63 protein-coding genes, 1 rRNA gene and 2 pseudogenes (2 of these 66 cut by a window edge) are annotated in these 57,346 nt (G+C 37.5%); 18 read left to right on the forward strand and 48 right to left on the reverse strand.

Annotated elements, in window-relative coordinates; genetic code table 11:
- The 3 genes in view from kynA to kynU are tightly spaced (at most 21 nt apart) and all read right to left on the reverse strand, a layout consistent with a single transcriptional unit that may run on beyond the window.
- Nucleotides 1-782, reverse strand: partial view of a tryptophan 2,3-dioxygenase gene (kynA, locus tag ACFSUL_RS16705; protein ID WP_377937059.1) — the 5' portion only. The gene continues 64 nt to the left of window position 1, outside the view; only the first 782 of its 846 coding nucleotides appear in the window; its start codon is at nt 780-782; its stop codon lies beyond the left edge, outside the window.
- A 21-nt stretch (nt 783-803) separates the two neighbouring features.
- On the reverse strand, nt 804-1,439 hold the full coding sequence (gene kynB / locus ACFSUL_RS16710; protein WP_377937060.1) for an arylformamidase: 636 nt from the start codon (nt 1,437-1,439) through the stop codon (nt 804-806).
- 3 nt (nt 1,440-1,442) lie between these two features.
- Entirely contained in the window at nt 1,443-2,729 is a 1,287-nt protein-coding gene (gene kynU / locus ACFSUL_RS16715; protein WP_377937061.1) for a kynureninase, read from the reverse strand.
- Nucleotides 2,730-2,894: 165 nt separating this feature from the next.
- Between kynU and ACFSUL_RS16720 the strand changes: the two genes are divergently transcribed.
- Nucleotides 2,895-3,512 carry a TetR/AcrR family transcriptional regulator gene (locus tag ACFSUL_RS16720; RefSeq protein WP_377937062.1) on the forward strand — a complete coding sequence of 206 codons (618 nt, stop codon included), beginning with the start codon at nt 2,895-2,897 and terminating at the stop codon, nt 3,510-3,512.
- 223 nt (nt 3,513-3,735) lie between these two features.
- A complete protein-coding gene (locus tag ACFSUL_RS16725) occupies nt 3,736-4,080 on the forward strand; it encodes a phospholipase (RefSeq protein WP_377937063.1) in 345 nt (114 codons plus the stop codon).
- 373 nt (nt 4,081-4,453) lie between these two features.
- On the opposite strand, the gene ACFSUL_RS16730 is transcribed toward ACFSUL_RS16725, so the two are convergent.
- From ACFSUL_RS16730 to ACFSUL_RS16780, 11 genes and pseudogenes are all read right to left on the reverse strand, one after another.
- Nucleotides 4,454-5,230, reverse strand: coding sequence for a sulfite exporter TauE/SafE family protein (locus ACFSUL_RS16730; RefSeq protein WP_377937064.1), 777 nt, complete (start codon nt 5,228-5,230; stop codon nt 4,454-4,456).
- A gap of 50 nt (nt 5,231-5,280) precedes the next feature.
- Nucleotides 5,281-5,508, reverse strand: a complete 228-nt coding sequence (locus ACFSUL_RS16735) for a sulfurtransferase TusA family protein (RefSeq protein ID WP_377937065.1) — start codon at nt 5,506-5,508, stop codon at nt 5,281-5,283.
- 90 nt (nt 5,509-5,598) lie between these two features.
- Nucleotides 5,599-6,733, reverse strand: a pseudogene (locus ACFSUL_RS16740) (MBL fold metallo-hydrolase).
- Nucleotides 6,734-6,771: 38 nt separating this feature from the next.
- Nucleotides 6,772-7,167 (reverse strand): DsrE/DsrF/DrsH-like family protein, encoded by a 396-nt coding sequence (locus ACFSUL_RS16745; protein WP_071412458.1) that lies wholly within the window; start codon nt 7,165-7,167, stop codon nt 6,772-6,774.
- A 169-nt stretch (nt 7,168-7,336) separates the two neighbouring features.
- The gene (locus ACFSUL_RS16750) at nt 7,337-7,909 is read right to left on the reverse strand and encodes a sulfurtransferase TusA family protein (protein WP_377937742.1); all 573 of its coding nucleotides are present in this window, start codon (nt 7,907-7,909) and stop codon (nt 7,337-7,339) included.
- A 52-nt stretch (nt 7,910-7,961) separates the two neighbouring features.
- Nucleotides 7,962-8,258 (reverse strand): rhodanese-like domain-containing protein, encoded by a 297-nt coding sequence (locus ACFSUL_RS16755; protein WP_377937066.1) that lies wholly within the window; start codon nt 8,256-8,258, stop codon nt 7,962-7,964.
- Between the two features lie 25 nt (nt 8,259-8,283).
- Nucleotides 8,284-8,643 (reverse strand): rhodanese-like domain-containing protein, encoded by a 360-nt coding sequence (locus ACFSUL_RS16760; RefSeq protein ID WP_377937067.1) that lies wholly within the window; start codon nt 8,641-8,643, stop codon nt 8,284-8,286.
- 48 nt (nt 8,644-8,691) lie between these two features.
- Complete coding sequence (locus ACFSUL_RS16765; protein WP_071412462.1) at nt 8,692-9,171, reverse strand: DsrE/DsrF/DrsH-like family protein; 480 nt, start codon at nt 9,169-9,171, stop codon at nt 8,692-8,694.
- Nucleotides 9,172-9,236: 65 nt separating this feature from the next.
- Nucleotides 9,237-9,464, reverse strand: coding sequence for a sulfurtransferase TusA family protein (locus ACFSUL_RS16770; RefSeq protein ID WP_071412463.1), 228 nt, complete (start codon nt 9,462-9,464; stop codon nt 9,237-9,239).
- 88 nt (nt 9,465-9,552) lie between these two features.
- Nucleotides 9,553-9,813, reverse strand: a complete 261-nt coding sequence (locus ACFSUL_RS16775) for a metal-sensitive transcriptional regulator (protein ID WP_071412464.1) — start codon at nt 9,811-9,813, stop codon at nt 9,553-9,555.
- Nucleotides 9,814-9,832: 19 nt separating this feature from the next.
- Nucleotides 9,833-10,198, reverse strand: coding sequence for a hypothetical protein (locus ACFSUL_RS16780; RefSeq protein WP_084778377.1), 366 nt, complete (start codon nt 10,196-10,198; stop codon nt 9,833-9,835).
- 311 nt (nt 10,199-10,509) lie between these two features.
- On the opposite strand from ACFSUL_RS16780, the gene ACFSUL_RS16785 reads away from it, so the two are divergent.
- The 5 genes from ACFSUL_RS16785 to ACFSUL_RS16805 all read left to right on the forward strand — a co-directional run bounded on the left by ACFSUL_RS16785 (nt 10,510) and on the right by ACFSUL_RS16805 (nt 13,596).
- Complete coding sequence (locus tag ACFSUL_RS16785; RefSeq protein WP_071412465.1) at nt 10,510-10,977, forward strand: DUF2243 domain-containing protein; 468 nt, start codon at nt 10,510-10,512, stop codon at nt 10,975-10,977.
- 23 nt (nt 10,978-11,000) lie between these two features.
- Nucleotides 11,001-11,453 (forward strand): hypothetical protein, encoded by a 453-nt coding sequence (locus ACFSUL_RS16790; protein WP_377937068.1) that lies wholly within the window; start codon nt 11,001-11,003, stop codon nt 11,451-11,453.
- 297 nt (nt 11,454-11,750) lie between these two features.
- Complete coding sequence (locus ACFSUL_RS16795) at nt 11,751-11,927, forward strand: hypothetical protein (RefSeq protein ID WP_377937069.1); 177 nt, start codon at nt 11,751-11,753, stop codon at nt 11,925-11,927.
- 551 nt (nt 11,928-12,478) lie between these two features.
- A complete protein-coding gene (locus tag ACFSUL_RS16800) occupies nt 12,479-12,901 on the forward strand; it encodes a DUF1801 domain-containing protein (RefSeq protein WP_377937070.1) in 423 nt (140 codons plus the stop codon).
- A gap of 242 nt (nt 12,902-13,143) precedes the next feature.
- Nucleotides 13,144-13,596 (forward strand): YndM family protein, encoded by a 453-nt coding sequence (locus ACFSUL_RS16805; RefSeq protein ID WP_377937071.1) that lies wholly within the window; start codon nt 13,144-13,146, stop codon nt 13,594-13,596.
- Nucleotides 13,597-13,760: 164 nt separating this feature from the next.
- Here the strand turns inward: ACFSUL_RS16805 and ACFSUL_RS16810 are convergent, their stop codons facing one another.
- Nucleotides 13,761-14,618 carry a manganese catalase family protein gene (locus ACFSUL_RS16810; protein WP_071412469.1) on the reverse strand — a complete coding sequence of 286 codons (858 nt, stop codon included), beginning with the start codon at nt 14,616-14,618 and terminating at the stop codon, nt 13,761-13,763.
- Nucleotides 14,619-14,810: 192 nt separating this feature from the next.
- Nucleotides 14,811-15,443 carry a LysE family transporter gene (locus ACFSUL_RS16815; protein ID WP_071412470.1) on the reverse strand — a complete coding sequence of 211 codons (633 nt, stop codon included), beginning with the start codon at nt 15,441-15,443 and terminating at the stop codon, nt 14,811-14,813.
- A gap of 289 nt (nt 15,444-15,732) precedes the next feature.
- On the opposite strand from ACFSUL_RS16815, the gene asnA reads away from it, so the two are divergent.
- On the forward strand, nt 15,733-16,746 hold the full coding sequence (gene asnA / locus ACFSUL_RS16820; RefSeq protein ID WP_377937072.1) for an aspartate--ammonia ligase: 1,014 nt from the start codon (nt 15,733-15,735) through the stop codon (nt 16,744-16,746).
- A 64-nt stretch (nt 16,747-16,810) separates the two neighbouring features.
- On the opposite strand, the gene ACFSUL_RS16825 is transcribed toward asnA, so the two are convergent.
- From ACFSUL_RS16825 to ACFSUL_RS16865, 9 genes are all read right to left on the reverse strand, one after another.
- Nucleotides 16,811-16,984: a hypothetical protein gene (locus ACFSUL_RS16825; RefSeq protein ID WP_377937073.1), complete on the reverse strand. Its 174-nt coding sequence runs from the start codon at nt 16,982-16,984 to the stop codon at nt 16,811-16,813.
- 258 nt (nt 16,985-17,242) lie between these two features.
- The gene (locus tag ACFSUL_RS16830; protein WP_071412473.1) at nt 17,243-17,428 is read right to left on the reverse strand and encodes a type Z 30S ribosomal protein S14; all 186 of its coding nucleotides are present in this window, start codon (nt 17,426-17,428) and stop codon (nt 17,243-17,245) included.
- A gap of 98 nt (nt 17,429-17,526) precedes the next feature.
- Nucleotides 17,527-17,643 (reverse strand): 5S ribosomal RNA (rrf, locus tag ACFSUL_RS16835).
- A gap of 1,261 nt (nt 17,644-18,904) precedes the next feature.
- Nucleotides 18,905-20,170: an erythromycin esterase family protein gene (locus ACFSUL_RS16840; protein WP_377937074.1), complete on the reverse strand. Its 1,266-nt coding sequence runs from the start codon at nt 20,168-20,170 to the stop codon at nt 18,905-18,907.
- Nucleotides 20,171-20,197: 27 nt separating this feature from the next.
- The gene (locus ACFSUL_RS16845) at nt 20,198-20,560 is read right to left on the reverse strand and encodes a hypothetical protein (RefSeq protein WP_377937744.1); all 363 of its coding nucleotides are present in this window, start codon (nt 20,558-20,560) and stop codon (nt 20,198-20,200) included.
- Nucleotides 20,561-20,598: 38 nt separating this feature from the next.
- Entirely contained in the window at nt 20,599-20,862 is a 264-nt protein-coding gene (locus ACFSUL_RS16850) for a DUF1292 domain-containing protein (protein WP_377937075.1), read from the reverse strand.
- 216 nt (nt 20,863-21,078) lie between these two features.
- A complete protein-coding gene (locus ACFSUL_RS16855; protein WP_377937076.1) occupies nt 21,079-21,249 on the reverse strand; it encodes a DUF3934 family protein in 171 nt (56 codons plus the stop codon).
- Between the two features lie 281 nt (nt 21,250-21,530).
- A complete protein-coding gene (locus ACFSUL_RS16860) occupies nt 21,531-21,758 on the reverse strand; it encodes a hypothetical protein (protein ID WP_377937077.1) in 228 nt (75 codons plus the stop codon).
- Between the two features lie 218 nt (nt 21,759-21,976).
- Nucleotides 21,977-22,675, reverse strand: a complete 699-nt coding sequence (locus ACFSUL_RS16865; protein WP_377937078.1) for a YetF domain-containing protein — start codon at nt 22,673-22,675, stop codon at nt 21,977-21,979.
- A gap of 175 nt (nt 22,676-22,850) precedes the next feature.
- Here ACFSUL_RS16865 and ACFSUL_RS16870 point away from each other — a divergent pair, with 175 nt between their 5' ends.
- Nucleotides 22,851-23,327: a spore coat protein gene (locus ACFSUL_RS16870; protein ID WP_377937079.1), complete on the forward strand. Its 477-nt coding sequence runs from the start codon at nt 22,851-22,853 to the stop codon at nt 23,325-23,327.
- Between the two features lie 144 nt (nt 23,328-23,471).
- On the opposite strand, the gene ACFSUL_RS16875 is transcribed toward ACFSUL_RS16870, so the two are convergent.
- The gene (locus ACFSUL_RS16875; protein ID WP_377937080.1) at nt 23,472-24,143 is read right to left on the reverse strand and encodes a DUF421 domain-containing protein; all 672 of its coding nucleotides are present in this window, start codon (nt 24,141-24,143) and stop codon (nt 23,472-23,474) included.
- Between the two features lie 81 nt (nt 24,144-24,224).
- Nucleotides 24,225-25,448: an MFS transporter gene (locus tag ACFSUL_RS16880; protein WP_377937081.1), complete on the reverse strand. Its 1,224-nt coding sequence runs from the start codon at nt 25,446-25,448 to the stop codon at nt 24,225-24,227.
- Nucleotides 25,449-25,902: 454 nt separating this feature from the next.
- Here ACFSUL_RS16880 and gvpU point away from each other — a divergent pair, with 454 nt between their 5' ends.
- Both gvpU and ACFSUL_RS16890 read left to right on the forward strand, forming a co-directional pair.
- On the forward strand, nt 25,903-26,331 hold the full coding sequence (gene gvpU / locus ACFSUL_RS16885) for a gas vesicle accessory protein GvpU (RefSeq protein ID WP_377937082.1): 429 nt from the start codon (nt 25,903-25,905) through the stop codon (nt 26,329-26,331).
- 124 nt (nt 26,332-26,455) lie between these two features.
- A complete protein-coding gene (locus ACFSUL_RS16890; RefSeq protein ID WP_377937083.1) occupies nt 26,456-27,796 on the forward strand; it encodes an amino acid permease in 1,341 nt (446 codons plus the stop codon).
- A 249-nt stretch (nt 27,797-28,045) separates the two neighbouring features.
- Here ACFSUL_RS16890 and fabG read toward each other — a convergent pair whose 3' ends face one another.
- The 8 genes from fabG to ACFSUL_RS16930 form a co-directional block, all read right to left on the reverse strand.
- Nucleotides 28,046-28,783 carry a 3-oxoacyl-ACP reductase FabG gene (gene fabG / locus ACFSUL_RS16895; protein WP_377937084.1) on the reverse strand — a complete coding sequence of 246 codons (738 nt, stop codon included), beginning with the start codon at nt 28,781-28,783 and terminating at the stop codon, nt 28,046-28,048.
- Between the two features lie 88 nt (nt 28,784-28,871).
- Nucleotides 28,872-30,263 carry a phenylacetate--CoA ligase family protein gene (locus ACFSUL_RS16900; RefSeq protein ID WP_377937085.1) on the reverse strand — a complete coding sequence of 464 codons (1,392 nt, stop codon included), beginning with the start codon at nt 30,261-30,263 and terminating at the stop codon, nt 28,872-28,874.
- A 110-nt stretch (nt 30,264-30,373) separates the two neighbouring features.
- The gene (locus tag ACFSUL_RS16905) at nt 30,374-30,766 is read right to left on the reverse strand and encodes a cobalamin B12-binding domain-containing protein (protein ID WP_071412485.1); all 393 of its coding nucleotides are present in this window, start codon (nt 30,764-30,766) and stop codon (nt 30,374-30,376) included.
- 35 nt (nt 30,767-30,801) lie between these two features.
- On the reverse strand, nt 30,802-32,514 hold the full coding sequence (locus tag ACFSUL_RS16910) for an acyl-CoA mutase large subunit family protein (protein WP_377937086.1): 1,713 nt from the start codon (nt 32,512-32,514) through the stop codon (nt 30,802-30,804).
- A gap of 19 nt (nt 32,515-32,533) precedes the next feature.
- Nucleotides 32,534-33,478, reverse strand: coding sequence for a methylmalonyl Co-A mutase-associated GTPase MeaB (meaB, locus tag ACFSUL_RS16915; protein ID WP_377937087.1), 945 nt, complete (start codon nt 33,476-33,478; stop codon nt 32,534-32,536).
- Nucleotides 33,479-33,510: 32 nt separating this feature from the next.
- Nucleotides 33,511-34,224: a FadR/GntR family transcriptional regulator gene (locus tag ACFSUL_RS16920; RefSeq protein ID WP_377937088.1), complete on the reverse strand. Its 714-nt coding sequence runs from the start codon at nt 34,222-34,224 to the stop codon at nt 33,511-33,513.
- 121 nt (nt 34,225-34,345) lie between these two features.
- Nucleotides 34,346-35,113 (reverse strand): sigma-70 family RNA polymerase sigma factor, encoded by a 768-nt coding sequence (locus tag ACFSUL_RS16925; RefSeq protein ID WP_377937089.1) that lies wholly within the window; start codon nt 35,111-35,113, stop codon nt 34,346-34,348.
- A gap of 106 nt (nt 35,114-35,219) precedes the next feature.
- Nucleotides 35,220-36,521, reverse strand: coding sequence for an MFS transporter (locus ACFSUL_RS16930; RefSeq protein ID WP_071412490.1), 1,302 nt, complete (start codon nt 36,519-36,521; stop codon nt 35,220-35,222).
- A 1,189-nt stretch (nt 36,522-37,710) separates the two neighbouring features.
- Between ACFSUL_RS16930 and guaC the strand changes: the two genes are divergently transcribed.
- The gene (gene guaC, locus ACFSUL_RS16935) at nt 37,711-38,694 is read left to right on the forward strand and encodes a GMP reductase (RefSeq protein ID WP_377937090.1); all 984 of its coding nucleotides are present in this window, start codon (nt 37,711-37,713) and stop codon (nt 38,692-38,694) included.
- 121 nt (nt 38,695-38,815) lie between these two features.
- Here the strand turns inward: guaC and ACFSUL_RS16940 are convergent, their stop codons facing one another.
- Nucleotides 38,816-39,181, reverse strand: coding sequence for a winged helix-turn-helix transcriptional regulator (locus tag ACFSUL_RS16940; RefSeq protein ID WP_071412492.1), 366 nt, complete (start codon nt 39,179-39,181; stop codon nt 38,816-38,818).
- A 249-nt stretch (nt 39,182-39,430) separates the two neighbouring features.
- On the opposite strand from ACFSUL_RS16940, the gene hxlA reads away from it, so the two are divergent.
- The 3 genes and pseudogenes from hxlA to ACFSUL_RS16955 form a co-directional block, all read left to right on the forward strand.
- Nucleotides 39,431-40,063: a 3-hexulose-6-phosphate synthase gene (gene hxlA, locus ACFSUL_RS16945; protein WP_071412493.1), complete on the forward strand. Its 633-nt coding sequence runs from the start codon at nt 39,431-39,433 to the stop codon at nt 40,061-40,063.
- Nucleotides 40,064-40,071: 8 nt separating this feature from the next.
- Nucleotides 40,072-40,629: a 6-phospho-3-hexuloisomerase gene (hxlB, locus tag ACFSUL_RS16950; RefSeq protein ID WP_071412494.1), complete on the forward strand. Its 558-nt coding sequence runs from the start codon at nt 40,072-40,074 to the stop codon at nt 40,627-40,629.
- 578 nt (nt 40,630-41,207) lie between these two features.
- A pseudogene (locus tag ACFSUL_RS16955) lies at nt 41,208-41,630 on the forward strand (M20/M25/M40 family metallo-hydrolase); the annotation flags it as partial.
- Nucleotides 41,631-41,771: 141 nt separating this feature from the next.
- On the opposite strand, the gene ACFSUL_RS16960 reads toward ACFSUL_RS16955, so the two are convergent.
- From ACFSUL_RS16960 to ACFSUL_RS16975, 4 genes are all read right to left on the reverse strand, one after another.
- Nucleotides 41,772-42,830, reverse strand: a complete 1,059-nt coding sequence (locus ACFSUL_RS16960; protein ID WP_377937091.1) for an LLM class flavin-dependent oxidoreductase — start codon at nt 42,828-42,830, stop codon at nt 41,772-41,774.
- Nucleotides 42,831-43,125: 295 nt separating this feature from the next.
- Nucleotides 43,126-43,659 carry a response regulator gene (locus tag ACFSUL_RS16965; RefSeq protein ID WP_377937092.1) on the reverse strand — a complete coding sequence of 178 codons (534 nt, stop codon included), beginning with the start codon at nt 43,657-43,659 and terminating at the stop codon, nt 43,126-43,128.
- 91 nt (nt 43,660-43,750) lie between these two features.
- The gene (locus ACFSUL_RS16970; protein WP_071412498.1) at nt 43,751-44,776 is read right to left on the reverse strand and encodes a fatty acid desaturase; all 1,026 of its coding nucleotides are present in this window, start codon (nt 44,774-44,776) and stop codon (nt 43,751-43,753) included.
- A 313-nt stretch (nt 44,777-45,089) separates the two neighbouring features.
- Nucleotides 45,090-46,046, reverse strand: coding sequence for a TRM11 family SAM-dependent methyltransferase (locus ACFSUL_RS16975; protein WP_377937093.1), 957 nt, complete (start codon nt 46,044-46,046; stop codon nt 45,090-45,092).
- A 151-nt stretch (nt 46,047-46,197) separates the two neighbouring features.
- Here ACFSUL_RS16975 and ACFSUL_RS16980 point away from each other — a divergent pair, with 151 nt between their 5' ends.
- A complete protein-coding gene (locus tag ACFSUL_RS16980; RefSeq protein WP_377937094.1) occupies nt 46,198-46,683 on the forward strand; it encodes a hypothetical protein in 486 nt (161 codons plus the stop codon).
- Between the two features lie 229 nt (nt 46,684-46,912).
- Nucleotides 46,913-48,451 carry a glycine betaine uptake BCCT transporter gene (locus tag ACFSUL_RS16985; RefSeq protein WP_377937095.1) on the forward strand — a complete coding sequence of 513 codons (1,539 nt, stop codon included), beginning with the start codon at nt 46,913-46,915 and terminating at the stop codon, nt 48,449-48,451.
- A gap of 115 nt (nt 48,452-48,566) precedes the next feature.
- Here ACFSUL_RS16985 and ACFSUL_RS16990 read toward each other — a convergent pair whose 3' ends face one another.
- The gene (locus tag ACFSUL_RS16990; RefSeq protein ID WP_377937096.1) at nt 48,567-49,394 is read right to left on the reverse strand and encodes a hypothetical protein; all 828 of its coding nucleotides are present in this window, start codon (nt 49,392-49,394) and stop codon (nt 48,567-48,569) included.
- 481 nt (nt 49,395-49,875) lie between these two features.
- Here ACFSUL_RS16990 and ACFSUL_RS16995 point away from each other — a divergent pair, with 481 nt between their 5' ends.
- Nucleotides 49,876-50,124: an amidase family protein gene (locus tag ACFSUL_RS16995; protein WP_377937746.1), complete on the forward strand. Its 249-nt coding sequence runs from the start codon at nt 49,876-49,878 to the stop codon at nt 50,122-50,124.
- Between the two features lie 64 nt (nt 50,125-50,188).
- Here ACFSUL_RS16995 and ACFSUL_RS17000 read toward each other — a convergent pair whose 3' ends face one another.
- The 7 genes in view from ACFSUL_RS17000 to mdcA are tightly spaced (at most 39 nt apart) and all read right to left on the reverse strand, a layout consistent with a single transcriptional unit that may run on beyond the window.
- Complete coding sequence (locus ACFSUL_RS17000) at nt 50,189-51,715, reverse strand: AbgT family transporter (RefSeq protein WP_377937097.1); 1,527 nt, start codon at nt 51,713-51,715, stop codon at nt 50,189-50,191.
- A gap of 16 nt (nt 51,716-51,731) precedes the next feature.
- Nucleotides 51,732-53,129: a M20/M25/M40 family metallo-hydrolase gene (locus ACFSUL_RS17005; protein ID WP_377937098.1), complete on the reverse strand. Its 1,398-nt coding sequence runs from the start codon at nt 53,127-53,129 to the stop codon at nt 51,732-51,734.
- Nucleotides 53,130-53,168: 39 nt separating this feature from the next.
- Complete coding sequence (locus ACFSUL_RS17010; RefSeq protein WP_377937099.1) at nt 53,169-53,798, reverse strand: malonate decarboxylase holo-ACP synthase; 630 nt, start codon at nt 53,796-53,798, stop codon at nt 53,169-53,171.
- Nucleotides 53,789-55,474, reverse strand: coding sequence for a biotin-independent malonate decarboxylase subunit beta (mdcD, locus tag ACFSUL_RS17015; RefSeq protein ID WP_377937100.1), 1,686 nt, complete (start codon nt 55,472-55,474; stop codon nt 53,789-53,791). Before mdcD ends, ACFSUL_RS17010 begins: the two co-directional genes overlap by 10 nt.
- Nucleotides 55,452-55,763: a malonate decarboxylase subunit delta gene (locus ACFSUL_RS17020; RefSeq protein ID WP_377937101.1), complete on the reverse strand. Its 312-nt coding sequence runs from the start codon at nt 55,761-55,763 to the stop codon at nt 55,452-55,454. The genes mdcD and ACFSUL_RS17020 overlap by 23 nt, the downstream gene beginning before the upstream one ends.
- A gap of 1 nt (nt 55,764) precedes the next feature.
- Entirely contained in the window at nt 55,765-56,637 is an 873-nt protein-coding gene (locus tag ACFSUL_RS17025; protein WP_377937102.1) for a triphosphoribosyl-dephospho-CoA synthase, read from the reverse strand.
- A gap of 15 nt (nt 56,638-56,652) precedes the next feature.
- Nucleotides 56,653-57,346 carry the end of a malonate decarboxylase subunit alpha gene (mdcA, locus tag ACFSUL_RS17030; protein WP_377937103.1) on the reverse strand. The gene runs 965 nt beyond the window's last position, so 694 of the gene's 1,659 nt are visible here — the last part of the coding sequence; its start codon lies off the right edge, out of view; the stop codon is at nt 56,653-56,655.

Here is a 57,346-nt window from a genome sequence, read left to right on the forward strand (position 1 = left end):
TAGTCTACTCCAGAGGATCCGCCCGTTCCCATTTTAAAACCGATGATTCTTTCGACTGTTTTCATATGACGGAAGCGCCACTGCTGAAGCCAATCTTCAATATCGACAAGTTTTTCTGCTAGCTCATACAACTCCCAATATTTATCTGTGTTTTGATAAACGGTCATCCACGCTTCGCGGACAGAGTCATTCTCCTTATAAGACATTGTAACATCTCTGTTTAATACTTCTCCATCAATAGGAAGCCCTGCCCGATGTAATGCATGAATAGCTACATCATACAACCCTGGCGCTTCGTATGCATCTTTTAACTTACTATGTAATTCAGGATCTTTTTGATAGATTTTTAACACATGTTCCGTTTTATACCCAAGTGCGAATTCGACCATTCGATATTGATAGGACTGGAAACCAGATGCCTGACCTAATGAGTCACGAAATTCCATGTACTCTGACGGAGTCATTGTTGCGAGAACATCCCACGCCTGGATGATTTGCGTTTGTATTTTTGAAACTCTTGCTAACCGCTTCTGCGCAGTAGACAAATCATCTTTTTCAATCGATTGAATAGCACCAGTCATTTCATGAAGAATGAGTTTCATCCATAATTCGCTCACTTGATGGATGACAATAAACAACATCTCATCATGATGACCTGACAGCCTATTTTGGGCCGATAAAATTTTATCGAGTTGTAAATACTCTCCATACGTCATGTTGTTTGTAAAATCTGTGTGAATATTTTTCTCTGAGCTAGTTGCGTTCATGTCCTGTTTCACCATAAAAATTCTCCTCCAAGTTCTTTACTTATCTATTGGTTTGATAACTGCCCGAACCGGGCTCCCATCCGCCTCTTTTAACGGAAGTGGCAGTGCAATCAATTCGTAATCTCCCTCTTTCACCTTATCTAGCATGATGTTTTCTAAAATATTTATTCCATGCTTATACAAAGCGTGATGGGTATCCATTTCTTTACTATCTAGTGGATCTACAGAAGGAATATCGACCCCTATCAATTGTATCCCCTTCTGTTGAAGAAAGGCTGCTACATCCGCGGAAAGAGCAGGAATTTGTTCTGGAAACCTCTTTGGATTGTTTGGGACGGATGTTTTTAGAAGTAACCGTGTGACACCATCTAAATCAAAAGTCTGTAAAACGGTGGAGTCAATATTTCTATAGTCTGACACATCAATCACTCGAGCAGGTCCAATATATAAGTTGATATCAAGATCGACTATTTTTTCTCCATCATTTTTAAAATGGAACGGAGCATCCACGTGAGTTCCCGTGTGTAAGCTCGTCGTTATTTTACCGATATTGACAGAACCAGTTTGTTCTTTCGTAAACGTTGTTTCATAAGAATACGGTGTATCACCAGGCCAGTGTGCAATATCACTACTTAATGGCTGTGAAATATCAATCCATTTATTCGTCGTCATCGTTTATGCCACTACTCCCCGTTTGTTTTCAAATTTCTTATATTTTTTCTCTTCCATTATATCCTTTAGTATTTGAACCATCTTCCAAACATCTTCAAACGTGTTATAAAGTGCCACTGGAGCAAGACGAATCCCGTTTGGTGAACGGAAATCAGGAATTACCCCTTCTGCTTTCAATGCCTTACAAACCCGAGCAGCTTCTGGATGCTCTAAATAAATATGACCGCCTCTTCTCTTCTCTTCCATCGGATTTCGTGTTTTAAATCCATGACCGGCTAACTCATGCTTTAACAATTCCATTAAATAGTTTGTAAGTTTCAATGATTTCGCTCGAATTTTCTCAATACCAACTTCATTAAACATCGAAATTGCTCCAATGATAGGAGCCATACTAAAAATATTGGGTGTCCCAATCTGATAAGCTCCCACATCTTCTGCTGCTGTTAAGTCATGTTCCATATCAAACTGCTTATCCTTACGTGAGCTAAACCACCCTGCAATGCCAGGTGTCGTTCCAAAATGTCGTTTGTTTACATACAAACCACCAGTTCCGCCTGGGCCTCCATTTAAATGTTTGTAGTTACACCAGAAGGCAAAATCAACATCCCATGCACTTAATTCATGAGGAATCGATCCAATCGAATGGCAAAGGTCAAACCCGATAAGAATATTCCGTTTATGCGCTTCTTTCGTCAACATTTCCATATCTAGCACTTGCCCGCTTCGATATAAAACACTAGGTAAAACAATTAATGCAATATCGTCTGTCATCGCTTCCACAATATCTTCTTCTTTTAACGTATGCCCATCATTACTTTTCACTTGAACAAGATGCGTTGATGGATCATAGCCTTTTAACTGCAGTTGACTTTTCAAAGCATAAATATCACTTGGAAAATTTAATTCGTCTGCTAAAATTTTTGTCCTCTTTCCGTCTGGTTTGTAAAAGGTAGCAACTAATTGATGGAGATTAACCGTTGTGGAACCGCTTACAATAACCTCATTAGCATCCGCTCCTACTAATGGTGCCATCTGATTACCTAATGATTCAGATAGATAATACCAAGGGTTATCCCCTTCCGTCCATCCGTCAATGCCGTACTCCTTCCATGAATCTAGTAAATCTAGTAGTGATTTTTCCGCTCGTTTCGAAAGAAGGCCAAGTGAATTTCCATCAAAATAAATCCCACCTTCTTTTATGTAAAACTCTTCTCGATAGGAAGCTAGACTATCCTGTTTATCTAATTGTTGAGCATATTCAAGTGTATAGCTATCTTGCGTTTCACTCATACTTATCAACCTTTCAGAATATTTTTATTTATTTTTGTATATTATATATTACTAACTGACATAACGTCAATGACATAATGTCAATAATATGTTGTCAGAATACTCTCTACCTTGTACACTAGATTTATCTACTAAGATTGTTGTCTTTTGGAAAGGAATGAAAACATGACAAATTCACCAAACGAGTTATCTCCTAGAAAACAACAAGCGATGCAAACAAGAAAAAATATTTTAACTGCTGGAAGAGAAACGTTTTTAGAAAATGGCTTTCAAAAAGCGACAATCGCTCAAATTATAAAAAAAGCGAACACCGGTTACGGAACAGCTTATGTTTATTTTAAAAATAAAGATGAAATATTTATCACCCTAATGGAAGACTTGATGAATCAGTTTTATGAAGTGGCAGAGTTGTCTTTTACGCCCAATACAAAAGAAGAAGCTTATACACTCATAAAAAAACAGGTACGACTTTTTCTTACACTGGCAGTAGATCAACGTAATTTGATGAAAGTGGTAAAAGAGGCGATTGGGGTTTCCCCTGAAGTCGACCAAAAATGGTACAAGATAAGGGAGCGCTTTATCGAGCGGATTGCAATTGATATTCGATATGCACAAGAAAATGCACTTGCAAAGAAACACTTGGATGCTTCCCTCATCGCAAGAGGCTGGTATTACGCAAATGAAATGTTTATGTGGGAATTGGTGAACAATGAAAGCAAATATTCCATTGATGACATCATTCTGAGCTTAACGGAGAATTATACTAGTGGGCTGTATAAATAAAATAGAAAAAATTGGGGTTTATCAAGGTAATCCTATTCCTGTAATGTTTTCTTCTCATTCTGTTCCATATATGTGGTAGTTATAACATAATTGCAACTAATGTTTTCGTTGTAAGATTACGAGAACTAAAAAGTGTCTCCTTCGTGGGTAAGGGCTTATACATCCCCATAAACGATTGAATATTCTATATTACTACTATTTCAATCAAAAGGAGATTGTTATATTGACACAAAGAAAAGATAGAGGTTTTCGTATTTGTCTGCCCCGAGGCTATAAATGGTGTGGACCTGGCTGTAGCGGACCTGGTGCCCCAATTAACGATGTAGATGCTTGTTGTAAAGCACATGACGATTGCTATCGTAAATTTGGTCGATCATGTAGATGTGATCACGAATTTATGGATTGTCTCCGTCCAAAAATAAGCTCTTGTAGTAAAGAAGGTAGAGATGCCGCTTTACTCTATAAGTACATGAGAATCCGACAATTATTTACTTGTTGCTTTTGTAAAGACTGTAAAGCAAAAAATGCTCCATCATCCCCAGCCAGCGACAAAAGACGTTGGATATAACGGAGTTCTGTATAGAAATAACTTCTGACTTTCTTTTTTTACTAATAGTAGACAAGTTAACAAAAGCTATCACTTGTATTGCAAAGGGGGCTTTTTACAAGCCCCCCTCACCAAGCCGTAACCTTTCTACTAAAGCATGCGTGCGGCTTATCAACAAATAATTTAATTGGATAGAGTAGATTGCATGGAAACACCCAACTTCTTACTAAAAGAATAATTATCTAACGTCATTAGAACTTCCCAAGAATTAGAACAACGAGGGAATCTCCCTGTTCAAGTTCTTTTTGTATCTAGCTTTTATATCCAACTGTTACGCTTCTATTTCATATTCCGTTCTATTTCGTTCGACTACCGTTGCTCTATTTTACCTTCTTTACAAGATATCCATCCAAACCTTTACTGCCGTTGCCAATATTAATAACGCTAAAATGACTTGTAACACTTTTGTGTTTACTTTTTTCCCAGCACTAGCTCCGAGTGGTGAAGCAATTAAACTGGCAACCACAATTATTAACGCAGGGATGTAACTCACTTGTCCTGTAGAGAGTTTTCCAATCGTTACCCCGACAGATGAAATAAGTGTAATGGCTAAAGAAGAAGCGATTGTCATTCTTGTAGGTATCTTTAAAACGCTAAGCATTATCGGTACTAATAAAAATGCTCCTCCTGCACCAACGATACCTGCACCAACTCCAACAATGAATGCAAAAAGTGCAGCAAGCCATTTATTAAACTTCACCTGATCCAAAGGAATATCATCAATGCCCTTTTTAGGTACAAACATCATCACCACGGCCATCAATGCTAAAATGCCATATACTACATTTACACTACTTTCTGACATATTTGTTGAACCATATCCCCCGATAAAACTTCCAATTAAAATACTAATACCCATGTAACTAATTAACGTCTTATTTAAGAATTTCCCTTTTCTATATGCCCAAACGCCACCAATGGTCGCAAAAAATACTTGAACTGCCGTAATACCTGAAACTTCATGTGCACTAAACTCGGCAACACCAAAAGCAGCCGGAATATACAGCAACATTGGAAAATTAATAATTGCTCCACCTATACCCAGCATTCCTGAAATAAAGGAACCTATAAAACCAATTAAGAAGATAACAATAATAAACCCAATATCCATTTTTCCCCTCCTCGTAGAAAAGGGAACCTATCTGGGTTCCCTTTTTTGTATTAACCTTTTTTAATCCAAAACTTTAATACATCACTGTCTTCTTCATGTTTTACTAACTCATGGCCACCAGATTGTGCCCATGCAGATAAATCATTTTTTGCCCCTTTATCTGTTGCGTGTATTTCTACTATTTGACCTGACTCTAGTTCATTGATCGCTTTTTTTGTTTTCACAATTGGCATCGGACATGCCAATCCTTTTGCATCTAGTACCTTTGTTATTTCCACTTTTAACGTCCTCCAGTTTTTTAAAATCTATTATATAAACTAACTACTAATTCTTTTTACATAACGGGGAAACTTCCTACCAACCGTACATTATCGAACTGCACAACGGTTAGGTCCAATCTCCATTTCACGTTGTTTTTCTTCATCTGGACTAATTTTCCCCATATTTGTTTCACGTATTTCTTGATAGGCATTTGGCTGCGGTGGTAAATTTTCCGTTACTAATTTTCTAAATTCCTCTTCATCTTCAATGTTTAAACCATGGTTTTGAGCGTACAGCGTACCTAATTTTTCGGAAACACTACCATCCGCGTTTAATTCATCGATAATCATAAAATGTGCTGGGAGAACGATTAGTTCTTCTGATAATTCTTTGTAACGGGTATAAAGACTTTCTCTTAGATCTCCCACCCAATCTTCTGCCAACCCAGCTAAGTCTGGTCTTCCAATTGAATCAATAAACAAAATATCGCCTGTTAATAAGAACTTTTCATCTACAACAAAGGAAGTAGATCCAATCGTATGGCCTGGTGAATATAATGCATGAATATTGATGGAAGTGTTCCCAATGGTTACTTCATTTCCATTTTCTAATCGTTGGTAGTCAAACGTCACTTCCGTCGCATCCTCTGGCGGCAACCAGTATGTTGCATTCGTTTTTTCAGCGAGTCTGCGTCCACCCGAAATATGATCAGCATGTAAATGTGTATCAAATACATGGGTAATTTTTGCACCGACTGTTTCAGCAAATTCTAAATAGACGTCTGTCATTCTTGTTGAGTCGATGATCGCAGCTTCACCGTTTGAAACTACCATGTACGATAGACACCCTTTCCCGATGCGGACAAATTGATAAATTTCACCGCCATCTTCTAAGTCCCCAACTTTAACAGGTTCTAAATGTTCGCTCCAAGCTTTCATTCCACCTTTTAGATAGGAAACCGTTACCCCTGCATCAGAAAGCATTTCCGCAACAAATATCGATGAACCCTCTTTCGCACAAACAACTAATATATCCTTATCAGTAGGAAGTTTTCCCATAATATCTTCCACACCATCAAGTAAGTCAAAGTACGGAACATTTAGATATTCAAAGTTTTCTCCTTCAACTTTCCAATCTTCGAAATCACTTTCATTGCGAACATCTAAAACGAATAATGGTTCTTTATTAAATACTTTTTCTGTTACTTCTTTTGAAGTCATTACATTTACAGTCATACTCAATTTACCCCCCGTGGTATAATTTATGATAAAAAAATATCATTAAAATGTTAACGTTACATCTGCGTCTTTAGCAAACTCTAAAAATGTTACTGCTCCACCAACTTCAATTCCATTAACAAATGCATCTTTTTCTAACCCCATAACATCCATCGTCATTTGGCAACCAATGAATTTCACGCCCATTTCTTGCGCCATTGCAACTAATTCTGGAATAGCTGGAACATTTGCTTTGGCAAAACCGTCTTCAAAATGTTCTTTTCCTTCAGGCATTGGAAGTTGCTTGTACCCTTCTTTATGAATTAAGTTTAACCCTTCAAATGTGAAGAAAATTGCTACTTCTTGATCGGTTGCAGCTGCTGCTGTGGCAATGTTAAACACCTTATACGCATCAAATAATCCACCATTACTTGCAATAATTGCTACTTTTTTATTCATTGTATATTCCTCCTCAATTTTTGTACATTTATATTTTTTAGCAAGAGTTTTTATAAGCCATTACCTATTCTCTTCTGTTTACCATCCCGCACTTTGGGCTAACAAAATGAAACCTCCATCAGTGGGAAGATTCTTTTCCCCACTGATGATTCATTAAACGAATAGCTCCTTACTTCGTTAACGACACCGTTTCACCAGACCATTCACTCATACCCGGTACAACATTTATAACGTTTGTAAATCCTTTTTCTGCGAGCTTTTGTGCAGCTAAATCACTACGGCTTCCAGTACGACATACAACATAAATTTCTGCTTCCTTGTTTAATTCATTTAAACGATCTTCTAATTCCCCCATCGGAATAGAGATTGCATTTGGAATATGATTGAACGCATATTCTGCAGATTCTCTAACATCTAGAACAACACTATTGTTTTCATTCCGTTTGTTTTCAAGTTCTTCATTAGTTACTACATTGGGATGCTTTCTTTCTATTTTTTCATCACTAGCCGACTTTCTTAAATAATGTTTTAACACGTCGCCTTCTTCTAGTGTTCCTAAGTATTGATGACCAGTGCTCTCCGACCACGCTTTAATGTCCGCTGTTGATCCTTTATCTGTTGCCTGGACCTCTAATACTAGACCATCTGCTAGATTCTTCATCGTCTTTTTCGTTTTCACTATTGGCATTGGGCATGCTAATCCTTTTGCATCTAGTGTTTCGTTCGCCTTTATGTTTTCCATCATTATAGCCTCCTGTTTTATACCTATAGGGGTATTTATAATATTAAAAAAATTATTCGACTTTCCCTTCCCAAGAAAGCATTCCGCCTTCCATATTAATAACGTTAAACCCTTGACTTTCAAGTAGTTTCGATGCGCGACCACTTCTACCACCGGAACGACAAACCATAATATATTCTTTTGATTTATCTAATTCATGCATCCGAAACTCAACTAATCCTAATGGGATATTTACTGCTCCTGGAATTTTTCCTTCTGCGACCTCGTCTGTTTCGCGTACATCAATAATATCCGCCGCTTTCCCTTCCTTTACTAATACTTCTACTTCTTTAGCAGTTAATGTTTTCATTCTTTATTTCCTCCTTATCTTTTAGTTAGCTCCAGGCACTCATACCGCCTTTAACATTTGTAACTTGTTGAAAGCCATGTTTCTTTAACAATTTACTAGCCTTATTGCTTCTCATTCCACTCTGGCAAATAACGACAACCTCTTTTTCCTTTGATAAGTCATTTACTTTATTAGCTAATTGGTGAAGGGGAATATTTTTAAATCCACGAATGCTGTTCCCTTTAAACTCACTTGGTGTTCGCACATCGATATATTGTTTGTTTCTATCGTTCAACTGATTTTTTAAAGCTGTTGTCGAAATTTGTTTTACACCTTTTGACGGCAACATTTTCTGAATTAAAAAGAAAACAAGAAAGGCTGGGATGATATAATTTAAATACTCCATTTCTATCTTCCTCCTTATTTATGTAGGGGACAGTCTCCCCTAAGAAAATTAAATGAATAAGTTTACATTACCATCCTGAGCATCTGCTAAATATGCCGCAACACCAGCATAGTCGATATCATCCAATAATTCTTCTTTCTGAAGACCTAACAGATCCATTGTCATCGTACATGCGACTAATTTAACGTCTTGCTCGATTGCCATTTCGACTAATTGTGGTAGAGGCAGCGCGTTATGCTTCTTCATCACACTTTTAATCATCTTAGGACCAAAACCAGCAAAGTTCATTTTCGAAAGTCCCATTTTATCTGCACCTCTAGGCATCATTTTGCCGAACATTTTTTCCATGAAGCCCTTTTTCGTCATAATATTTTCCTCTTTACGTAAGGCGTTTAATCCCCAGAAAGTGTGGAAAATCGTTACTTCATGATCATAAGCAGCTGCACCATTTGCAATAATATAGGCTGCCATCGCTTTATCGTAATCACCACTAAATAATACAATGGTTGTTTTTTTCGTTTCTGACATAGTAGTGTCCTCCTTAACAATATCAATTACCAATACCTGTACAGGTATTTACTTTTTTAAAAAAATTACCCTTTTTTAATCCAAAACATGAAAATATCATTTGCTTCTTCTTGTTTCACTAGCTCATGCCCACCTGATTTCGCCCAAGCAGAAAGATCACTTTTGGCTCCTTTGTCAGTAGTATGAATTTCTAATACTTGACCTGATTCAAGTTCATTCATTGCTTTTTTTGTTTTAACGATTGGCATTGGACATGCTAATCCTTTTGCATCCACTATTTTATCTACTGTCATCTTTTTATTCCTCCAGTAACTTTTTATTTACCTTTACCCCTATGGGTATATTATCAAAACAAAAAAAGAAAGTCAACAAGTGAATTTCTTATCGGCTTTTCACAAGTAAGTTGACCGCTTCTTTTATTAATTCGTCTGTGTTTTCCCCGTTTTTTTCCGCCTCGAGAACACATTCAACTAAGTTTGAGCTTACAACAACGCCTACTGTTCTGTCCACTGCGGAACGAACTGCTGACAGTTGGGTAATCACTTCCTTACAATCCTTGCCTTCTTCCATCATTTTCAACACACCTCTAAGCTGGCCTTCCATTCGTTTTACTCTGTTTTTGACTTGATCGTTGTACTCCATAAGTGATTGCTCCTTCCTATTATGCTGGTTTGTATTTCGCTTTTTGTTTACATTTACAGCTTGTTAGTCTATATCCTACTACATTAATATCTTTTTTTCTAAGAAAGCGAATACTAATATTTTTTTCCAAACGATTAGATGCTACTACAAAAACTTGCATATGGGACAACTCATGATAATTTCTTGTTAAATACATAACCGGAATGTTAGTGGATCCTGGAATAGGATCATTATACGACTGAATATAGTCTCTTACATCTACCGTTTTGATTGAATCCGCACCTTGGTTGAGTGAACTTACACACGGAACTCCCCGAATAGGAACATACCTTATATAGAGGAAGCCAAGGATTATGCTAAGGAACAATATTAGCAACAGCAACATATATAAAACTCCTTAATTACCCTAAAAATGATTACTTACAAGACTTATAATATACCCTAATAGGTATATTGTCAACACTCTAATATAGAATACGAGATGTTAGGAACCATAACTAGATTAACCGCCTGTCTCACTACCATGTTTTCTTCGATTCCTCAACACCCTAAAGTAGAGGGATACTACCTGCTAATACGGGATAAATTGATGAAAAGCTATTTTTTTCTATCGGTTTATCCTATCAATAGTATAATAACTTTTCTTTTGGAAAAGATGCAATAATGTTCAGAATTTTTTATAGCGGAGGAGAAGTTATGAGTACAAACACAAAAAAAGGATTAATTAACATCGGTAGTTTTGTGTTAGGATTTGGATTTTTAGGTGCTTTAGATGGGATTGTTTTTCACCAATTATTGCAATGGCACAGCGTTATTATGGAAACCGATCGCCCTGGCCAAATAGCTAGCGACGGTCTATTTCATTTTGCTGTCACGCTTACGTTAGTTCTAGGTGGAATTCTTTTATGGCTAGCAGGAAACCCAACTAGTCTTTCCAAAGGGATTCGATTATTAGTTGGTGGATTCCTTATAGGTGGTGGTGCTTTTAATTTAATAGAAGGGATTGTAAACCACCATCTGCTACAAATTCACCGTGTAAAGCCGGGAGATCCTAATGCTTTGACCTATGATCTTGCATTTCTTGGATTAGGCATTCTTTTACTTGTTATTGGATATTTCATTAAACGAGGCGGAAAATCACAGCCTACAACACTAGGGGCATAAGGAAGGATAAAATGGAGGATAAAATGTATAGATTCATTAGCTTTTTCGTCATTTTTTCTTTTGTTTCCGTCATGCTTTACTTTCATCAACAAAATGGGCATGACAGTGCATCAAACCATGCAGAAAAACATCAGCGTATTGTCATCCCCTCATCTCAGTCCGTTCCTTCTATTACTGGATCTGTAACACAAGATCCATCAGGGACATGGCTGTTAACTATTAAAACAAATAATTTTCGCTTTACACCTGAAAAGGTAGGAACAGATGACATTCGTTATGATGAAGGGCATGCCCATTTATATATTAATGGTGAAAAAATTAATCGAATATACGGAAATTATTATAATGTAGATTCCCTTGAACCAGGAACACACCATATTAAGGTTACGCTTAATGGGAATAACCATGGCATTTTTACTCATAATGGAGAGGAAATTGCCTTCAATCAAACAATTAATATTCCTAAAACGAACTAACCTTTCCTGTGCCGGTTTTAGCGATATTTTCTTATAAAGTGAATTTGGTCAGTAGCGTATTCTTCTTTTCCTGTTCGAAGTGGAGCTCAGAAAAAGACTGTGTACTAACATTGTTATCTATTAATGTAGAATTTATCACTCGAAAGATTAAGTCTACATTAAGATTAGGATTGTCTTAATTGCCTAAAAAACATTGAGCGATATATGTTTTGATCCTATTGAATTTTTTCAATTATTAACTTAAAATTCATAGTATATATATAGGAATTAACGGGATATAGAAGGAGGCCTTGTATCATGAACGTTTTAAAACGACTTATGTACGAAAAGTGTCCGAAGTGTAATAAGAAATTGGAAACAAGTAAGTCCCATATCATAAATGCAGTTGTCATAAAGTCATGTCCTGAAAATCACTTTCAAAGAGAATATCATCCAGCTTTAGAAACCTATATAGAAAGTGATAAAGTTGGTTAAAACTATATTAATCTGTGGGGATATGTCACCTCCCCACAACTATTAAAAAAGTTGTATTTATTTTATTAGGCTGTGGTGGTAAATTTTCTGTTACTATTTTTCTAAATTCATCCCCAATAGGTCATCCATGTTTTTTCTCATATAAGACACCAAACCTTTCCGCTATACTCTCAGCTTCTACTTTTCCAGCCAACTATCCGGACGTCCGATGGAATTAATGACTAAAAGACCTGAGGTAATAGACCGCTCCATGCTTTTCGACAAGTTTTTCCTCTTTACCATCTTTCTAGGTTCTTACACATATCTCCCTTTGATTCTTTATAAAGCTAGACTAATTATCCCAAGCCTTTCCCTATCTTACATTGACCCTTTATGACATAATCCAAAGATAAAAATTACTATACTCATATGGGTATTTAATATCGTTAAATTGAGTAACAGGACTAGAAAAGTAAGCGGAATTACGGAAGGTAGAAGGAAAAGAGATTCTAATGCAGAAGTTTTGGTATAGTTCATGTTTACACTTTTACCAAAAAGGAGAGGTTTCACTTATGTACGAACTAAAAACAAAAGAAAATGACAACAGCGTCATGGAGTTTATTGAAAATGTTGAGAGCCCGAAAAAACGAGAAGATGCCTATAAATTATTAGATATTTTTACGGAGACAAGCGGATTTAAAGCGAAGATGTGGGGACCGAGTATTATCGGATTTGGTTCCTATCATTATAAGTATAAATCTGGTCACGAAGGTGATGCACCACTAGTAGGGTTTTCCCCTCGAAAAGCAAAAATCAGTTTGTATTTTGCAACAGGTGACACAAAGCGAGAAGAGTTACTAAAGGAGTTTGGAAAACATACGACAGGAAAAGCATGTGTCTACATTAATAAAGTAGCAGATATTAATGTTGATGTGCTAAAAGAATTAATTAATCAATCCATAAAATTTTTAAAAGAATCCTATCCGGATAATTAACTGTTTAAAAAGCGGAGTACATAATAGTTTTAGCTTGATGGTTGATACGTTTGGTAATAGTAGACGAAAACAAAATTCATCTCAAAAAATATTTAATCCTTTATCATACCTCCCTTTTCAATATGCTTGTAGACATTCTATTCACGATTTTAAAGTTGAGAGATAATCTTTTTAGTAAACATTAAAATTGTGAATAGTATTACTTCTAAGTATGCATAATACACTGAAAAGGAGTTGATATAATGGACCATATTAAAGCATTAGCAATAAAATTTATTTCTAGTTTTATTCTTTTGTATATTATACTAGGGTTATTTTATGACATGTCTTTCGGGAATGTTCTCCTCATCACTTTAGTTTTAGGAGCCGCTTCATATATAATTGGCGACATGTTTATTTTACCAAAAACTAATAACGCAATTGCTACGTTTGCAGACTTTGGACTAGCCTTTATGATTATCTGGTTAATGGGAGCAAACTTAACTAACGGAGATAATTTATTGACAGTCTCTTTCATTTCTGCAGCAGGAGTAGCACTATTTGAATACCTCTTTCACAAATATATCTCTAATCATGTTATGGCAAAAACAGAAAATGAAAATAATCGAACAGGAAATTTACGATACCAAACAGAAGCTTCAGAAGAGCTAAGCCCGAATAGAATGGATACGAAAGATGAAAACGAAGACGAATGATAGTCAATAAAGGATAGGTCATTCCTTTTCATTCACAGAAAAAGTCCCTTTCCGCTCCAACCCACTCCATTTTTTCAAATGTTGTTAAAAGTAACAACCTTTTAGAAAACACCCTAAAGAAAAAAGAGGCTGGGACAGATGGTTTCCAACCTCTTTTAAAATCATTATAAACTTGGGGGAATTAACCCGTTATTTTCTCTAAGAACAGACGGTAATGTATCATGAATATACGGAGGCGCAGGATTCAATTTTGGCTTTTTAGTACATGGAACCGGATTCTCCACATAGTTAAATGTTCCGAGTCCATCCATACTAGTCCCATGAGCCCAACGTCCCGTAGCACTTTTATTTCCTTGAGAAAGATTAAATAACGTATAAGAAACTTCTTGTTTTTCTAATTCTTTAGGGAATGTACTTGGCACGACAACATTCTCTTTTGCTTCGAGTTCCTTGATGGCTGCAATCCATTGATTTTGATGCATCCTATCACGAGCAATCAGCCATGATAGCATATCTTTTACACCAGGGTCACTTGTTGCCTCATATAATCTGACGGCCTGTAAACGACCTTGAGATTCAGCGTTGAGATTAGCCCTAAAATCAGCAAGTAAATTTCCACTTGCGATGATATAATCTGCTGTCCATTTATTTCCAACGCTGTCCGCAGGCATTGCCCCTAGGCCAGAAACAATCGCATGTTGAGGGTTCATCCCACCAAGAATAGCGGCAATGACAGGGTCCTTCGCAGCTTCTTCTAGATCTCCAACCGGTGCACCATCTAAAAGCCTTGCAATCATTGTTGCAAGCATTTCAATATGAGCTAATTCTTCTGTACCAGTATCCATTAGCAAGTCTTTATATTTTCCGTTTCCGCGCACATTCCATCCCTGAAACAGGTACTGTAAAGCAACCGATATTTCACCAAACTGTCCACCTAATATCTCCTGCAACTGTTTCGCAAAAAGCGGATCCGGTCTTTCCGGTTTTGCATGATATTGTAATTCTTTTCTATGAAAAAACAAACTACACACCTCACTGTAATAAATGTCATTCTATTAGCCTCGACTTATTGTATTACAAGTGATAGTAATGGGTGTATGTCCTTTAAAAATTCGTTCCTTATGAACGTTTTATGAGAATAATAAATAGGGAACAGAAGATATGATATAATTCGGCTTCCCCTGCCCTAGATTAAACCCAAACAGAAGAAGTTTCTAACCAAATAGTGCTTTTACTCCTTGATATCCAAAATACACACCAAATCCGATTAATGATATACCGGATATAATAGAGATAACTTTAAGGCTTGTATCATTTAAAAATTTTCGGAACCCAGTCGTCAATCCTGCAACAAAAAGATCCCATAGAGTTAAACCAATAAATATCATACAACTGTAGAGCAATAGCTGACTAGTCCCATTCATTTGCGCTGTTTTTGCTAATACGGACCCATATATTCCTAGCCAGAAAAGAATAGATAATGGGCTCGTTATAGACATAATAAATCCAGTAAGAAAGCATTTAAATAAGGATTCTTTTTTTCTGCTTTGCGTCAAACTAACAGCATTCACCCCTAAAATGCTTTCAACTCCTGAATAGATAAGTATAAAGCCACCAAATAACCAAAGAAAAATTTGGACTATAGGAATTCCTAAAAATTGAACCATTCCCAAATACACCAACAGCATAAAGAAAGCATCCGCAATCATCGAACCAGCTCCTACGATCCACGCGTGCCAGAAACCGTTCTTTATCCCTTTATCTAGTCGAGCAGAGTTTACCGGGCCAATCGGCGCTGCTAATGTTATTCCTAAAAATATATAACTAATAAAAATACTTATACTCAAGAAAAACACTCACCCCCACAATAGATAACTTGTACATTCTATGTTAGGAGTTCTATTCTAATACTTTATTTTCAATAACTATATTAACTCATGCCCCCTCCCCTATTGTCACAACTCAGAAACTTTCTCATAAAGTAATTTAGTCAATTACCTAATTACATTGATAAAAATTAACCTCAGAGAATAAAGTGGAGAAATTAACACATTGAACGGTAGTAATAACCTAGAAGTAAAATTATTATCGTTAAAAATTTACACTAGATTACTTATCTAACTGGAGGATGATTAAATGAGTAATACAGTAGCTATACCAAACGGATACAAATCTAAGCTTGATTTAATGCATACAGAAATCGCCATTAAAGAGATAAAAGATCATTTTGAAGATAAACTCTCAGAAGCATTAAACTTAATAAAAGTATCAGCCCCTTTACTTTTAAATAGCGGAAGAGGAGTAAATGATAATTTAAACGGTGTGGAGCGAATCGTCTCCTTTGATGCGTTAGACCTGAAGGATACACAAATTGAATTAGTTCAATCCTTAGCAAAATGGAAAAGGATGGCTCTAGCTAGGTATGGTTTTACCTTTGGTGAGGGACTCTACACAAACATGAATGCAGTAAGAAGAGATGAAGTATTAGACAATCTACACTCCATGTATGTTGATCAATGGGACTGGGAGAAAGTTATAGCAAAGGAGCAACGTAACCTTGATACATTAAAAACCGAAGTGAAAAAAATTTATCATGCAATGAAAGAAACTGAAAGCTATATGTATGAATTCCATCCTGCGCTTAAGCCTATACTACCAGATGAAATTTATTTTATCACAACGCAACAGCTTGAACTATTGTATCCTAATCTTACTCCAGAGCAAAGAGAAGATGTAATTACAAAAGAACATGGCGCTGTTTTCATCATGCAAATTGGCGAGGTACTACGTTCGGGAGAAAAGCATGGTGGGCGTTCGCCAGACTATGATGATTGGACGTTGAATGGAGATATCATATTTTGGAATCCCCTCTTGGAAAGATCTTTTGAAGTTTCTTCCATGGGTATTAGAGTAGATGAAAAAACTTTATTAAAACAACTAAAACTTGCAAATAATGAAGAGAGACGTGTACTTGATTATCATAAATCCGTTTTAAACGGAGACCTTCCCTATACAATCGGTGGGGGAATAGGACAGTCTAGATTATGTATGTTTTTCCTAAAGAAAGCTCATATTGGTGAGGTTCAGGCTTCTGTATGGAATGATAAAATTTTAAAGGATTGTAAAAAAAGAAATATAACTCTTTTGTAATGAGATATAATCAATTAGGAATAAAAGGGCCTTATCCCTTATAGGTAGAAATAAGGCCCTACTCTTATTGTAATTGGTTGTTTTGTTGGGTTTGCGGCGCCTGTTGGTTATTGCTTGCCATCCCTGTCATTCCTGTAATCATATTTTGTAACTGTCCAGCACGTCCAGTCATCAAACTATAAGTTGCTGCTCCCACACCAATAGAAGCTACTATTGGTAACCATGCAGAATTTTTCATTTGCATTATTGCTTCACTCCCTAACAAATTGCTTTACAGCCTTTTTATTTTGTCATTAGTCTTTCAACAATATGTTAGTGAGTTATTTCCATGATTAAACTGTTTATGCTTTTGACTAAACCGCTAAAAAGTCAAGGTAACAACTGTAATTGAGAAATGGAAAATTAAAATAAAAAAACACCTAAGAGATTTTATCTCCTAAGTGTTTTAAAACCTAATTATTCTTTTGATTAAAATTGAGTTACTTTATTATACAGTTTACCAACTTGCTTTTTTTACACCTGGAATTTGTCCCTTATAAGCAAGTTCACGAAAACAGATGCGACATAATTTGAATTTTCGAAGGACAGAATGTGGACGACCACAATGTTCACAACGAGTGTATTCTTGTACTGAAAACTTTTGTGTTCTTTTTTGTTTTTCAATCATTGATTTCTTTGCCATTCTTTTTCCTCCTATTTAACTAATAATATATATATAAGCCTTAACATTAGTATCTAGATAATATAAAAATAGTAGCTAAGTCCTTAGCTACTATTTTTGCCTGGCAACGTCCTACTCTCGCAGGGGGAGATCCCCCAACTACCATTGGCGCTGAAGAGCTTAACTTCCGTGTTCGGCATGGGAACGGGTGTGACCTCTTCGCCATAATTACCAGACGAATATTTAATTGAAGAGTTGTTCCTTCAAAGCTAAATAAAATGAATTGTTTTGCAATCATTCCATCGTATCAACATTTATTAATGTATCACTTATTTTCGCAGAAGTCAACTTCATAATACATTTTCCCTTACACTTCTATCAATACGTTTGAATAATAGAACGGAAACTAAAAACCTCTTCCAACTTTCCTCTTCATTATTTATTTTAAAAATCTTTAACAGTTATTAAAACGACAATTAGCCTTTTCAACGATATTTTACAGATTATTTTCCCGGATTGTATCAACTTTTCTTCTATTAAAGAGCGTTTCGGGATTTACTAAATAGAAGATAACAAAACTTCAGGAACTTTTAAGCAAATTGTTCCGTAAAATGAACTACCCCCACTTAGCTAACGCTTGAAGTGGGGGATTCCTGCGAACACTAGTGTATCCACCAGTTTTTTAGCAGGCTAACCCCGCAGCTCCTGCGGTTATTACTCACTATCTTGTACGTTGGATTCTCCACACTCCCTACTTTTGCTTGGTTTTCGCTACTTCGGTGAGTGTGGGACGACGGAACGTTGAAGATTTTACGTTGCAGACGTTTTTCCTGCAACAACCCTATATCTTCAGTTTTCAAAGAACAACCTGCACAAGAAAATTATAGCACATATGTTCTTGTTGTTCAACAACTTTGGCTAACGTCAACTGACATTCATCCCCTCCCTACTCATTGGGCTACCGCCCTCCACATTCCTTGAAGAAGGGGTATTCTGTCGGAAGATGATAAATAAGGCTTTCTCAAATAAAAGAACAGTAAAGAAAAATAATGAATTATCCGTTCGGTTGTATTCCTAAGGAAACACAAAATTAAATACTCAAAAATGGAGGACTTAAGTTGAGATATTTTTATATCCCCCCATATATACCACCGCATATATATAAGTATTATTTTCTTCAAAAATTTAACTTTTCTAAAGATGGCGTAAAGTACTATCCACATCATTATTCAATTGAAAGTATAGTCCACGGAGATCATATTTATCAAAGTTCATTTGTACCCTTTGGATCATCTAACAGAATATATCAAAAGCCTCTCTTTATAAGTTCGATTCAGAGGTGCGAAATTTGATATAACTATTAGTGAAAGGCCCGCCCTCCGTACTTATTAATAAATTGTAAACATACGAAAAGGAGTTGAAATGCTTACCCAACTCCTTTTCGTATGTCCTTTAGACTAGCCTACAACTGATGCTGGAGATTAGTTACTATTATTTTTATAAAACGATTTTTTCTACTTCAAGTGGTCTAAGAGCGTTTGTGTAGTTAATATAAATAAATGCATCATACCGTTCCGATATCACGGAAGGTACATAGTTTCCGTAGTGTTCATACCTAGGATTATAAACGACACCAATGGCTCTATGACCAATTGTTTGACGAAAGAAATGTTTGTTTTCTTTGTCAAAAATTAATAGTTTGTCATCGGGGCCTGCCTGGTGCATAGCATCTTCCCAGCTACCAGCTTGGGCAGGAGGAGTAATCATTCTTTCAAGGTTCACACCCCATTGGTCCGCTGCAATCACGGTTCCACGATGGGTCCCGAACCCAACGATAAATAACTCGTCCTTTCCCTTTTGTTCCCTTAATAATTGACCTACGTTGACAATTCCTTCATCAGCCATATCTGTTGCTCTAGCATCTCCTACATGTGTATTGTGTTCCCAGATAATCCCCTTCGCCGGACTGCCATAAAACTCACTAAGTTTATTAATCACTTCCACCATGTGACGATCACGAATATTCCATGATTCATTATCATTTATAACCATTGTTCTGTAGTAATTCTCCGCATTTGCGGTTATGATTGCATTTACTTCAAGATTTAAACTACTTTCTTCTTCGTCCGTAAAACTATTTTTGTTCAAAGAGATATCAGTTAAAAGTTTGATTACCTCTTCATGACACCCCTCAGAATAAAAGGAGGCAGATACGCCATATTTTTCAGGCCGCCGATTAAATGGTTCAAAACACGCAAATGCCTTTTTAGCGGTTTCTATTTGTGGAAAATTTATTTTTTCTAAATACTTGATGATTTCATCCATTGATTCCCATAAGCTATAAACATCAATCCCATAAAACCCTACTTTCTTCTCCTTCGGCTGTTTTTGATTGTATTCCTTTAACCATTCGATAAGCTCTGCCATTTCTTCATTCGCCCACATCCATGTAGGCCAGCGGTTAAATGATTTTAAAACATCTCGAGCATTATCATGCGTTTGGTCGAAGCCTTTAATATAACGGTTTACTTGTTGGCACGCAGGCCAATCTCCTTCGACAGCTAAGAAAGTAAAACCCTTTTCTTCAATAAGTTTTTTGGAAAGTTCTGCTCTCATTTTATAAAATTCAGAAGTCCCATGTGATGCTTCCCCTAGTAACACATACTTTTTTTGATCAATCTCTTGAAGTAGAGAATTTAAATCATTTAATTCCTCAATCGGCTTTGCATAATCCTTAATGGCATGAATTAATTTTTCATTCATTTTCATCCCTCTTTTTTCGTTACTAGATTATTGTTTATATTCAGCATTGTATGAATTCTCACCGGAATGAACGGATAAAAGGGTATCGGCATATCCCACAAGGCGATTGACAATCTCATCTGAAACTGCATAAACAAGACGATGCAACTCGTTCCTATGTAATGCTGGATCATCAAAAATGATTGTCGTATTAATAAAAATATGTTTTGTATCGTAAAGGTTATAATGAATAATCGCTTTACCAGGTGCTCCACCTGTAACCGGATCCTTAAAACTTGGCAAAAAAACGTACCATTCTTCTGCAGAAGGCGATCGGAAATTTTTTGTAAATGTCATACCCTTAATCTCATCTTCTATTTGTTTCTGGATATCTTCGTCCACTACATCCATTATATTATTGTCCATTTCATTCCCTTCTTCCTGACATTTTATTCTGCTGGATTTGACTCAACAGCAATTTCGTATGCATCAAGAATCATTTCCGTCTTATCCTGATCATTTATGCCTACAAGATACTGCTCCCCTTCTTTATTTTCTACTTGCATCACAATCGTCTCGTTCACATCTTCGGCTGATTTTAGTAATGCGTATGTTTGCTCCTCCATATCAAATAAACCCTCAACAGAAAACTGTTGTTCTATACCCTCTTCATCTTCGACTGTAATATAATCTCTTTCTTTTCCATTAGCCATCCTCTACACCTCCGTTATTTTTAAGGTTAGTGTCTCCTAAAAAATTGGTTTTAAAGAATGAAAACAGTGGAATATTTTTCGTGGTGAGGATGCTCCGTATTAAAACGGAAGCAACCTTCTAAATAGCTAACGCTAAAAAATAAAAAAGGAACCAAATAAGCTTTAATAGCCTTTTAGTTCCCTTTTGTAAAATAAAATCAAATCTCATTATTCACTTTATGCCTCACCCTTATTATTACTAGTAGTCTTTGTACTACCTGACTTCTTTACCCCTTTACTTTTATATGGTTTGGCACTCTTTGCTTTATTCTCACTAGCTTTCCAACGAGTCCAGCCCTTCTTACCTGTTCCTCTACCAGTTCCACCTTTTCCTTTAGCTTTACTCATATAATCACTCCATTATTATTGTACGTTCAGTTACTAGTCGTTGGTTCGTTTTATCCATTTTACCTTGTTTCTAATCACCCATGATGAACTATACGCCATTTAACATGTCCGGCATTATGTATGAAAAAAATAAACCAAAAGTCCATTATACTTAATTTCCTCCAACTATCTTCCTGTAGAAGCCTCCGATAAAAAGATAGCATTTCTTCTTACGAGAAGATACCCCCTAGCTAAATGTTTTTATCTCTAGCAAAAAAACAAAATGGATCTAGTGCATCTGACTAGATCCTCTTTCTAACAGCTTCCCTTATTGATTCAACCATGTCGTCTGATAAATTTGCTGGCAAAGATGTTTCATTCTCAAAAACCCAGGAATTAAGTATTTCAAGGTCTGCTTTATTAAATGTAATGCTATAATCTTTATTATTTTGAGTAAAATCAGCTGTAACCGTTTCTTCGCCATCAAACCCGTCATCAATAATCATGTTATTTATTTGATAGGGATTCATGATGCACTCTCCTTTTATGTGTATAGAATTAACTTTCTATCGACATTTATTCACTTCTTCTAGACTCTCAAATAGAAAAAGTAACACCACTAAGTTTTATTAAGGTTGTTTTTATAAAGTGTATTATTTGTAGAAAATGGACCGTTCCTTTCCCCTGCAACCCACTCTATGTTTTCAACTGTTGTTAAACGCAACAATCTTCTAGAAAACAGCTTTTATTAATGCAATACATCATTTTTATTATCGATGTATAACGTACCATCTTTTTGTACTTCAGCATAAAAAACATCCGAAATGGAATGAACGCCTGCTGATTGTAACTGTTGTTCCAACCACTCTTTATCACGGTTCATTTTTTCCAAATTCGTAGTATTTATTTTTCCGTCGGATACAACAGTCGTTGAAATAGGGAAAATATCAGCCTTAACTTGTTGAATATTCATATCACTTTTCGTCAAAGGTTGCTTTGCTTCTTTTTTCATTACAGATAGTTTTCCATCCGTTTCAAAAATTGCATAATCAACATCAGCGACAGAAAATACATTTTTCTGTCTTAGTAAAGAATTCAAAGCGTCTATATCTAGGCGTACTTTACGAAGTTCCTCTTCCATGATCTTCCCTTTTTTAATAAGAATTCTTGGTTCCCCTTCAATAGCTACACGAACTTTTTTAGATTTTATATCTAAAAGCCCCATAACAATTGTAAAAGCACTCCAACATACTAAAGCGATCACTCCATTGCGAACACTTAAAGTGGAATCAATTGCAAGTGATGCCCCGATGGTACCGATTGCAATACCTGATACAAAATTAAAAAAAGTCAATTGGGACAGTTCTTTTCTGCCCATAAGCCTTGTTAAAACTAATAAAGTTGTAAAAGCAAGTGTAATCCTAAGTACAAGTTCTATAAGCGGCATATGTAAAACTCCTTAAGGTATTTTTTATGGGACCTAAGCATAAATTCCCTCATTCACTCAAAAAAATACATCTATTGCAAAAAAGAAGCTAAACAGCCCAAACTTTATGGGTTAAGTTCCTAAAATCCTTGTTGTTCATACACTAGGGTTGAATAATGGAAAAGGAGAGAAAGAAATGGAGCATAGTTATCTCGCTTGGCATGAAACACTTGAACTACATGAGTTAGTTGCATTTAATTCAATCGGTTTAATGAAGCTAAAAAGAGGTATAAAAGAAATCCAGGATAATAATTTAAAAGGTATTTACCAACAAACAATTAAAGAGCTTGAAATGAACGTAAAAGAGCTTCTTCAATTCTATCCACAGGCACCCCACCCCAATAACTCGAGTGAATACCGTAACGCTGATAGCTTCTTAGCAGGAGATTTACTAGCTTTTGCAAAAACAGCAGTAAGAAACTACGGGATTGCCATCACCGAAACAGCTACACCCGCTCTAAGAGGAGTATTAAAAAAACAACTGAATCAAGCCATTAATTGTCACGAAAGAATTTTTTCCTATATGTATAATAACGGCTTGTATCCTTCTTATAATTTAAATGAGCTTCTTCAAAATGATATGATGCTTGCTAAAAAGGCTCTGTCCATGTAAATATCTACATTCTAAGAAATTTCAAGTAGGAATGAAGTAATAGCGATACTTACTTCATTCCCATCAATGATGATACTTTCCTAATTCTTCATAGTGGGAATATGCATGACATTTTAGTCAAGTTACTTTTAAGGCGAAATTCACTTAATAATTTTGGATATACAAATCCCCTCCAGGCTCCCACTCTGCATAGCTTATTTCCTTAGGCCCTACCCCTTTAGCCTTTAGTTGCTTATGGAGCCACTCCTCATCCACTCCAACCTTTTGCAAGTTCTTTCGCAATATTTGACCATCACTAATGACTGTAAGAGGAATGGTTCTTTTCCCTCCTTTAATTTTCAAGTCCTGAAGTGTAGGTTGGTCAGACTCATACTTGCGTAAAACACTAATTCCCCCATTAGTTTCCAAAATAGCATACTCTACATCCTGGAGAGAAAAAATGTCCTTAGAACGCAGCAGCTGTTGTAGTTGATCAACATCCAGTTGATTTTTTTTCATCTCATTCCAATCTAATTTTCCTTCATTGATAATCATAGAAGGCCTTCCTTCTAGCGCAAAACGAAACCTTCGAGATTTTTGTGTTACAAACTCTGTAAGATAGATAAGACCTCCCCAAACGACAATGGAAAAGGTGATTTTTGAAAGCCCGATTTTATCGTCAAAGATTGCACTTCCTACAAACTCACCTAATACAAGTGCCGATATAAAATCGAAGGGAGTAATTTGACTAATTTGTGTTTTTCCTAGGCATTTAATGATAACAAAGAGGATCACGTATCCCCCTACAAGTTCAGTGAAAATTTGTAAGTACATCATACAATCCCCTCCACTAGCCACTTTTTATTTCCTATTTATCAGAACACCCGGTTGTCTTGATAAATTCTGCGCTTTTACGATTTAAGCATATTTAATTGTTCTTTTCTTTTCCTTTTTCGGCTTTATAAAGAGAAGCACAATAAGTAAGGCAATAAGACTAGTTCCCCCTGATAAATAAAAAATAAGATGCTCTGAAATAGACATCACGTAAGCATATGCAGGAGGACCAGCAGCAACACCAATAAACCTCATCGCACTATAAAAAGAGGTAATCGTTCCCCGCTTTTCCTTCTCGATTCCTTCTGTTATCAAAGCATCGAGACATGGGAGTGCCACCCCAATTCCAATTCCGCTAAAAACGAGAAAGATAAGCAAAAAGATAAACGAGTGTTGGAGACGTAATGCTACAAATGAGAACGCTAGTAAAGCCATTCCCCCCGCGATAACCAGTTTCATTAACCCTTTACTTTGACCAATTTTCTTTCCGGCTATAAAGGAACTTGTAGAGAGAAAGAGTAAAGGAACAGCAAGTAGTAATCCTTTATTTACTCCATCAATGTGATACTTCGTTTCTAACATATCGGAAAGATAAAATAGAACCCCAAATAAAATAAACATAATAATACATCCCACTACAAAAATGGCATAAAGCCATCTTCCTTTTTCTTTAAACGTTCCCTTTACAGATTTAATAAATTCAGCAACAGATTGTTCTTTCCGATCATGCTTTGGTATTTTCACAAAAAAGACGATAAGTAATACACTAACTAAACTAAAAAAGGGAATAAACCAAAAAGGCAAAAACCAAATAAATGAGGCTAACACAGCTCCAATAATGGGACTTAACACTTTTCCGGCAGTATTGGAAGTTTCAATTAACCCCAACCCCGATGTAATTTCTTTATCACTCTCAAACATATCTCCAATCATTGGAATAACAATAGGTGCCGCACCAGCGGAACCGATCCCCTGCAACACCCTCCCCAACAGTATTATGATGAAAGGATCTTCCATTTTCCAAGAAGCCCAACCTGCAATCCCTCCTCCAATTCCTGCAATAATCAAACAGGGAACCATCACAAATTTTCTACCAAAACGGTCTGATAAATAACCGGCTATAGGTATTAAAATAATAGCAACAATAGAATAGACTGTAATGATTAAAGAAACTTGAAACGGTGTTATTCCTAGCTTCTCTTCAATGATTGGTAAAACAGGGATAAGCATGGAATTTCCTAATGTCATCACCAGTGGAACTGATGATGTTGCTAATAAACTAACCTTCTTTGATTTCATTCTCGTCACCTTTTTAAAAATTTTTAGTAAAAATATACAACCTATACCAGAAATAAAGATAGCCTAGTGGTAACTATTAAATGTAAAAAAGCGAACTTTAAAATTTCAACTGCATTGAAAGAGACAAGCATAATAAGTAGTATGGGATATTTTCTAAAGAATATTCTATTGAAACCAATGAATAATAACTAACAATTTAGGCAAATTAATACCGGTAATAAGAAAGCACACTTATTATTTTTTCAAGACTATTTAGAAACAAATAGTAGATATTCCAATCCCTGTAATAACTTAACTTGTCCCCTTAAGAAATCAGGGTTTTTTTCACGTAGTTATGAAGCGTGGCTAGTTTTCCAATGAGGTGAGTAAATTATAACTAAATGAATTACCTATGGAATTCTAGGTTTAAAAAATGAAGGACAAGATAATAGTAAAAACACGAAAGATAAAAGAGGTGAACTTCATGGCAAATAACAAAGAGGAACAAATGGCTACAGACGATGCTGTATTACTAATGTTTTTAACGTTAGTCGAAGAAGATGGAATGGAAGTAGCAGTAACTCTCAATGTTAATGGTGTCGTCGTTTCAGGTACTCTAATAGGAGCAAGTGCCTACTATGAAGGGATTACAGAATCATCCAAAAAGTTACAGGATAGTACTATGTCAAAAATTATTACAAAAAAATTCACTGACTTAAAGGAAGGGTATTCGAAACAAAAGCAAGAGCAAGACGAAAAAGAGGAGAAAGATAAAGAAAACGCAGCAACTTTTATCCACTTAAAAAATGCTAGATATTTCGGTACAGTTGGTCAACCTACCACCAACAACGGCACTTGGTGGAGAGGAAAAATTTCTTCTGTAGATGGTTTCTCATTTGATTCTCTTGTTTAAAATAAATACCACTTTCTAGGTCTTAAAGGTATCGAAAAATAAAGGGTTTCCCATTTATTTCACGATACATAATCCAATCATTTACATCAAACAATAGTGCCTAGTTAAGGAGGTATTATATTATATGAGTAATGCTAGCAATGAGGGCGATTTAAAATGGTGGCAATTATCATTAATTGGTATTGGCTGTACCATTGGAACAGGTTATTTTCTTGGTTCAAGTATCGGTATTGGCATAACAGGGGCCTCCATTGTTTTTTCATTTATATTGGCGGCACTTGGAACTTATATTGTATTTAATGTTTTGGCAAAAATGACGGCTGAAGATCCTCAAGAGGGTTCGTTTTGTTATTATGCTGGAAAGGCCTTCGGAAAATGGGCTGGGTTTAGCTGCGGATGGAATTATTGGTGTTCCAATATTCTTATTATGGGTAGTCAATTGATAGCCCTTTCTATCCTTTCACGTTTTTGGTTCCCTCATGTGCCTCTGTGGGTTTTTGCAGCAGGGTACGCCATTCTTTCCATCATTATTGTTTTAACAGGTACAAATGGTTTCGATAGAATAGAAAACATCCTAGCTGTCGTAAAATTTGCAGCAATTGTCATGTTCATTATTCTCGCCATTGTTGCACTATTTGGTTGGATAAGTGGTGATGCCAGACAGCCTGACTTACCTACGAAAGCCAATGAACTATTCGCGAATGGATTTAAAGGGTTTTGGTCCTCCCTCATTTATGCATTTTACGCGTATGGAGGAATTGAGGTAATCGGAATTTTATCGATGCAGCTAAAAAAGAAAGAAGATGCTCCAAAGGCTGGGACAGTCATGCTGTTTAGTTTGATGGTCGTTTATGTAGCATCACTAGGACTCGCGGTAACACTTGCATCTCTAAACGCATTTCATGAGAAGGAAAGTCCCTTTGTAACAGCTTTAGCAGACTATAACCTCGCCTTTTTCCCTCATGTATTTAATGGGGCCATTATTATAGCAGGCTTTTCCACTATGACTGCCGCTTTGTTTGGGGTCACGAACCTTCTTGTAACATTAGCAAAAGACGGAGATGCTCCCGCTCTTTTTGCAAAAAAGAGCAAGAAATTAAAAGATATGCCTATTCCATCTTTAGGACTTGCAACTGTGGGATTATTGGCATCTATTATCACAGCCTTATTACTACCAGGGAAAATATATGAGTACATTACAACAGCAGCAGGCATTCTATTGTTGTATAACTGGTTCTTTATCATTATTTCTTCCCTTCGAATTCTTACATTTACCTTATGGAATAAAATTTTTGCCTTTATAGGTTTGATATTGATTATAGCTGCTGTTAGCGGAACATTATTAGAAAAAGAAATTCGACCTGGTTTCTTTGTTAGCTTATTGTTTGTAGCTATTATTGGTTTAGTATGCCTTAGAATGAAGAAAATCTGGAAAAAGCCAAAGAGTGACATTCGGTATTATTAGCAATAAACGGTTGTTTGACACTTATTTGACCAGAGTAATGTGATGTTGCTGAGATACATTCATACAACAGGGCTCAATTTAGTACGAAATCCCTCTAAATTGGCCCTGTCCCCCTCCCACTCTAGGTATGTAAAAATAAATAGGGATTGCCCCCCTTGTTCGTTTCGGGTGCAATCCCAAATGTTCAGCTAAAAAACAATACTCTTTACAAAACATCCTAATTTTCATACCTGTAGATTCCATTACTACCTATATTACAAGACCACCATCAACACTAAGAATTGATCCGTTTATATAACTTGCATCATCAGAAGCTAAAAATAAGTAAGCTGATGCAATATCCCTAGACCTCCCAAGCTTTCGCAATGGCGTTTTTGCTTTCATCATATCTAAAACTTTTTGCGGAACCTTTGCAGTCATATCTGTTTCAATAAAACCAGGTGCGACCGCATTGACTCTAATTCCTTTTGGACCAAATTCTTTTGCCCAACTTTTCGTCAGTCCGATGACTCCTGCTTTTGTTGCAGCATAATTTGTTTGACCGATGTTACCATGAATTCCTACAACAGACGAAGCATTGAGGATAACGCCCGCCCCTTGTTCTAACATAAACGGGGCAACTGCTTTTGTACATTTAAATACTCCTGACAAATTCACCGAGATGACCTTTTCCCATGAATCTTCGTCCATTTTTGTCAGTAATCCATCAATCGTTATTCCTGCATTATTGACCAATATATCAATTTTCCCATATTTCTCTAGTATTTTTTGTACCATCCATTCTACTTGTTCTGTATCTGTAACATCGGCAGGAATAAAGGTTATTCGCTTATCATTTCCTAGTTCGTTTTGCATTTTCCTACCCGCTTCTTCATTAAAATCACTAATAACGACATTTGCTCCTTCATGCAAAAATTCCTGAGCAGTAACCTTCCCAATCCCATTGGCTCCTCCGGTAATTAATGCCACTTTCCCTTCTAACCTCATTAATTATCCCTCCCATTTATATAGAAGAAACTAGAGGAAACATTGTACTCGTTCTCTCCTCTAGTTTAAATCGTTTTACAGTTTGAAATTAAGCTTTAAAGTTACGTTTATCCACAACACGCTTTGCTTTAAACTGCGTTCTTTCTAAAGTACCCATTGGAAGTAATTCGATTTTAAATGTTACGCCAGTCTCTCTTTTCAATCCTCGGGAAATTTCCTCCCTTAATTCTTGCTTATTTCGGGATCCTAATGTTTCACATCGAATTGTTACTTCATCCATAATATTTTCACGATCGACAACCATTATAAACTCTTCTCCGAGTCCATCCATATTTCTAATCACATTCTCTACTAAACTGGCATATACATTAACTCCCCGAACGGTTATCATGTCATCAATTCTTCCATAAATACCTTTAGGAAGACGAGGGTATACACGTCCACACGGGCAAGGTTCATCTGTCCATGTAGTTAAATCTCCTGACCAGTAACGAATTACTGGTTGTGAAGTTCTTTCTAATGGTGTATAAACGGGTACACCTTCCCCACCGTACGGCACAAGTTTTTTACTATGTTGATCAACTACTTCTGTATACACAATATCTTGCCACAAATGGACTCCTTTTCTATGTTCGCATTCCGTATTACTCATCCATGGTGTAACTTCCGCCATCGTACCCGAATCAATACAAATACCACCAAACGTCTCTTCAATTTTCCGCTTCGTTGATGGCACACCAGCACCCGGTTCTCCTGAGAAAAATAAAATTCTAAAGCCGAATTCTTTCGGATCGACACCCTTTTCTTTTGCCTTTTCAGCAAGATATAAGGCATAGGATGGAGTACCATAAAATACAGTAGGTTTTACGTCCTTAAGCCAAGGAATTGCTTTCTCTGTTTGTCCCGATTGTCCTGCCCCAAACGGGAATGTTTGAGCTCCTAGTCTTTCTGCCCCAATAAGTGCTCCCCAGCTTCCTATATATAAACTTAGTGGTGAACCAATAAACACTAAATCACTTGGTCGCATTCCAAAACTCCACATAATGCGTGCATGCTGATGGGCAATTCTCTCCCAATCCTCCTTACCAAAGGAGAATATCGTTGGTTTTCCTGTAGTACCGGAAGTTCCTTGAATACGGTGAACTTCCGAACGTGGAATACAAACATTTGATCCAAAAGGTGCGTATTCTTCCAAATCTTCTCTGATTTCTACTTTCGTTGTAATGGGTACCTGTTCATAGTCCTTTAAATTTTTTATATCATCGGGATGAAAATCAACTTTTTTCCATTTTCGTTGATAGAATCCAGAGTTTTCATAAGCATACCTCATCACATGCTTCAATTTCGCAAAAACAATTTCGTCTAATTCCTCTTTAGAAGCCGTTTCAATATCTTTATACCAATATTTCTCATTATCTTCTGGAATATAATCACTATTATATTTTGGTGGCCATTGCTGGACAAGCGAGGTTTTTGGCATATTTTTACCCCCATCACTATTAGTAAATAAAAACTCCTCACAAACTTTCCTATGATTCTATGAAAAATTACAAATGAGCATATAAGGGGGGATTACTCCCCCACCTCTTTTTAGGTAATTCCGTTCTTTACCTTGGATCGGATAAACGTAGCAATACTTTCAATCCTTGTCTCAGGGCCAAACACTTCCGCAATTCCAGCTTCTTTAAGAAGCGGAATATCATCTTCGGGAATAACGCCTCCCATAACGACTAATGCATCTACTCCTTTTTCCTTCGCAATTTGGACAACTTTGGGACCTAATGTTAAATGATTCCCACCTAATGTGCTTAATCCAATAACATCTGCACCTTCTTGAATAGCTGCATCTACAATTTGTTCTGGAAACTGATTCCCTAAATAAACTACTTCCATCCCTTCATCTCTCAACATCCTTGATACAACTAGGGCACCACGCCAATGGATATCTAATCCAAGTTTCGCCATTACTACTTTTACATGCATGAAGAATTCCTCCCCCAATTTTTTATTTATCTAAATTAAGCTAATGGAAATTGCCAAAGACCAAATTCTTCACGAAATACTTCTTCTATTTCACCTAATGTACCGTAAGCTAACACCACATCTTTTATATAAGGCATTAGGTTTACATCTTCATGGCACTTTTGTCTCAGTGTAGCAAGCGCATTTTCAACCTTTTCCTTATTTCTTTTTTTACGAAGATTTTCTAATTTTTCTTTTTGACGCTTTTCTGCATTTTCCGGGTATCGGAAAACTTCTACCTTCGTCTCGTTTTGTTCTGTTGGGAAATAATTAAGGCCTACTATTTTATGATTGCCTCTTTCGATATCCTGCTGCATTTTGTAAGCGTAATCCGAAATCTCACGATGCAACCAACCTGATTCCACTACCGATACAATTCCGCCTTTGGATTCTATTTCTGAAATATAATCACGAATACGTTGGGCCATTTCTTGAGTGAGATTTTCGACAAAATACGAGCCTGCTAGGGGATCAACCGTATTAACGACATTGGTTTCTGCCTGTATAATTTGTTGTGTTCTAATCGAAATTAATGCGGATTCTTCTGTTGGAGCGGAATATGCTTCGTCATAGGAGTCAACATGTAAAGATTGTGCTCCCCCTAGCACTGCGGCAAGACCTTGAATGGCTGATCGAGCGATATTATTAAGTGGTTCTACTTTTGTCAGGGTAATTCCAGCCGTTTGGACATGGAAACGCATTAAATGCGATTTAGCTTCTTGTGCATGGAAGCGTTCTTCCATTACTTCATGCCACACTAATCTAGAAGCTCTACATTTCGCAATTTCCTCAAAGAAATCATTGAATAAGTTCCAGAAGAAGGATAAACGTTTTGCGAAGTCATCAATTTTATTTCCTCTTCTAATTAATTCTTCTGACGTCGCAATCGCATTAGCGATGGCACATGCAACTTCCTGAACAGCCGTCGTTCCTGCTTCCCGTAAGTTATAACCGTTGTAGCTTACAGGGTTCCATCTAGGAAGATTTTTACTTGCGTATTCAATCGCATCACATTGTAATCGGAATGATGCTTTCGGCGGTAAAACTTCTAAAGAACTTCCGATAGCCGTCTCCATTAGAAAATCATTTTGATTTGTACCGGAAAGCTTTTCTAACGGGATTCCCTTCTTTTCTGCCATGGCTGCAAACATCGCCATTACCACCACGGTTGTACTCGGAAGGTGCGTAACAATATTACTTGAAATTTCATCAATTGGGATGCCTTCATACAATGCTTCTATATCTTCTAACGAATCAATTGCAACGCCTGCTGCACCTACATGACCTTCTGCCTCTGGATCATCTGAATCGTAGCCACGAATTGTAGGAAGGTCTAATACAACACTAGTACCGGTAGCGCCATTTTTGAGTAAAAACTTAAAGCGTTCATTTGTATCTTCCGGTGTTCCAAACCCCGCAATTTGCCGAACAGTAAACAATCTGCCTCGATACATATTCGGATAAACACCGCGAACATACGGAGCCTCACCGGAAAATCCAATATCTTTTAGATAATCAATATCTTTAATATCTTCCGGTGTATAAAGTAGATTAATAGGAATGCCTGAATCAGAATAATACTGTCCTTCTCCATCTTTCCCTTTCACTTTCGTCTTTTGCCACCGTTCTTTTTGAGCTTCTATCTCCTCCATTACCTTACGATCAAAAAGCTTTTTTTCTTGGTTTACATTTGTAGTATTATTAGACATATTTACCTCCAAAATATTTTTATTTTTCGGCAAGGTTATTTACAATCAAATGTGACACGGTAAAAGGATCAAGCTTGCCATCTTTCACCTCTTGAATCTTCTGTTGTACGAAGTCCTCTTCCCTGATGTATTCGTCTACTCTTTTCGAAAGCAAACTTAGAATACTATGATTTAATCTCGTAATATTTCTTCGTTGTCGTTTCTCTTTCCACAATCCTGATTGAACCAAATACTCTTTGTGTTGATGAATATGAGCGATTAGCTCCTCCACTCCCTCTTCCCTTGTTGCGACTGTTTTCTGAATGGGTGGCCTCCAATCACTTTTATCAACTGATTCTCTAACCATTTGGTTTATATCTTTTACACTTTCATCCGCACCTGGTCGGTCTGCTTGATTAATCACAAATAAGTCAGCGATTTCCATAATACCTGCTTTTAATGTTTGTAGAGAATCTCCCAAACCAGGAACATTTACTAAAACAACGGTATCCGATACTTCCAAAACATCGAATTCTATTTGCCCTACTCCTACTGTTTCAATCAAAATGATGTCTTTTTCGTAAGCATCAAGCACCTGTACCACATCAGCAGTCGATGCCGCTAGCCCGCCAAGATTCCCCCTTGTTGCTAAACTCTTTATAAAAACATTAGGAAGTTTCGCCAATTCCTGCATTCTAATTCTGTCTCCAAGCAAAGAGCCTTGCGTGAATGGACTAGTAGGATCGACACAAACAACCCCAATACTTAGCCCTTCCTCCACTAACTTTTTACAAAGTTTCGCGACCAAGGTACTTTTTCCAGCACCCGGTGGACCTGTTATCCCAATGATGTGCGCCTTTCCTTTACGGGAAGAACTTGCTTTCAATATTTCAATACTATCTTTTGTTTGATTTTCTACTTCTTTTAATAACTTACCTAAGGAAACATCATCTTTTTCCTCGAAATATTTCGTTAATTCTCTCAAAAACCCACCTCCAGATTAGAGAGATTTATCTATCATTCTTCTTTTACTAACCCGAGTTCCATTTGTGCATAAGTTAAATGTGCGGACATTATTTCCTTTGCCTGTTCTGGAGCCTTATGTTTTATCGCCCTATAGATAGACCAATGTTCCTCTTGGAATCGTTTCAATACTTCAGGGGATGTGGCTAACTCCCTTCTAGTTGTTTGTATCTGTTCCCCTAACAAATCGGAGATAACTTCCATTAGAATCAGCAGCATTTTATTTTGAGACGCTTTCACAATCGATTGGTGAAAAAGAAAATCATAGTAGGATTGCGCTTCATCGTCTTCACTTAAATAATGTTTATCCATTTCTACGAGAATATCTTGTATCTCTTGTAAATCATTCTCCGTTCTTCTCGTTGCGGTTAACTTTACCGCCTCCTTCTCAAGAATCGTCCTTACTTCAAACAACTCCTGGGTATCTAACCCCCTAGATACTGCAACCAAAGACATAATACTTTTTAGATTTTCTGGATTTGCTTGGGTAATAATTGTTCCCTCTCCTGATCTTCCTTCGATAATGCCTAAAACACTTAAAACTTTAAAAGCCTCTCTTAGTGAAGAACGACTGATTCCCATCGATTCCGAAAGTTCAATTTCATTAGGGAGTTTTTGCCCTATCTTCAATTTCTTTGTTAAAAGTAAGCTTTTAATTTGATCCAAAACTTCCTCAAACTTTTTCTTCTTTCTAATCTCCTTAAACATCGAAAACCCCTCCATTGACTATATTTGTGGACATAATGGATTTACGAAACTTTTATAATCTAATTGCAACGTTTACTACGATTAAACTGTTTTGTATGTTTGTCAGACAATGGGGGCAAAGCTATAAACAAGAACCTATTTCTCTTCTTATACTTTGAAATGCAGCTGAAAGATACTTCGTAACCATTGACGGTGAACAACCAATAATTTTTGACACTTCTGTCTTACTAAATCCATTAAAATAATGAAGATAGATGACTTTTCTTTGTTTTTCATTTACATAAGCTAAGAGCATTTTCACCAATATATTATTAATTGCTTGATCCTCTACACTTTGTACTTTCCCCCTTAATTGTTGTAAAGGCTGAATAAACATATCTAAACTGTTTTTCGTCATGCTTTCTTGATAGATAATTTCTTGCATGCCATAAACAAGATCAAATGCATCATCCTTATTTATTTCAAAGAATTTCATGGTTTCGCTTATAGAAGGATCCTTTTGTTTACGAAGCCAATACTCTTCATGAAATTTTTTATATTTTGGATACAACTCACGAATTCTCTGTGGGATTACAATCATGTTAGACCCATTAGAACGCGAGAAATTCCTTAATTCACCCTTAATAGATAAATAGGAATACCTTACCCATTCATTAGGAGATAAATTCAGGTCCATTTTTCGAATAGCATTAAATAATCCAATGTAGGAAGCTTGTAAAAGGTCCTCCCATTCGACCTTGTTCACAGCCATAAACTTAGCAGGTGATTTGGTATACTCCTTAATGACATATTTCACAAACTTATTAGCTTCTTTACTTTGAATTAAATCATTTAGAAAGTGTTGGTTTTCCTTTGCTTTAGTTAAGACCTCTTTGTTCATCAAAAACATTTTTTCTCTCCTACTTTCAAAAAAATGGTCAAGAGATTTTATTTTCTCGCCACTATAAATATATGAGGTAGGTAAGCGGTACTTGACATCTCTTGACCTAAAAAACCTAATCTAAAACTTGTTTTGCCGAAATCATAAACTTGGTTAATATCGCTCCCACGAGTGCAAGTGCCGCACCTAAAAATAATACGTATTGCCAAGATCCCATAAATACGATAAGGAATCCCGTTAAAGCTGGTGCAATAATTCCAGCAACCGTACCAGAAGTATTCATAATTCCAGATAATGTACCTGCTGATTTTGGACCTATATCAATCGGCAATGTCCAAAACATCGTAAAATTAATCCCTAGACAAGTTACTGATAAAGTAATGTATGCTAGAGCTGCCCATTCATTCGGAGTATATGCACCTAGTGCCATAAATATTGCTGTACCTAGAAATGAAATATACATTGGTATTCTTCTTGATGTAGTAAGGCTGTTTTTCTTTAATAATTTATCCGAAAAAACACCTGCTAGATTCATAGCGATAAAGGCTCCAAGCCAAGGTAATGCACCATATATCCCTACATTTAACAAGGTAAAACCTCTTTCTTTCATAAAATAGGCTGGTAGCCACGTCAGATACAAATACCAATTATAGTTTTGGAAGAAGTATATTAAAGTAAGTCCCCAAACCTCTTTTACACGGAACATTTTTGACCATGGAATTTTCACCTTATCCGTTTCTTTCGTTCCACTAGTATCTTCCATTTCTGCTAATTCTTCTTCTGTAATAAATGGATGATCTTTTGGATTATCAGTAGCAATCTTAAGCCAAACTATTGCCCAAATAATTCCTAAGCCACCAAACAAATAAAAGGATGCATGCCAATTAAATTGAGCTGTGAGCCAGGTAGTAATAGGGGCAGTAATCATTACCCCAATAGCCATTCCTGACATATTGAGACCTTGCCAGCGCCCCCTCGTGTGGACGGGAGACCATTTTGAAACTACAGAAGTATGAGATGGGAAATTAACCGCTTCCCCTACGCCTAATAGAAAGCGAATGATTAACATTGAAGCAAAGCCCCAAGCTAATGGAGTAAAGATGGTAAAAATAGACCAAATAAGGACTCCAAGAGCAAGAAATCTAACTCCTCCCCATTTGTCCGACATCCATCCAGCAGGAATTCCAAGTAGAAGATAACCTACAAAAAAAGCGGATGCTAAAAGGCCAAATTGTTGTTCATCCCATCCGAATTCTTCCATCATCGTGACGGCCACAATCGAAATGTTGGAACGATCTGTATAGGCAAGGACGGTACTTAAAAAGATGAAAAACATTACCCACCAACGGGCTTTTATCTTTCTTGGAGATTTCGGAGCTTTTGGATCCTTTGTTTTTCCTGACGGTGTTTTTTCCATTAGCAATCCCCCTCCTTTTTTTACAGAAATGGTTGGCAACACCTTATAGAAGTTTGTTTTTCTGTTACTTTAAAACCTCCTTCCTCTTATAGAAAGCGTTTACAAAATAAGGCTGGAATTAAACGGTAGGCAAAGTGCAACTGTTTGGGTGGATTTAGAGAAATAAACGAGGATTTTTAGTAAGAGTATTACATAATTTCAAGTCCGTTTGTCTGACAAACAACCTTTGAGTTTAATATATTAAATGATTCCAAAATATATGCAGGCAAAAAACGAAGAATCTCACATTTTAATAACTATTGACTCAACCTCTATCACTTTTACAAATCCTTACACTAGAAAAGGAAAAATTATACTTTATTAATCTAAGAAAAGAGCCAAAGCTAACAACCAAAATATAAATAAACGTAAGAACAACGAGCTCGATGACACTTTTCTGGATATTACTGTTTCACCTAACAGCAAGAACATAGTCACAAATAATGGTGATCAACAAACTGCTGGTAGAACTATTACTAGTGATAACTCACAATCTATCACTAATTATTCACCAGATTTAGATTATACTTTTACAAATGATGAAGTCCCTTAAACCTTCCATCAACTAGTAAAATGCTCTTCGAGGAAGCCAAACAATCGAAGAATACTGGAAAGTAATCCAAAATAGTTGCTTACCGCAATAATCGCGAAAACAAGAAAGACCAAGTCATAGGTAGTGCGATTTACTTTTTTAAACAAATAATAAATAAGTTGAAATGAACAAAAACCATAAAAAAGCCCATTGCCTATTTCTACAGAATCTTGAATAAAAAGTTCGAACATCTCTATTTTGAAGAGTTAGCAGAGATGGAGGTTAGCGATGAGAATTGTGATGATGAAGTTATGTATAGCTTGGGTTTAGGGAAGGCATTATTTTCATAATGGTAGAAGCGTCTGTTTGATAGCTACCTCTTTTCTCCATAGTCATTCTGCGTTTCATGCAGCGTGATGCGCCAATAATTTATCCACTCGCAACTAGATACTTGTGTTATTCAGACTCCCTTTCATTTGTTACATGATGACAAACTACAGGAAATGAAAGGCGTTTCAAAAAAATTTTGACACATGAATAAAAATAATGTATATTATCAAATGTACGAACGATTTTAAATATAATTAATTATAATATTCGTGTTTGGGAGTGTGTATCATGGAAAATGTGTTTGATTACGAAGATATTCAATTAATTCCGGCAAAATGTGTGGTAAATAGCCGATCCGAGTGTGATACAACGATAACATTAGGTGGACATTCATTTAAGTTGCCTGTCGTGCCTGCAAATATGCAAACGATTATAGATGAAAACATTGCACTTTATTTAGCAGAAAATAATTATTTTTATATTATGCATCGATTTGAACCAGAGAAGCGATTAGCTTTTATTAAAGACATGCAATCACGTGGACTATTCGCATCAATTAGCGTTGGTGTCAAAGAGGAAGAGTATGGATTTATTCAACAATTAGCCGACGAACAGCTTACACCGGAATACATTACGATTGATATCGCACATGGTCACTCCAATGCAGTAATAGCGATGATTCAGCATATTAAGAAACACTTACCTAATAGTTTTGTTATTGCAGGAAATGTTGGAACTCCAGAAGCAGTAAGAGAATTAGAACATGCTGGTGCGGACGCGACAAAAGTTGGTATTGGACCAGGTAAGGTATGTATTACGAAAATTAAAACTGGGTTTGGAACTGGTGGCTGGCAATTAGCTGCGCTACGTTGGTGTGCAAAAGCAGCAAGTAAGCCAATTATCGCAGACGGAGGCATTCGTACACATGGTGATGTAGCGAAATCGATTAGATTTGGTGCATCAATGGTCATGATTGGTTCCCTATTCGCTGGACATGAAGAATCTCCAGGTGAAACATTTGAAAAAGACGGAAAGCTCTATAAAGAATACTTTGGTTCCGCTTCGGAATTCCAAAAAGGTGAAAAGAAAAATGTAGAAGGTAAGAAAATGTATGTAGAGCACAAAGGCTCTTTACAAGATACATTAAATGAAATGGAACAAGACCTCCAATCCTCTATTTCTTATGCGGGTGGAAACAAATTGGAGGCTATACGTAACGTAGACTATGTTGTTGTTAAGAACTCGATCTTTAACGGGGATAAAGTATATTAATAGTTTTTGATAATTTTAGGATTTATTATAAAAACGGAAAGACTGTTTATAGATAAAACATTCTTTCCGTTTTTTGAATTGTTTTTAAAAGAACATTTGCTAGCTTCTTATAGTATGTACTTTACTTAATTTCTTCTTTTGTTTCTGTTTTATTCGCCATCACTGTATCCATATAATTTTTCCCCCAACTATACATGGATTCCAATATCGGCATTAGACTTCTTCCTTCTTTGGTCAGCGAATATTCCACTTTTGGTGGAACAACTGGATAAACTTCTCTTCGAACAATTAAATCTTCTTCTAGTTCTCGCAATTGGTTGACAAGCATTCTTTGCGTGATGCCTGGCATGAGAGCCTTAAGTTCACCAAATCGCTTTGTCCCTTCCTTGCCTAAATGCCACAAAATAAGCATTTTCCATTTTCCACCGATCACAGAAAGAGTTAATTCTTTTTCACAGTTAAACACTTTCCCTTGCATGCGTGACACTTGTACCACCTCCAAGTCCATTATAGTGCACAGTATACATTTTAACACTATGTAAACTTTTTAACACTATATAAGTTTTTTAACACTATGTAAAATAAAAGTGCGTACTTACAAATAATAAAGATTGGTATTATACTCATGTCTGTGCAGTAAATATACATTATTTTATTTTACAGCTATTTCGAAAGATAAAATGGTGATAGTAATACTGTTCAACAAATTAAAATTATTACTAGGGGGATTTTTTTAATGCAATTACAATTAGCACTTGATTTAGTTAATATACCAGAAGCGATTGAGCTTATAAAAGAAGTAGAAGAACATATTGATATCGTCGAAATTGGCACACCAGTTGTTATTAACGAAGGCCTTCACGCTGTTAAAGCAGTGAAAGAAGCCTACCCAAATTTAACTGTACTAGCTGACTTAAAAATTATGGATGCTGCAGGATATGAAGTGATGAAAGCATCTGAAGCTGGAGCTGATATTATTACGATTCTAGGGGCGGCTGAAGATGAGTCCATTAAAGGCGCTGTTGCAGAAGCAAAAAAACAAGGGAAAAAAACTCTTGTAGACATGATCGCTGTAAAAGATAAAGAAGCTCGCGCAAAAGAACTGGACGCCCTTGGTGTTGACTATATTTGTGTTCACACTGGTTACGACCTTCAAGCGGTAGGTCAAAACTCATTTGAAGATCTTAGAACCATTAAATCCGTTGTAAAAAATGCTAAAACTGCTATAGCAGGTGGAGTTAAATTAGAAACACTTCCAGAAGTAGTTCAAGCACAACCTGACCTTGTTATTATAGGCGGCGGTATCACCGGACAAGCTGATAAAAAAGCTGTTGCGGCAAAAATGCAAGAAATGATTAAACAAGGGTAATCAAGACAATGCAAACTACTCAATACTTAACGGAAGTTCTTAAAGAGTTAAACCGTTCAGTAGACCTCATTTCAAATGATGAAGCAGAAAAATTGGTAAATGGGATTCTCGAATCAAGGAAAGTCTTTGTAGCCGGTGCTGGAAGATCTGGGTTTATGGCTAAGTCCTTTGTCATGCGAATGATGCATATGGGAATTGATGCTTATGTAGTAGGAGAAACCGTCACTCCAAACTTTGAACCTGATGACATATTGATCATTGGTTCTGGCTCAGGAGAAACAAAAAGCTTAGTTTCTATGGCGAAAAAAGCAAAAAGCATTGGAGGAACAATCGCCGCTGTAACGATAGTTCCTGAATCTTCCATTGGACAATTAGCAGATAATACAATTAAACTACCCGGCTCACCTAAAAATCCGGACGAAGGCGATTACACAACCATCCAGCCAATGGGCTCTCTATTTGAACAAACTCTTTTACTTTTTTATGATGCAATCATCTTAAGGTTTATGGAGAAAAAGGGATTAGATACCAATAAGATGTATGGCAAACATGCCAATCTCGAATAAAAAATCCCTCTAAAACATAGCTAGCTAGCCAAAAGACTACAATTTATGAAATAAACATTAGGGTCTTTCGGCTAGCTTTAATATTATTTTGAATACTAATTATGGATAACAGGAAGAAACCAGTAGTTATAGATGAAAAAGCAGCATAGGCTACTTCCTCGCTTAACCGTTGAAACCCTGCCTATTTCACTTATTGCAGCCATCCTCCCCATTCTCCTTTTACTAAATCTGATCCGGCAGCACATTACTCGCCCGACAAAGCACATAATAATCAAAGTCCCCCTTTAACTTTCTACCTCTTTTATTGCCAATAGCTATTTCCTCTAGAACTATTTCTAAAAATGGCAACCGCTACTTTAACCTTCTAATCGTTTGCCAAATCGAGTCATCACTTATTTGTTTTACTAACGGTCCTTCAAAAAGCTTCCTTTCAATCTCGCTATTTGTTATCACCTTATCTGATCGTAAAATCGTATAAAGAATATAAAATGCAGGTGTTTCTAGCTAGTATCTCCCCTCCCTGAAGCACACTTCATATCCTTGCTTGTTAATCGTTAAAAGAACAACATTATAAGGGAAACGTTGCGTTTACAATGAAAGAGGAAATTGGCTTAATCGGAGCGACAGAAATCGATCAAGAATTCCTAGAAGGTGTAGACTGTGCAATCGTTGTCAATCGGCGAGGAAACCGTGATATTGTCACTTTCTATGCTGATACTATAGCATTCTGCCCAGAAGGCTATGGTAAAATCTTTGAACAAGCCGGAGTCCTCGCTGGAATGGATGATTGGAAAATTACTGCGGGAGGGTCTAGCGACGCAAGATTCTTTTCTAAATACGGAATTCCTTCTGTTACTCTCTCCATTAGCTGTATCCATGAGCATACTAAGGAGGAAGTTGTCGATTATTTGGCTACTTATGAGACACTAAAACTGATTGAAGGGGTGTTGCATGGACAAATTTGCGAATGTGTTGAGGGAAGTATGAAAGAATTAGCTTAAGGGACAGGTTACCTGTCCTAGCTACCTTCTACTTACAAGGTTTTCAATATTTCTTCTGATGAGGAAAATAATTGGCTGGGGCAATAAACTTGCCCCTTGCCCCTCGTCACTATCCAAAAAGGAGAGGAAAATGTTGCTAACTTACTCTTCCACGCTCCCAACTTCCCATTTAGCTATTTCCTCTCGAACTATTGGTGCCACTTCTTTTCCTAAAAGTTCAATGGCCTTCATTACATCATCATGAGGCATCGTGCCAACTGGTACGTGCAGCATAAAGCGTGTGATGCCGACATTCTTTCGAAGGTGAATAATTTTTTCCGCTACCGTTTTTGGATCACCTACATATAATGCTCCTTCAAAACTGCGAGCAGCATCAAAACTTGATCGATTATACGGCCCCCAGCCACGTTCCCGTCCTAATACGTTCATTGCTTGCTGAGTGGATGGGAAAAATTTATTTGCTGCTGTTTCGGTATCTTCGGCAATAAAACCATGCGAATGTGACGCAATCGATAACTTAGCTATATCATGCCCTGCCTTATTGGCTGCCCTCTTATAAAGGCGAACGAGTGGTTCAAATTGCAGCGGTCTCCCTCCAATAATTGCTAGAACAAGCGGGAGCCCTAGAAGGCCTGCACGAACGACGGATTCCGAATTACCACCACTGCCAATCCATATGGGTAAAGGTTCCTGAACAGGACGCGGATACACACCAAGATTTTGAATAGCAGGCCGCTGTCCACCTTTCCAAGTCACTTTCTCAGACTCTCGTATTTTTAATAACAACTCTAACTTCTCTTCGAACAACTCATTATAGTCTTGCAAATCATAGCCAAACAATGGAAACGATTCAATAAATGATCCCCTCCCCGCCATAATCTCTGCACGTCCATTTGAAATTGCGTCAAGAGTAGCAAAATCCTGAAACACGCGTACGGGATCAGCAGAAGAAAGGACTGTAACTGCACTGGTCAACCGTATCCTTTTTGTCTGCGACGCAGCAGCACTCAGCACCACTGCGGGAGATGACGACGCATAATCTTTGCGATGATGTTCTCCCACCCCAAAGACATCTAGCCCTACCTGATCGGCAAGTACAATTTCCTCTACAACTTCACGAATTCGTTGTGCATGGCTAATCACTTCACCCGTTTCAACATCCGGCGTTGTCTCTACAAACGTGCTCACACCTATTTCCACAATAACCACTCCTACTCTATGTTTCGTTTTAGTTCATATGTATTTTACTAGTACTACACTAAATTCACATTACTTCCTTATTATAACATTTAAAAGAACCGGTTCACTTAACAGTGAATTTTTTATAAAAATAACTTCTAATTTACTAATAAGAAGTCAGCACTTCCATAAAGAGGGCTAACTCATTATCCCCTCGGAAAAGAAAACAACCTTACTGCAAAAGGAATAAAAATATAAAAAAACGGAGTGAGGAACTCCCCACTCCGTGAATATCAAGGGTATTTTCAAATACCCTCTAACCCGTTGGTAATTTCATTTTGTCCATCAGTGTTAAAAAATAACCTTTCACTGTTTTACTTGTGTTCCTTTGCTCAATCGAAGTTCTACCTGGATTCTGATTTCTAACTAACCGGTTTACTTCCAATTTCTCACTGGTATCCTCGTCCATTAGATCAGGAGAGTAAATTCGTATTCCAGCCATAATACTGCGAATCGAGCAAGCTAACTCCTCGCTAGGACTGTCCTTTAATAAATATCCTCTTATATCAGCTGCTACTATCCGTTCAAAATTACCGGCCTTTGCAAATGTTGTTAAAATCATTACGTTGCATTCAAATGACTTTAGAGATTCTGCTGCCTCTAGTCCGCTCTTTTTAGGCATCTCCAAATCCATAATACAAACATCCGGCTGTAATCGGTGCACAAGCGCAAGTGCCTCTTCCCCATTGCTCGCTAGCCCGACTACTTCCATATCCTCTTCCAAATTGAGAAGAGAACCAATTGTCCCCAGCATCAATTCTTGATCCTCTGCAATTACAATTCGAATCATTTACGTACTCTCCTTATCGGGCTGTTACTAAGACTAAGTAACAACTCCCCTTAAAAATCATAGTAAGGGGAGTCAGCCAGGGGTGGTGAAATTATAGTTCAGGTTTTGCTTGAGCCGAAATACTCGTTTTAGGCAAAGTCTTGACGTCTTTAAAGCTTACGAAATTCTTTCTTTCTTCATCCCATAGACGAAAACGAAGTGACTTTAAACTCGTAGCAAGTGAAATCGTCGGTACATGTTGTAATTCGGGAATATTATTGTGTATCTCTTCCAATCGATAGTTAGGCACCCTTGGACTTAAATGGTGAATATGGTGATACCCGATATTTCCAGTCAAAAATTGAAGCACTTTTGGAAGCTTATAAAAGGAGCTTCCTTCTACTGCTGCTTTTACATACTCCCACTCTTTGTCTTCTTCAAAATAGGAATCTTCAAATGTGTGCTGTACATAAAATAGCCAAACGCCTGCAGCACCTGAAATCATGAAAATCGATCCCTGTACGATAAGGAACGACTGCCATCCGACTAGTAAGCAAAGGACTGCAACCGCAAAAGCGATGATGCCATTTACCAAATACGTGTTCATGCGTTCTTTCTTTCTCGCACCTTTACGATTAAACCTATTTTTTAAAAGAAAAACATAAATCGGTCCTAATCCGAGCATAACGAATGGATTGCGATAAAAACGATATGCTAAACGTAATTTAAGCGGTGCTTGCCTATATTCCTCCACCGTAAGCGTCCAAATATCTCCCGTTCCCCGCTTATCCAAGTTACCACTTGTCGCATGGTGAACAGAGTGATCATGTCCCCATTGATCAAATGGAAATAACGTGAGTACACCCATAATCGTTCCAACTACTCTGTTGGCACGACGGCTTTTAAAAAAGGAAAAGTGGGTACAATCATGAAAGATAATGAAAATTCTAGTCAAATATCCCGCAGCAATTACAATTGGCACGAGAGCTAATAAATAAGATATGGATAAGCTTTCATAAGCAAGAACCCATAAAATAATAAACGGAACAATCGTATTAATAAGCTGCCACACGCTTTCTTTTGTTGTTGCTTTTTTAAATGAAGCTACTTGTTTGTTTAATGTTTTAAGGTTTGTCATTAATTTTAATTCCCTTCTTTGGGGTGGTAAGAACAACTATAAAGGAAATAAACTGAACTTGTAAGTAGTAGGTGTCATGGGTTGGACATGACAGATGTCATGTATGAGCGATTTCAACGCAACTTTTTTTATAAAATTGGATCTAATCTTCTAGCAAAATGAATACCTTAATGGTACTTAAAAGCTATACTAGCAACGACAGCGAGTCATTAAATAATTTCAACAAAAAAAGAGCAGGGAACTAATCCTGACTCTCTCATTTAGTGACACTTATTCAATTTTTTTAAAAGATTTACGAAAGAGTAGACTATCTTTATTCACAAACAAGCACCTGTCGAACAAATCTCCCCTTACTCACTTCGCAACGGTCAACAATCTCAAATCCAGCTTCTTTCATAACAGAATCAACCTCTTCTAGCGTCACAATGACTACTTTGGTCGCAAACCGCCTAGCACTTTGAAGCATCTCAAGTTGCTCATCAGCCGTAATAACAGAACATAAGTTGTAAGGTAGATCAATAATCGCTACATCATAGTTGTTCGTAACGTTATTAATATCCTTTAACGTCACTTCCCCTTCTAAACCAAAATGAGCAATATTCTCTTTCACTCCTGAAAGGATTAAAGGATTACGATCACTGCCAACGATGTCTATCCCCATCGACAATGCCTCCACAAGAACCGTTCCAATTCCACAACAAGGATCAATCATCTTGACGCCAACAGGGTCTGGGGCAGCAATATTAACGACAGCTCTTGCGACACGCGTGCTTAGTGCCGTCGAATAACTATGCGGTTTATTTTGGTGTCGCAACCAAACGGCTTGATTTTTTACATAGTTCCCAAATACCCAACGTTTATCAATTTTCATAATACCGAACCATTTTTTCGGATGGATTAACTCCGCTTCTCCTTTAATATGCAAACCAACTTCTTTTTCAATTTTTCGCCGTTCTTTAAATCCTACTTTCTCGGAGGAATCAGCATTAGGGTTTTGTACAAAGAGTAGTTTAAACCCATCCTCAAATTTCTCTAACTTTTTCACCTGTTCCACTAACTCACTGAAGCTATTACCCTCGCAAATCACAGACAGTCTTTCTTTTATGAAAGGACTTCTACTAGGATCTATCTTTACTGAACTTTCTAGAATACTAGATTCAGAGCTTTTTCCAAATAAAACTCGTCTTTCTAAGGCACATAACGAACCTTCATTTTCTTCCCAAGAATAGCTGTATAAATAAGATTTCTTCTCTATTGTAATCAACTCCATACGATGGTTAAAATCTCTTATAATACTCTTAGCTCATTGTAACATAGGGATGGAGGGACTAAGCTTCCGTTTACAATATTCACAAATAAGGAATAGGCACTTCCATCTATATCTCCTCATAAGATGAATTATCTGAGGCGGGGGTGATTGATTGAAACGATGGTTAAGAGCAATGATTCTGACCTACCTTTCCCTGTTGTTTTTTGGAAGTTTTTTAGCGGTAGGCATGTTGCGAACGGGTGCCCTTGAGAAATCACTACCATTCATTTCAGAAATCGAAATCTTTTTGTATTATTTCTTTGCCGGAGCTATCGGAGGGTCATTACGTCATCTTTACATGTTTTGTTTTTACTATATGAGAGGTGAATTAAACGATTATAAAGAATGGATAATGTACATTTTTTATCCTATTTTTGCAACAGGAACAGCTGTCGTTGCCGTTACGTTAATACAAAGCGGTATATTATTAGTGGAGTTCACCGAGTTTGAAGATGCACCTTATGCACAAATAAGCATTGCCTTTTTTGTTGGGTTTGGTTTTAACCGATTTGTCAATAAACTTAATGTTGTATCCAAAAACTTATTCGAAACAAACAATGATAAACATAACAACAATAAATCTGAAATAAATGAATGAACCTAGAATCAGGTTATGGTCACTAAAAAAATAGCTTTAAAGAGTTTCAAAAATAAAAGAAGCTATCCTATTCGTTAGCTTCTTTTATTGTCTGGATACTGGACATTCTGACTATGGGTTGATCCTTATATTTGCGAGATACTCGGCACACACGTTCAGGATAAATATTTGATGCGAGAGGTAGATTAAGGGATAATAGACGTTGATTAATTATAATTGAGGTGAAATTGTGAGGAATGTAAGTTCAGTTTTTTGGTACGCACTTTCTATTTGTGCAGTACTTGTGGTTTGGGGTGCGATTGCTCCTGAGCATTTACAAACTGTATCATCCAAGGTAACAACGTATATCTCCGAAGCATTTGGATGGTACTATCTATTAATAATCATGATATTGTTGGCTTTCTGTATCTTCTTAATTTTTTCTCGTTTTGGAAGAATTAAACTAGGTAAAGAAAGTGATAAACCCGATTTTAGTTTACCTACATGGTTTGCTATGTTGTTTAGTGCTGGAATGGGGATGGGGTTGGTTTTTTGGACAACTGCCGAACCAATTTCCCATGCATTTAAAAGTCCACCAGGAGCCGAGGCTGGATCTAATGAGGCAATTAAACAGTCGCTCCAATATTCTTTTTTCCATTGGGGGATTCACGCTTGGGCAGTGTACGGAGTTGTAGCGCTGGTATTAGCTTATTTTAAATTTCGTAAGGGCCTTCCTGGGTTAATTAGTGCGACGCTTATCCCGATTTTTGGAGAAAAAAGCATGCGAGGACTACCCGGAAAGTTAATTGATACACTAGCTGTCTTCGCCACAGTGGTAGGTGTGGCTTCCACTCTTGGCTTTGGATCCGCACAAATTAACGGTGGATTGGCTTATCTTTTCGATTTACCGAGTAATTTCGGCATGCAATTGTTGATTCTAGCTATTTCCACTGTTCTATTCATTTTTTCTGCATGGTCTGGAATAGGGAAAGGCATTAAATACTTAAGTAATATCAACATGGGGCTCGGGTTTGCATTATTGTTGCTATTATTTATTGTTGGTCCTACGTTATACATTTTAAATATGTTTACAACGACACTCGGCAGTTACATAGCTAACTTTTTTGATATGAGTTTTCGCCTGTCTCCGTTAAATGAAAAAGGACGGACATGGATTGACAATTGGACAATCTTTTACTGGGCATGGTGGATATCCTGGGCACCATTCGTGGGAATTTTTATCGCAAGAATATCTAAAGGGCGTACCATTAAAGAATTTATGCTTGGCGTACTTTTTGTTCCCGCGTTAGTATGCTTTATCTTTTTTGCCGTATTTGGTGTTTCCGCATTAAATATTGAGCAAAACGGAATTGATGCCATTTCTAACTACTCTCTTGAAACAACAACGTTTGGTGTTCTTCAGCATTATCCATTAGGTGAACTTATGTCGCTAGTAACCATCGTTGTCATTGCAATCTTTTTCATTACTTCCGCCGATTCAGCAACGTTTGTACTTGGAATGCTAAGTACAAAAGGCTCTATAAATCCTGCTAACTCTGTTAAAATCGTTTGGGGTCTTGCTATGTCAGCAATGGCGGCCATTATTGTCTATTTCGGCGGTACACAGGGACTGCAGAATATGTTAATTATTGCAGCACTACCGTTTTCCATCGTCATGTTGCTGATGGGAGGCTCCTTTTACAAGGCGGCCAAAAAGGAATTTGCAAAAGGAACAAAAAGAAAAGAACGGAAGAAGAAAAAACAAGAACAGGACCCTGAACTAAGTTAGAAACTTTAAAAGAGAGCTCTTCTCTAGCTTAGTGTATTAGGAACAGCCTATACAACCACCCTCATGCTTTCAATCAGCTGAGGGTGGTTTTTAGTAGATACCCGTCGTCCCTTCATCAGTTTCTAATATTGATGCTAGATAGAATATAACTCAACACTAGTGTTATTAGGGAAAAGAGTACCGCAATAGCAGAAAAGGCGAGTACATAGGCATTATATTCTGCCATTCTCACTATAATCTGATAGCTATTGAAACCTAGTATTCCACCAGCTATGTTTATGAAAACTAATAGACCAAAAATTGGCAAAAGCCCTTTTGCAGACCCTTGAATATCCTTTTTACTTAGGGAAGTATGAGAAGAAATACAAATAGCGATCAATAGAAAAATCCAAAATAAAGGATTTATAAGATTATGAAGAGTAAAGAGACTTTTACTTAGCTCAAGGACCGCTCTCCCTGTCGTCTTTAAAACACCTATCCCCAACTTTTCAAACGTAACATGTTGGTGAGTGTATGCTATAAATGACTCGTAGGATTCAGGTATCAAAAGGTACATTCCAAACATCAGTGACCCTATTCCACTAAAAATTGGCCCTAAACCGATAAAAAAATTCCCTATCTGCTGGTAAATACTGTTCGGATTGTATTGGTGTTGAACAAACCCAAGAACACCATCACCATGATGAAATTGCAATAACTTCACCCTTATTACGCGATGCCCCCAGATGAAACACTGTATTAGATGCCCAATTTCGTGAATCGGAACTCCAATCCAGGCAGTTAAAAGAACCCCTTTTGGTCCAAAAGCCTTGACAAAATAGGCATTGGAATACCTTTCAAGAACCCCTATCACCAATCCAACAGTAATGAATGTACCTACAAGGTATAGTAATTCTATAAAACTCAGCAGCATGGTATGTAAAATAGATGATAGTAAACTCATATCTAAATTTTTATCCCTTCAGCAAGTATCTTTGTTAACCATGTTACACCATTTCTACAGGAGTAATACCAAATAAGGGGTGCAAGCCTGCTAAGTGGAGAAGTTCAAATTATGGATTTACAACTCTTTTTTTAAAATACTCAGTCATTTATCAAATCAACATAATTCAAAAAACTAGCGATAACTTTAATATACTCTTCTTGTTCTTCAATATATAGCATATGTGCCTCTGCTCAAATACGTGGAATTTCCCATTCGGAGTTAGAGTACTAAAATATACTGTTGATTTAGGAGTTGCTTCATCATAGCGACCACAAGTATACAGAGTGAAACATTGATTCCCTTTAATTGTTCAGTACGGTCAAAGTCTTGTAGATTTCCGGTCACGTGAAACTCAGGGGTTCCCCCACATGACAGTGTAAACCTGCTCCCTGTCAGCCAAATAACGCCATTTAATACTGAACTCGAATATCCGAAAGACATTAACGGAATGGCTATGAAAACATATCTTGACTGGATGCGTTCGTGCTACTACGTTTCAGCCACTGGTCATCCAGCACTCTCCGTTCCAGGTGGATTTACTCCGGATGGGCTTCCTATCAGATTACAAATTGTTGGGAAACACCGAGCCGATTTCGAGGTCCTCCAGGTAGGATATGCATTCAAGCAGGCAACTGGATATGGGAAACATCGTTCAGAACTTGCCAAAGCCCCTGCAATATCCTCTTAAGCACGTACTAGAAAGAAAAAAATACCCGAACAAGCTTTTCTAAGCTTGTTCGGGTATAGATTACTTATTTTCCTTCTAAATACATAGGAACTCCGGGTCCTACAGGAATATCCAAAAGAGCAAACGCCGCAAACATAATAATCCAAGCTATAAAAAATGCGATGGTATAAGGTAAGAGCAAAGCAATATGAGTTCCTAATCCAGCTTTCTTATCATATTTCATTAAGAAACCTAACATTACTGCTACAAATGGCTGCATTGGTGTAATCATATTCGTAACGGAATCACCAATCCGGTAGGCGACCTGAATAAATGCTGGATGAAAGTCTAATAACATATACATCGGGAGTACGACAGGACCTAAGATGGACCAAAGTCCTGACCCACTTGTAATAAACATACTAGAAATGGAAGTTACGACGACAAGCAATAATATAGCGGGTATCCCTTCCACATTCCCTGACTGAAGAAGTTCAGCTCCCTTAACAGCTGTAACGATTGTTAAGTTACTCCATTCTAGATAAGCAATAAATTGCGCAATAATAAATACTAATACAATGAATCCGGACATATCCTTTATTGCCTCTCCCATATAGGTAGCCATATCTTTAAAACTAGTTATTTTTTTAACCGTTAGCCCAAAGGTTACCCCTATAATAATGAAGAAAAGGACTAATAGAGTATTTAATACACTCAAAAACGAACCGGTTTCTCCTCCATTTAACGGTGAAGATGGAATAAAAAAGACACAAATAACGATAGCAGAATAGATAATTGCTGAAATTAGTGTATTTCGTAAAGCTTTGTTTATTAGGAGGGTTTCCGCCTCATCATAGTTTTCAATCTGCACTTCGACGTTTCCTTCGTATTTTCCCAACCGGGGTTCTACAATTTTTTCTGTAACAAAAACGCCAACTAATGTAAGTATTAGCACAGACGCACTCATAAAATACCAATTATCTACTGCATGTACGACCATATCGGGATAAACTGTCTGAACAATTTCAGTTGAGATCCCAGCTAGCATTACATCAAATACTCCAACAAACAAATTTGCAGTAAAACCACAACCGGTAGCCGCAATTCCTGCTGCTAACCCCGCCAGCGGATGCCTCCCAAACAGATGAAAGATCATTGCCGCTATTGGAGGAACAATAAGATAGGCGGAGTCAGCAGTAATGCTACCCATTATTCCAATAAACATGACTGCATAGGTTATCATCGATTTTGGCGCTTTCAATAGCGTCTTTTTAATAGTCGCTTCAAACAATCCAACCTTTTCGGCAATCCCAATTCCAAGAGCAAATACTAGTACTAATCCCAAAGGTTTAAATTCTACAAAATTAGTAATCATTGATGATAAGATATACTGTATTCCTTCAACAGAAATTAAGCTTCTTACTACGGTGTTTTCATTTGTACCCGGGTGGATTGCACTTGTTCCTAACATACTAAATAACCACGATGCAACAATTACAAAGATTGTAATATAAAGAAAGATCCCCACAGGGTGAGGAAGACGATTTCCTAGATATTCAATTCCGCTTAAAACATTTAAATTATTCTTTTTAAACGATCGGTTTGGCTCCATCATTAGGCACTTCTTTCTATACAGATTTCTCTTTGTTGAGATTATTTGTGGAAGATTGCGAAAACTCACCAAGAGCATGTATTACATGGTAGGTACATGTAATACCATTCAAAAAGTTTTCTATTTTAATGTTTTCATTAGGTGAATGATTTCTTTGATCAAAGTTTGCATAAGGCATAATAATTGAAGGCGTTTTTAAAATTTTGGTCCACACATAATCTGGAAGCGAGCCAGCTAAACTTGGCTGAATTAATGGCTCCTGCCCAAACGCCTTGTGAACAGCATTGGTGACACACCTAACTGTATCGAGACCTGCTTGCGTCCTTGATGGTATCATAGACCCTAAATAGTTTACTTTAATCTCAGGATCATGATTATGTATATGTTGACGTATCTTGTTGAAAACATCCATTGGATCTTGGTCAACCACGAGACGAGCATCTATTTTCACGGTGGCCTTTGAAGGAATAATCGTCTTTGTTCCTTCCCCTGCGTACCCACTTTGAATACCACATATATTAAACGTAGGCTCCATCGTTAGCTTCCGATAATAGTCTTCCCCTTCCATATTTAAAGATTTATAACCAATTTTCTCGCCGATATCCTTTGCATCAAACGGTAGTTTTTTAAGCAACTCCTTATCTTTTTCTGACATTTGCAATACATTATCGTAGAACCCTTTAATGAGGACCTTGCCATTTTTATCCCGCATCGTCTGTAATAAATCCACTAATTTCCAAACAGGATTAGGGAGGATATTTCCTGTATTTCCGGAATGGTTGTCCCAATCTGCCCCTTTTGCTATTAATTCAAAAGACAGCATACCTCTAGCACCTAATAATAGAAGTGGAGAGCCACTATTATGAGAAGAGCCATCCGCTGTATAAACAAGGTCTGCCTTTAACAGTTCCTTATTTTCTTCTACAAAGTTTGAAAGATTGACACTTCCTACCTCTTCTTCTCCTTCAAACACAAACTTTATGTTAATCGGTAAATCATCATGATGGTCTAGAAATGTTTTCAGTCCAAGAAGCTGTGCCATTAGTTGCCCTTTGTTGTCCCCTGCTCCTCTACAATAGATTCTTTCATCCCGTATGGTCGGTTCAAAAGGATCCGATTGCCAAGCCTCCAGAGGGTCAGGGGGCTGAACATCGTAGTGCCCATAGATTAATAACGTAAAACTATTTTCATCTTTTATCGTTTCTCCATAAACCACGGGGTGCCCATTTGTTTCTATTAATCGAGTCGTAATTCCGAGGTCTTTCATCAAATCCTTCAGCAATTCTGCACATTCGTGAATCCCGATATTTTGTGCACTAATGCTTTGTTGCCTTAAAAGGACAAATAATTGTTTTAAGTACTCGTTCTTTCGATTCCAAACGTAATTGTGAATGTGTTGTTTTTCTAAATTCATAGTAAATCCTTCTTCTCCTTCCATATTAAAAGCAGATAGTCAATTGTCGCTTTTATACAATATCCAAGGGTCCTCCATAAGTAGTGGACCACCCTGGGTTTTGACTAGTACAGGGTCTTCTTTTACCCTCGCATATTCGAGTAAATTTACGGCCCCAGCAGGTGTTTCCATTTGGACATCTATTCTTACTCCAACTTTTTGAAATTCATCGAGAAGGTGTTGAGCCAATTTTTTTTCTAAGCGGTGGGGAGTCCGAATAATTAAATCAATATCGCTTTCAGCTGTGACGGTTTCCGTTCCACTAGTTAGTTCAAATCCGACGCTTCCTGTTGGTCCCCAAATGAGGGAATGGACATTCATTATGTTGCTTGTCTGTTCAAGACAACGAAAAATTTCTTTAGAATGTTCATCCCACTTCGATTCCCGCACTAGCTGCTCAGGGGTAATTCGCCTTACAATACGGTCAACCGGTAGGAAAGCGGCAAAACGTTCATTTCGCTTCGAACCACGTACACCTACCGCCACAAGCCCTTCACTTGCCCGTGCACGCCGTACCACTACAAAAGGGGATTTTTCGATGGACCCCTCCCCCCATTCTGGCAATGGGGTATAACTGATTAAATCAGATACACTGTTTATTTCTAGCAAATCATGTGGTTTTAATTCCATTGCTCATTCAACTTTTCTCTTACCAAAATCGATGCTGCTCTACTAGACTGAGCCAGTGATGACTTTAGCCGTACGCTTAAATCGGTTTCACTTTCCATCGATACATCTTCAATGGCACGTTCTAACTCTTTATAAATAACACCACGTTCCTTTTCCCCCGGAGTGTCAGCTTCTACCCCATCTACTAAAGAGAATAGTGCACCTAGCTTTTCGAATGATTTAATATCATATGCCATTGCCGGAACTTTTTCCGTAGCAGCTTCTAACTCCTCAAGACTTCTCTGTGTGATCCGAGCCGCCGATTGCTTCGACATAACATGTACATTCACCCCATCATCATCGAGTGCGATAAGACGATTCGCCTGCATCCCATGGGACAAAAACGCTCCAGATATTGCATTTCCTGGTATAAAGGAAATGACTGGATGACCACTTAATCTTGCAGAAGCATAAGCATCAACCGCTGCAGAGCAAGCTTGATGAATGCCAAGCAGTTCCTCGCGATAGCCATATGCCTGACTCGGCACGTCAACAATAGCGACAATCGCACGTTTTTCGCTATTTTGATCCTCTTTAATCGCTTCCCGAATGTGTTTTGCGATGGACCATCCTTCTAGCAGACCAACCTCTCCTTTTCTCGCACGCGGAAACCGGTTCTTAGCGTCTGGAACGACGGCAATAAACCGAACTTTCTTATCCCCAACCACTTTGTCAGTTACGCGAACAGACGGTACATCACCAATTTCGACAGCATCACCGCGTAGTAAATCGAACCATGCGTGTCCTCGACCAACCACTTTATCCCCTTCAAAAGCAACCGACTTCGTGTTCACTACTTTATTTTCAGAACGATCCCAAATATATCGTACTTCTTCAGCTGATAATTGCCGGTTAGGGTCGACTAAATGTAAAAATGCCTCATAACGTTCTATCCGCTCCGTTCTAGGTGTCGGAATAATGCCATTTTTTATAATAGAAGAAACTGCATCCTTGATTGCTTGTGTGTCATCCTCTATTAATACATCTGCAAAGCCTGATGCTATTCGTTGCTCGCCACCAATTGTTCCCCAAATAAGCTGCCTGTCTTTTGAATCGAATTCGCGAATGCCCGCTTCCTGTTCTATTACCTCCGGCCCGTTTAAGCCAAGACGGCCTCCTCGAGTCATAATGATTGCACTGCAAAGGCCCGCTGTAATCGACATCCCCCCGAATGCTCCAATTGTCCCCGGAATGACACCGATAACAGGAACGTAACGACGAAGTGCTACAATGGCAGAACTAATTTCTGCAATAGAAAGTAAACCATAATTTGCTTCTTGTAGTCTCACGCCTCCTGTATCAAACATCAGCACAGGGATCCTTCTTATACCCGCCTCACAATCTTTTAGTGTTCTTTCTAGTACTCCAGCAATTTTAGCACCAGATACTTCACCGATTCCGCCGCCTTGAAAATTTCCCTCAAGCGAAATGACAACAGCCGGCTGTTCATTTATCGTTCCTTTGGCGATAATAACCCCATCATCACTTTGCGGTACGATTCCTTGTGGTTCTAAATGGGGAGACTCCACATTATCCCGTGGCCCAAGCAATTCTTTAAAAGTACCATCATCCAAAATCCCTTGAGCACGCTCGCGTCCATTACACTCTACGAAGCTAGCATTTAATGTTTTGATCATCACAGCTCACCTCCAACGCTTGTTCAAGACGAAGTTTCACTACACCTGGTGTAGCTCCGAAGTCATTAATTTTTACCGCTGCAGCAATATCATGTTGACTGAAAAACCGCCCGATAACGGATTCCCAAGTTTTTTTATAACCACTTATTCCTGTTCGAATGATTACTTCCGTTTGAAAATTACTAGATGGCTCCATCGTAATTTCCAAATCTCCCGATCCGACAACCCCCACATGTGCAAATTGATCAATTTTTTTCGTTGCAGGAAACGTGTAGGTCATTCTCTCCAAATCAAACACCCCCGTTTAACTTACTATATTCATAATCATTTCGTACCTCATCTACAGGACGCTCGGCTTGAGTTCTATCCAAAAATAACGTAGCAGCGAGTAGATCAGCACTACCACCTGGAGAAATGTTTCGTCTAGAAAAGTCTTCATTAAGTACGTGTAGACAATCAAGATTCCCAAATTCTAAAAAGGTAGTTGTTTGCTTTTTGGCATAGGACAATGCTTTTGAACCACCACGGTGTAAAATACATGTATCATCTAGATGGGCGATTAGGGAAAGAAGTGCATTTAGCCTCGCTTTTTCTTCTGTCAAGCCACTCGCTCTCGAACGATAGAGCATTGGTAGAGCATATTGGGTAATATGCGGAAATCCCTGCTGTGCTTCCGCTTTTGCCCCTCCTACACCATACCTTTTCCTTACATTTCCGCCGTTTGTACTACTATCCGGGCAATAACGGTCAGAAAATCGAGCAATTTCGCCGGCTATTGCTACTGTTTCATCTATAGAATACATTCCCTTACCGATGGAAGCAGCGGATACGAGCAGCCCCATTGCCCAAATTGCTCCTTTATGAGTATTCACTCCGTTCGTCGCCTCAAACATTTTTTTCTCCCCAGCCCTACCTATTGCTGCAATTTCTTCTCTTAAAGATTGCGAAGGATTGCGTCCGTAGCTGACGTATGCTATTTGTTCAAATGTTTCTGCTAGAGATTCCGCCGAACTTCTCATCAATTCAATTGTTAAATCTTGATGTGCCCCCGTGTTAACCCTATCAACAAGACCTGGCTTTGGTGTGAGCTCCACTTCTTCTATTAATGAATTGACGGCTACTTTAGAGAGTATAAAACTAAATAATTCCTTTTCACTTTTCATTTCGCGCCTCCCTCTTTACCAGCTTCTGAATTTTCCAGGTGGTTCATATAACCCATCCGACCATTCTACAATTTCCTCTACATTCTTCGCAGCTAGCAATGACCGCTTGGCCTCTGTCCTACGAATCTCTAAATCTTCCGGAAGTGCAATCAGACCTTCACGTCGCAATTCATCTGTCTTTTTTGACTTGTGTCCCAATCCGACTGGTGTAACTCCAGCTATTGCTGTGATTGCTTCCCTTCGTTTTTCGATGCTATCAGCCTTATATAGATAGGCAATTCCCTCTTCTGTGACTATATGTGTGACGTCATCCCCGTAAATCATCACTGGTGCTGTAGCAAGTCCAGTGTCCTTTTTCACATCGATTGCATCAAGGGATTCAACAAAAACAGGCTTATTTCCAGCTTGAAATGTCTCTACCACTTGCACGACTAATTTCTTTCCACGAGCTAACGGATCTTCTGAAGTCATCATATTTAACCAGGCTGGCGTTGAGTGGCGACGTCCACCGGGATTATGTCCCATATTAGGTGCTCCACCATAACCAGCCAGTCTGCCACGAGTTACGGTAGAGGAATTTCCCTCCTGATCGATTTGTAATGTCGAACCGATAAACAAATCAACGGCATACTGTCCTGCCATTTGGGAAAGAGTTCGATTCGATCGCAAACTACCATCACGACCGGTGAAAAATACATCACGGCGAGCC

The sequence above is a fragment of the Bacillus seohaeanensis genome (assembly GCF_042684945.1).
Classification (GTDB): domain Bacteria; phylum Bacillota; class Bacilli; order Bacillales; family Bacillaceae_B; genus Rossellomorea; species Rossellomorea seohaeanensis.

What these genes read in the sequence shown, in the direction of transcription:
- ACFSUL_RS16750 (WP_377937742.1), bottom strand. Translation starts at nt 7,909, where the DNA reads ATGGAAAACATAAAGGCGAACGAAACACTAGATGCAAAAGGATTAGCA.
- ACFSUL_RS16840 (WP_377937074.1), bottom strand. Translation starts at nt 20,170, where the DNA reads ATGAATGAAAAATTAATTCATGCCATTAAGGATTATGCAAAGCCGATT.
- ACFSUL_RS17025 (WP_377937102.1), bottom strand. Translation starts at nt 56,637, where the DNA reads ATGAAAAGTGAAAAGGAATTATTTAGTTTTATACTCTCTAAAGTAGCC.
- ACFSUL_RS16875 (WP_377937080.1), bottom strand. Translation starts at nt 24,143, where the DNA reads ATGATGTACTTACAAATTTTCACTGAACTTGTAGGGGGATACGTGATC.
- ACFSUL_RS16855 (WP_377937076.1), bottom strand. Translation starts at nt 21,249, where the DNA reads ATGAGTAAAGCTAAAGGAAAAGGTGGAACTGGTAGAGGAACAGGTAAG.
- ACFSUL_RS16850 (WP_377937075.1), bottom strand. Translation starts at nt 20,862, where the DNA reads ATGGCTAATGGAAAAGAAAGAGATTATATTACAGTCGAAGATGAAGAG.
- ACFSUL_RS16825 (WP_377937073.1), bottom strand. Translation starts at nt 16,984, where the DNA reads ATGAAAAATTCTGCATGGTTACCAATAGTAGCTTCTATTGGTGTGGGA.
- ACFSUL_RS16845 (WP_377937744.1), bottom strand. Translation starts at nt 20,560, where the DNA reads ATGGATGTAGTGGACGAAGATATCCAGAAACAAATAGAAGATGAGATT.
- kynU (WP_377937061.1), bottom strand. Translation starts at nt 2,729, where the DNA reads ATGAGTGAAACGCAAGATAGCTATACACTTGAATATGCTCAACAATTA.
- hxlB (WP_071412494.1), top strand. Translation starts at nt 40,072, where the DNA reads ATGCAAACTACTCAATACTTAACGGAAGTTCTTAAAGAGTTAAACCGT.
- ACFSUL_RS16765 (WP_071412462.1), bottom strand. Translation starts at nt 9,171, where the DNA reads ATGTCAGAAACGAAAAAAACAACCATTGTATTATTTAGTGGTGATTAC.
- ACFSUL_RS16795 (WP_377937069.1), top strand. Translation starts at nt 11,751, where the DNA reads ATGAACGTTTTAAAACGACTTATGTACGAAAAGTGTCCGAAGTGTAAT.
- ACFSUL_RS16805 (WP_377937071.1), top strand. Translation starts at nt 13,144, where the DNA reads ATGGACCATATTAAAGCATTAGCAATAAAATTTATTTCTAGTTTTATT.
- ACFSUL_RS16975 (WP_377937093.1), bottom strand. Translation starts at nt 46,046, where the DNA reads ATGGAGTTGATTACAATAGAGAAGAAATCTTATTTATACAGCTATTCT.
- ACFSUL_RS16730 (WP_377937064.1), bottom strand. Translation starts at nt 5,230, where the DNA reads ATGGATATTGGGTTTATTATTGTTATCTTCTTAATTGGTTTTATAGGT.
- gvpU (WP_377937082.1), top strand. Translation starts at nt 25,903, where the DNA reads ATGGCAAATAACAAAGAGGAACAAATGGCTACAGACGATGCTGTATTA.
- hxlA (WP_071412493.1), top strand. Translation starts at nt 39,431, where the DNA reads ATGCAATTACAATTAGCACTTGATTTAGTTAATATACCAGAAGCGATT.
- ACFSUL_RS16785 (WP_071412465.1), top strand. Translation starts at nt 10,510, where the DNA reads ATGAGTACAAACACAAAAAAAGGATTAATTAACATCGGTAGTTTTGTG.
- fabG (WP_377937084.1), bottom strand. Translation starts at nt 28,783, where the DNA reads ATGAGGTTAGAAGGGAAAGTGGCATTAATTACCGGAGGAGCCAATGGG.
- ACFSUL_RS17010 (WP_377937099.1), bottom strand. Translation starts at nt 53,798, where the DNA reads ATGGAATTAAAACCACATGATTTGCTAGAAATAAACAGTGTATCTGAT.
- ACFSUL_RS16920 (WP_377937088.1), bottom strand. Translation starts at nt 34,224, where the DNA reads ATGTTTAAGGAGATTAGAAAGAAGAAAAAGTTTGAGGAAGTTTTGGAT.
- ACFSUL_RS16990 (WP_377937096.1), bottom strand. Translation starts at nt 49,394, where the DNA reads ATGAGTTTACTATCATCTATTTTACATACCATGCTGCTGAGTTTTATA.
- ACFSUL_RS16910 (WP_377937086.1), bottom strand. Translation starts at nt 32,514, where the DNA reads ATGTCTAATAATACTACAAATGTAAACCAAGAAAAAAAGCTTTTTGAT.
- ACFSUL_RS16720 (WP_377937062.1), top strand. Translation starts at nt 2,895, where the DNA reads ATGACAAATTCACCAAACGAGTTATCTCCTAGAAAACAACAAGCGATG.
- ACFSUL_RS17005 (WP_377937098.1), bottom strand. Translation starts at nt 53,129, where the DNA reads ATGAATTTAGAAAAACAACACATTCACAATTACGTTTGGAATCGAAAG.
- guaC (WP_377937090.1), top strand. Translation starts at nt 37,711, where the DNA reads ATGGAAAATGTGTTTGATTACGAAGATATTCAATTAATTCCGGCAAAA.
- ACFSUL_RS16860 (WP_377937077.1), bottom strand. Translation starts at nt 21,758, where the DNA reads ATGAATCCCTATCAAATAAATAACATGATTATTGATGACGGGTTTGAT.
- ACFSUL_RS16775 (WP_071412464.1), bottom strand. Translation starts at nt 9,813, where the DNA reads ATGGAGTACAACGATCAAGTCAAAAACAGAGTAAAACGAATGGAAGGC.
- ACFSUL_RS16925 (WP_377937089.1), bottom strand. Translation starts at nt 35,113, where the DNA reads ATGTTTTTGATGAACAAAGAGGTCTTAACTAAAGCAAAGGAAAACCAA.
- ACFSUL_RS16965 (WP_377937092.1), bottom strand. Translation starts at nt 43,659, where the DNA reads ATGATTCGAATTGTAATTGCAGAGGATCAAGAATTGATGCTGGGGACA.
- ACFSUL_RS16770 (WP_071412463.1), bottom strand. Translation starts at nt 9,464, where the DNA reads ATGACAGTAGATAAAATAGTGGATGCAAAAGGATTAGCATGTCCAATG.
- ACFSUL_RS16970 (WP_071412498.1), bottom strand. Translation starts at nt 44,776, where the DNA reads ATGACAAACCTTAAAACATTAAACAAACAAGTAGCTTCATTTAAAAAA.
- kynB (WP_377937060.1), bottom strand. Translation starts at nt 1,439, where the DNA reads ATGACGACGAATAAATGGATTGATATTTCACAGCCATTAAGTAGTGAT.
- ACFSUL_RS16745 (WP_071412458.1), bottom strand. Translation starts at nt 7,167, where the DNA reads ATGAATAAAAAAGTAGCAATTATTGCAAGTAATGGTGGATTATTTGAT.
- ACFSUL_RS16755 (WP_377937066.1), bottom strand. Translation starts at nt 8,258, where the DNA reads ATGAAAACATTAACTGCTAAAGAAGTAGAAGTATTAGTAAAGGAAGGG.
- asnA (WP_377937072.1), top strand. Translation starts at nt 15,733, where the DNA reads ATGAGTAATACAGTAGCTATACCAAACGGATACAAATCTAAGCTTGAT.
- mdcD (WP_377937100.1), bottom strand. Translation starts at nt 55,474, where the DNA reads ATGATCAAAACATTAAATGCTAGCTTCGTAGAGTGTAATGGACGCGAG.
- ACFSUL_RS16870 (WP_377937079.1), top strand. Translation starts at nt 22,851, where the DNA reads ATGGAGCATAGTTATCTCGCTTGGCATGAAACACTTGAACTACATGAG.
- ACFSUL_RS16905 (WP_071412485.1), bottom strand. Translation starts at nt 30,766, where the DNA reads ATGCATGTAAAAGTAGTAATGGCGAAACTTGGATTAGATATCCATTGG.
- ACFSUL_RS17000 (WP_377937097.1), bottom strand. Translation starts at nt 51,715, where the DNA reads ATGGAGCCAAACCGATCGTTTAAAAAGAATAATTTAAATGTTTTAAGC.
- ACFSUL_RS16930 (WP_071412490.1), bottom strand. Translation starts at nt 36,521, where the DNA reads ATGGAAAAAACACCGTCAGGAAAAACAAAGGATCCAAAAGCTCCGAAA.
- ACFSUL_RS16780 (WP_084778377.1), bottom strand. Translation starts at nt 10,198, where the DNA reads ATGTTGCTGTTGCTAATATTGTTCCTTAGCATAATCCTTGGCTTCCTC.
- ACFSUL_RS16760 (WP_377937067.1), bottom strand. Translation starts at nt 8,643, where the DNA reads ATGGAGTATTTAAATTATATCATCCCAGCCTTTCTTGTTTTCTTTTTA.
- ACFSUL_RS16830 (WP_071412473.1), bottom strand. Translation starts at nt 17,428, where the DNA reads ATGGCAAAGAAATCAATGATTGAAAAACAAAAAAGAACACAAAAGTTT.
- ACFSUL_RS16790 (WP_377937068.1), top strand. Translation starts at nt 11,001, where the DNA reads ATGTATAGATTCATTAGCTTTTTCGTCATTTTTTCTTTTGTTTCCGTC.
- ACFSUL_RS16800 (WP_377937070.1), top strand. Translation starts at nt 12,479, where the DNA reads ATGTACGAACTAAAAACAAAAGAAAATGACAACAGCGTCATGGAGTTT.
- ACFSUL_RS16900 (WP_377937085.1), bottom strand. Translation starts at nt 30,263, where the DNA reads ATGCCAAAAACCTCGCTTGTCCAGCAATGGCCACCAAAATATAATAGT.
- ACFSUL_RS16865 (WP_377937078.1), bottom strand. Translation starts at nt 22,675, where the DNA reads ATGCCGCTTATAGAACTTGTACTTAGGATTACACTTGCTTTTACAACT.
- ACFSUL_RS16890 (WP_377937083.1), top strand. Translation starts at nt 26,456, where the DNA reads ATGAGTAATGCTAGCAATGAGGGCGATTTAAAATGGTGGCAATTATCA.